53 protein-coding genes, 2 tRNA genes, 2 rRNA genes, 1 pseudogene and 1 riboswitch (2 of these 59 only partly in view) are annotated in these 57,671 nt (G+C 36.0%); of the genes and pseudogenes, 18 read left to right on the top strand and 40 right to left on the bottom strand.

The window, feature by feature from the left end; all coding sequences use genetic code 11:
* A protein-coding gene (agrC, locus tag A4G25_RS12455) for a quorum-sensing sensor histidine kinase AgrC (RefSeq protein ID WP_047132796.1) crosses the window boundary here: on the top strand, window positions 1-335 show its final stretch. 961 nt of this gene lie to the left of the window's left edge; only the last 335 of its 1,296 coding nucleotides appear in the window; the start codon falls outside the window, past its left edge; it ends in the stop codon at window positions 333-335.
* A gap of 4 nt (window positions 336-339) precedes the next feature.
* Entirely contained in the window at window positions 340-1,056 is a 717-nt protein-coding gene (gene agrA, locus A4G25_RS12450; RefSeq protein ID WP_047132795.1) for a quorum-sensing response regulator AgrA, read from the top strand.
* A 93-nt stretch (window positions 1,057-1,149) separates the two neighbouring features.
* On the opposite strand, the gene A4G25_RS12445 is transcribed toward agrA, so the two are convergent.
* A complete protein-coding gene (locus A4G25_RS12445) occupies window positions 1,150-2,619 on the bottom strand; it encodes a GH32 C-terminal domain-containing protein (RefSeq protein WP_047132794.1) in 1,470 nt (489 codons plus the stop codon).
* A gap of 209 nt (window positions 2,620-2,828) precedes the next feature.
* On the opposite strand from A4G25_RS12445, the gene A4G25_RS12440 reads away from it, so the two are divergent.
* Entirely contained in the window at window positions 2,829-3,914 is a 1,086-nt protein-coding gene (locus A4G25_RS12440; protein ID WP_047132793.1) for a YeeE/YedE family protein, read from the top strand.
* Between the two features lie 26 nt (window positions 3,915-3,940).
* Window positions 3,941-4,165 carry a sulfurtransferase TusA family protein gene (locus tag A4G25_RS12435; protein WP_047132792.1) on the top strand — a complete coding sequence of 75 codons (225 nt, stop codon included), beginning with the start codon at window positions 3,941-3,943 and terminating at the stop codon, window positions 4,163-4,165.
* Window positions 4,166-4,212: 47 nt separating this feature from the next.
* Here the strand turns inward: A4G25_RS12435 and A4G25_RS12430 are convergent, their stop codons facing one another.
* Window positions 4,213-4,857 carry a redox-sensing transcriptional repressor Rex gene (locus A4G25_RS12430; RefSeq protein WP_047132791.1) on the bottom strand — a complete coding sequence of 215 codons (645 nt, stop codon included), beginning with the start codon at window positions 4,855-4,857 and terminating at the stop codon, window positions 4,213-4,215.
* Between the two features lie 596 nt (window positions 4,858-5,453).
* Between A4G25_RS12430 and A4G25_RS12425 the strand changes: the two genes are divergently transcribed.
* Complete coding sequence (locus A4G25_RS12425; protein WP_047132790.1) at window positions 5,454-7,382, top strand: ABC-F family ATP-binding cassette domain-containing protein; 1,929 nt, start codon at window positions 5,454-5,456, stop codon at window positions 7,380-7,382.
* A gap of 353 nt (window positions 7,383-7,735) precedes the next feature.
* Here A4G25_RS12425 and tsaD read toward each other — a convergent pair whose 3' ends face one another.
* The 4 genes from tsaD to tsaE are packed head-to-tail and all read right to left on the bottom strand — an operon-like array spanning window position 7,736 to window position 10,308.
* Window positions 7,736-8,761 carry a tRNA (adenosine(37)-N6)-threonylcarbamoyltransferase complex transferase subunit TsaD gene (gene tsaD, locus A4G25_RS12420; protein WP_047132789.1) on the bottom strand — a complete coding sequence of 342 codons (1,026 nt, stop codon included), beginning with the start codon at window positions 8,759-8,761 and terminating at the stop codon, window positions 7,736-7,738.
* Window positions 8,758-9,180 (bottom strand): ribosomal protein S18-alanine N-acetyltransferase, encoded by a 423-nt coding sequence (rimI, locus tag A4G25_RS12415; protein ID WP_046100425.1) that lies wholly within the window; start codon window positions 9,178-9,180, stop codon window positions 8,758-8,760. Before rimI ends, tsaD begins: the two co-directional genes overlap by 4 nt.
* 20 nt (window positions 9,181-9,200) lie before the next feature.
* The gene (tsaB, locus tag A4G25_RS12410) at window positions 9,201-9,866 is read right to left on the bottom strand and encodes a tRNA (adenosine(37)-N6)-threonylcarbamoyltransferase complex dimerization subunit type 1 TsaB (protein ID WP_041612999.1); all 666 of its coding nucleotides are present in this window, start codon (window positions 9,864-9,866) and stop codon (window positions 9,201-9,203) included.
* Window positions 9,835-10,308: a tRNA (adenosine(37)-N6)-threonylcarbamoyltransferase complex ATPase subunit type 1 TsaE gene (gene tsaE / locus A4G25_RS12405; protein ID WP_047132788.1), complete on the bottom strand. Its 474-nt coding sequence runs from the start codon at window positions 10,306-10,308 to the stop codon at window positions 9,835-9,837. Before tsaE ends, tsaB begins: the two co-directional genes overlap by 32 nt.
* A gap of 465 nt (window positions 10,309-10,773) precedes the next feature.
* Here tsaE and ilvD point away from each other — a divergent pair, with 465 nt between their 5' ends.
* Genes ilvD through ilvA form a run of 9 tightly spaced genes read left to right on the top strand, consistent with a single transcriptional unit; the run spans window position 10,774 to window position 21,613 of the window.
* Complete coding sequence (ilvD, locus tag A4G25_RS12400; RefSeq protein WP_047132787.1) at window positions 10,774-12,468, top strand: dihydroxy-acid dehydratase; 1,695 nt, start codon at window positions 10,774-10,776, stop codon at window positions 12,466-12,468.
* 5 nt (window positions 12,469-12,473) lie between these two features.
* Entirely contained in the window at window positions 12,474-14,234 is a 1,761-nt protein-coding gene (ilvB, locus tag A4G25_RS12395) for a biosynthetic-type acetolactate synthase large subunit (protein WP_371093510.1), read from the top strand.
* Window positions 14,231-14,704, top strand: coding sequence for an acetolactate synthase small subunit (ilvN, locus tag A4G25_RS12390; RefSeq protein WP_047132786.1), 474 nt, complete (start codon window positions 14,231-14,233; stop codon window positions 14,702-14,704). The genes ilvB and ilvN overlap by 4 nt, the downstream gene beginning before the upstream one ends.
* A 56-nt stretch (window positions 14,705-14,760) precedes the next feature.
* A complete protein-coding gene (gene ilvC / locus A4G25_RS12385) occupies window positions 14,761-15,765 on the top strand; it encodes a ketol-acid reductoisomerase (protein ID WP_015900807.1) in 1,005 nt (334 codons plus the stop codon).
* 22 nt (window positions 15,766-15,787) lie between these two features.
* A complete protein-coding gene (locus A4G25_RS12380; protein WP_047132856.1) occupies window positions 15,788-17,323 on the top strand; it encodes a 2-isopropylmalate synthase in 1,536 nt (511 codons plus the stop codon).
* Window positions 17,320-18,360 carry a 3-isopropylmalate dehydrogenase gene (gene leuB, locus A4G25_RS12375; RefSeq protein ID WP_047132785.1) on the top strand — a complete coding sequence of 347 codons (1,041 nt, stop codon included), beginning with the start codon at window positions 17,320-17,322 and terminating at the stop codon, window positions 18,358-18,360. Before A4G25_RS12380 ends, leuB begins: the two co-directional genes overlap by 4 nt.
* Window positions 18,361-18,375: 15 nt before the next feature.
* Window positions 18,376-19,758 (top strand): 3-isopropylmalate dehydratase large subunit, encoded by a 1,383-nt coding sequence (leuC, locus tag A4G25_RS12370; RefSeq protein WP_047132784.1) that lies wholly within the window; start codon window positions 18,376-18,378, stop codon window positions 19,756-19,758.
* Window positions 19,751-20,326 carry a 3-isopropylmalate dehydratase small subunit gene (gene leuD / locus A4G25_RS12365; RefSeq protein ID WP_047132783.1) on the top strand — a complete coding sequence of 192 codons (576 nt, stop codon included), beginning with the start codon at window positions 19,751-19,753 and terminating at the stop codon, window positions 20,324-20,326. Before leuC ends, leuD begins: the two co-directional genes overlap by 8 nt.
* 18 nt (window positions 20,327-20,344) lie before the next feature.
* Window positions 20,345-21,613 (top strand): threonine ammonia-lyase IlvA, encoded by a 1,269-nt coding sequence (ilvA, locus tag A4G25_RS12360; RefSeq protein ID WP_047132782.1) that lies wholly within the window; start codon window positions 20,345-20,347, stop codon window positions 21,611-21,613.
* Between the two features lie 223 nt (window positions 21,614-21,836).
* Here ilvA and A4G25_RS12355 read toward each other — a convergent pair.
* From A4G25_RS12355 to A4G25_RS12310, 10 genes are all read right to left on the bottom strand, one after another.
* Window positions 21,837-24,761, bottom strand: a 23S ribosomal RNA gene (locus A4G25_RS12355).
* A 245-nt stretch (window positions 24,762-25,006) separates the two neighbouring features.
* Window positions 25,007-26,558, bottom strand: a 16S ribosomal RNA gene (locus tag A4G25_RS12350).
* Together the 16S and 23S rRNA genes with 2 tRNA genes alongside form the textbook arrangement of a ribosomal RNA operon.
* Window positions 26,559-26,682: 124 nt before the next feature.
* A tRNA-Gly gene (locus A4G25_RS12345) sits at window positions 26,683-26,756 on the bottom strand.
* A gap of 26 nt (window positions 26,757-26,782) precedes the next feature.
* Window positions 26,783-26,865, bottom strand: a tRNA-Leu gene (locus tag A4G25_RS12340).
* A 300-nt stretch (window positions 26,866-27,165) separates the two neighbouring features.
* Window positions 27,166-27,621 (bottom strand): SprT family protein, encoded by a 456-nt coding sequence (locus tag A4G25_RS12335; RefSeq protein ID WP_047133047.1) that lies wholly within the window; start codon window positions 27,619-27,621, stop codon window positions 27,166-27,168.
* Window positions 27,622-27,628: 7 nt separating this feature from the next.
* Window positions 27,629-29,779 carry a Tex family protein gene (locus A4G25_RS12330; protein ID WP_047133043.1) on the bottom strand — a complete coding sequence of 717 codons (2,151 nt, stop codon included), beginning with the start codon at window positions 29,777-29,779 and terminating at the stop codon, window positions 27,629-27,631.
* A gap of 110 nt (window positions 29,780-29,889) precedes the next feature.
* Entirely contained in the window at window positions 29,890-30,660 is a 771-nt protein-coding gene (gene sigB / locus A4G25_RS12325; RefSeq protein ID WP_047133044.1) for an RNA polymerase sigma factor SigB, read from the bottom strand.
* Window positions 30,635-31,114: an anti-sigma B factor RsbW gene (rsbW, locus tag A4G25_RS12320; protein WP_047133045.1), complete on the bottom strand. Its 480-nt coding sequence runs from the start codon at window positions 31,112-31,114 to the stop codon at window positions 30,635-30,637. Before rsbW ends, sigB begins: the two co-directional genes overlap by 26 nt.
* Window position 31,115: 1 nt before the next feature.
* Window positions 31,116-31,442, bottom strand: coding sequence for an anti-sigma factor antagonist (locus A4G25_RS12315; RefSeq protein WP_015900817.1), 327 nt, complete (start codon window positions 31,440-31,442; stop codon window positions 31,116-31,118).
* A gap of 76 nt (window positions 31,443-31,518) precedes the next feature.
* A complete protein-coding gene (locus tag A4G25_RS12310; protein WP_047133046.1) occupies window positions 31,519-32,520 on the bottom strand; it encodes a PP2C family protein-serine/threonine phosphatase in 1,002 nt (333 codons plus the stop codon).
* A 244-nt stretch (window positions 32,521-32,764) separates the two neighbouring features.
* Between A4G25_RS12310 and A4G25_RS12305 the strand changes: the two genes are divergently transcribed.
* Window positions 32,765-34,081, top strand: coding sequence for an ISL3 family transposase (locus A4G25_RS12305; protein ID WP_063164607.1), 1,317 nt, complete (start codon window positions 32,765-32,767; stop codon window positions 34,079-34,081).
* Between the two features lie 267 nt (window positions 34,082-34,348).
* On the opposite strand, the gene A4G25_RS12300 is transcribed toward A4G25_RS12305, so the two are convergent.
* The 10 genes from A4G25_RS12300 to A4G25_RS12255 form a co-directional block, all read right to left on the bottom strand.
* The gene (locus A4G25_RS12300) at window positions 34,349-34,699 is read right to left on the bottom strand and encodes a type II toxin-antitoxin system PemK/MazF family toxin (RefSeq protein WP_082107871.1); all 351 of its coding nucleotides are present in this window, start codon (window positions 34,697-34,699) and stop codon (window positions 34,349-34,351) included.
* Window positions 34,696-34,863, bottom strand: a complete 168-nt coding sequence (mazE, locus tag A4G25_RS12295; RefSeq protein ID WP_015900820.1) for a type II toxin-antitoxin system antitoxin MazE — start codon at window positions 34,861-34,863, stop codon at window positions 34,696-34,698. Before mazE ends, A4G25_RS12300 begins: the two co-directional genes overlap by 4 nt.
* Before the next feature lie 80 nt (window positions 34,864-34,943).
* The gene (alr, locus tag A4G25_RS12290) at window positions 34,944-36,098 is read right to left on the bottom strand and encodes an alanine racemase (protein ID WP_047132378.1); all 1,155 of its coding nucleotides are present in this window, start codon (window positions 36,096-36,098) and stop codon (window positions 34,944-34,946) included.
* Window positions 36,099-36,161: 63 nt separating this feature from the next.
* Window positions 36,162-36,515, bottom strand: coding sequence for a holo-ACP synthase (gene acpS, locus A4G25_RS12285; RefSeq protein WP_047132377.1), 354 nt, complete (start codon window positions 36,513-36,515; stop codon window positions 36,162-36,164).
* A gap of 1 nt (window position 36,516) precedes the next feature.
* Entirely contained in the window at window positions 36,517-37,017 is a 501-nt protein-coding gene (locus tag A4G25_RS12280; RefSeq protein ID WP_047132376.1) for a PH domain-containing protein, read from the bottom strand.
* On the bottom strand, window positions 37,007-38,479 hold the full coding sequence (locus A4G25_RS12275) for a PH domain-containing protein (protein WP_047132375.1): 1,473 nt from the start codon (window positions 38,477-38,479) through the stop codon (window positions 37,007-37,009). Before A4G25_RS12275 ends, A4G25_RS12280 begins: the two co-directional genes overlap by 11 nt.
* Window positions 38,472-38,861: a PH domain-containing protein gene (locus A4G25_RS12270; RefSeq protein WP_169923500.1), complete on the bottom strand. Its 390-nt coding sequence runs from the start codon at window positions 38,859-38,861 to the stop codon at window positions 38,472-38,474. The genes A4G25_RS12275 and A4G25_RS12270 overlap by 8 nt, the downstream gene beginning before the upstream one ends.
* A 240-nt stretch (window positions 38,862-39,101) precedes the next feature.
* Window positions 39,102-40,625 (bottom strand): degradosome RNA helicase CshA, encoded by a 1,524-nt coding sequence (gene cshA, locus A4G25_RS12265; RefSeq protein WP_047132373.1) that lies wholly within the window; start codon window positions 40,623-40,625, stop codon window positions 39,102-39,104.
* A gap of 340 nt (window positions 40,626-40,965) precedes the next feature.
* The gene (locus A4G25_RS12260; protein ID WP_047132372.1) at window positions 40,966-42,330 is read right to left on the bottom strand and encodes a UDP-N-acetylmuramoyl-tripeptide--D-alanyl-D-alanine ligase; all 1,365 of its coding nucleotides are present in this window, start codon (window positions 42,328-42,330) and stop codon (window positions 40,966-40,968) included.
* Between the two features lie 12 nt (window positions 42,331-42,342).
* Entirely contained in the window at window positions 42,343-43,413 is a 1,071-nt protein-coding gene (locus tag A4G25_RS12255; RefSeq protein WP_047132371.1) for a D-alanine--D-alanine ligase, read from the bottom strand.
* A 256-nt stretch (window positions 43,414-43,669) separates the two neighbouring features.
* Between A4G25_RS12255 and A4G25_RS12250 the strand changes: the two genes are divergently transcribed.
* The gene (locus tag A4G25_RS12250; RefSeq protein WP_047132370.1) at window positions 43,670-44,881 is read left to right on the top strand and encodes an FtsW/RodA/SpoVE family cell cycle protein; all 1,212 of its coding nucleotides are present in this window, start codon (window positions 43,670-43,672) and stop codon (window positions 44,879-44,881) included.
* 79 nt (window positions 44,882-44,960) lie between these two features.
* On the opposite strand, the gene A4G25_RS13120 is transcribed toward A4G25_RS12250, so the two are convergent.
* From A4G25_RS13120 to csoR, 5 genes are all read right to left on the bottom strand, one after another.
* A complete protein-coding gene (locus A4G25_RS13120) occupies window positions 44,961-45,101 on the bottom strand; it encodes an Lmo0850 family protein (protein ID WP_165380001.1) in 141 nt (46 codons plus the stop codon).
* Window positions 45,102-45,176: 75 nt separating this feature from the next.
* Window positions 45,177-47,378 carry a heavy metal translocating P-type ATPase gene (locus A4G25_RS12245; RefSeq protein ID WP_047132369.1) on the bottom strand — a complete coding sequence of 734 codons (2,202 nt, stop codon included), beginning with the start codon at window positions 47,376-47,378 and terminating at the stop codon, window positions 45,177-45,179.
* Window positions 47,379-47,474: 96 nt separating this feature from the next.
* On the bottom strand, window positions 47,475-47,684 hold the full coding sequence (locus A4G25_RS12240; RefSeq protein WP_047132368.1) for a copper ion binding protein: 210 nt from the start codon (window positions 47,682-47,684) through the stop codon (window positions 47,475-47,477).
* A gap of 14 nt (window positions 47,685-47,698) precedes the next feature.
* Window positions 47,699-47,905 (bottom strand): putative copper chaperone CsoZ, encoded by a 207-nt coding sequence (csoZ, locus tag A4G25_RS12235; RefSeq protein WP_047132367.1) that lies wholly within the window; start codon window positions 47,903-47,905, stop codon window positions 47,699-47,701.
* Window positions 47,906-47,916: 11 nt separating this feature from the next.
* Window positions 47,917-48,210: a copper-sensing transcriptional repressor CsoR gene (gene csoR, locus A4G25_RS12230; RefSeq protein WP_015900833.1), complete on the bottom strand. Its 294-nt coding sequence runs from the start codon at window positions 48,208-48,210 to the stop codon at window positions 47,917-47,919.
* A 164-nt stretch (window positions 48,211-48,374) separates the two neighbouring features.
* Here csoR and cls point away from each other — a divergent pair.
* A pseudogene (gene cls / locus A4G25_RS12225) lies at window positions 48,375-49,855 on the top strand (cardiolipin synthase).
* A 24-nt stretch (window positions 49,856-49,879) separates the two neighbouring features.
* The gene (locus A4G25_RS12220) at window positions 49,880-50,527 is read left to right on the top strand and encodes an HD domain-containing protein (RefSeq protein WP_047132366.1); all 648 of its coding nucleotides are present in this window, start codon (window positions 49,880-49,882) and stop codon (window positions 50,525-50,527) included.
* A 90-nt stretch (window positions 50,528-50,617) separates the two neighbouring features.
* On the opposite strand, the gene A4G25_RS12215 is transcribed toward A4G25_RS12220, so the two are convergent.
* The 9 genes from A4G25_RS12215 to A4G25_RS12175 form a co-directional block, all read right to left on the bottom strand.
* On the bottom strand, window positions 50,618-51,130 hold the full coding sequence (locus tag A4G25_RS12215; protein WP_047132365.1) for a GNAT family N-acetyltransferase: 513 nt from the start codon (window positions 51,128-51,130) through the stop codon (window positions 50,618-50,620).
* Window positions 51,131-51,240: 110 nt separating this feature from the next.
* Window positions 51,241-52,116: a membrane protein insertase YidC gene (yidC, locus tag A4G25_RS12210; protein WP_047132364.1), complete on the bottom strand. Its 876-nt coding sequence runs from the start codon at window positions 52,114-52,116 to the stop codon at window positions 51,241-51,243.
* Between the two features lie 88 nt (window positions 52,117-52,204).
* A complete protein-coding gene (thiE, locus tag A4G25_RS12205; protein WP_047132363.1) occupies window positions 52,205-52,843 on the bottom strand; it encodes a thiamine phosphate synthase in 639 nt (212 codons plus the stop codon).
* Entirely contained in the window at window positions 52,844-53,638 is a 795-nt protein-coding gene (gene thiM, locus A4G25_RS12200; RefSeq protein WP_047132362.1) for a hydroxyethylthiazole kinase, read from the bottom strand.
* Window positions 53,631-54,452, bottom strand: a complete 822-nt coding sequence (thiD, locus tag A4G25_RS12195) for a bifunctional hydroxymethylpyrimidine kinase/phosphomethylpyrimidine kinase (protein ID WP_047132361.1) — start codon at window positions 54,450-54,452, stop codon at window positions 53,631-53,633. The genes thiM and thiD overlap by 8 nt, the downstream gene beginning before the upstream one ends.
* Complete coding sequence (gene tenA / locus A4G25_RS12190; RefSeq protein WP_047132360.1) at window positions 54,449-55,135, bottom strand: thiaminase II; 687 nt, start codon at window positions 55,133-55,135, stop codon at window positions 54,449-54,451. The genes thiD and tenA overlap by 4 nt, the downstream gene beginning before the upstream one ends.
* A gap of 66 nt (window positions 55,136-55,201) precedes the next feature.
* Window positions 55,202-55,299: riboswitch (TPP riboswitch) on the bottom strand.
* Between the two features lie 110 nt (window positions 55,300-55,409).
* Window positions 55,410-56,099: a transglycosylase family protein gene (locus A4G25_RS12185; protein ID WP_047132359.1), complete on the bottom strand. Its 690-nt coding sequence runs from the start codon at window positions 56,097-56,099 to the stop codon at window positions 55,410-55,412.
* Between the two features lie 206 nt (window positions 56,100-56,305).
* Window positions 56,306-56,980 carry a transglycosylase family protein gene (locus tag A4G25_RS12180; RefSeq protein WP_047132358.1) on the bottom strand — a complete coding sequence of 225 codons (675 nt, stop codon included), beginning with the start codon at window positions 56,978-56,980 and terminating at the stop codon, window positions 56,306-56,308.
* A gap of 212 nt (window positions 56,981-57,192) precedes the next feature.
* Window positions 57,193-57,671 carry the 3' portion of a transglycosylase family protein gene (locus A4G25_RS12175; protein ID WP_047132357.1) on the bottom strand. The gene runs 157 nt beyond the window's last position, so 479 of the gene's 636 nt are visible here — the last part of the coding sequence; its start codon lies beyond the right edge, outside the window — the gene reads right to left on this strand; it ends in the stop codon at window positions 57,193-57,195.

Raw genomic sequence — 57,671 nt, 5'->3', positions numbered from 1 at the left:
TTAATATGATTGATTTATCTAGAATGGTAGGCATTATATTAGATAATGCAATTGAAGCTTCTTTAGAAATTGAGGATCCTCTTATCCAAATTGGATTTATGAAAGAAGAAAATTCTGTTGTTATTATTATTATGAATAAGTGCGCTAAAGATATACCGAAAGTACATGAACTTTTCCAAGAAAGTTTCTCAACTAAAGGTACTAACAGAGGATTAGGACTTTCGACATTAAAAGAAATGTCTGAAAGTAAAGATAATGTATTGCTTGATACTGTGATTGAAAACCACTACTTTATTCAAAAATTAGAGATAATCAATACCAATCGTAAGGAGTGAGGCTATGAAAATTATTATTTGTGAAGATGATCAGCAACAACGCGCACATATTGAGGAAATTATTAATAACTACATTATGATTAAAGAAAAGCCATTAGAAATTGCACTCTCAACTAATGATCCATATGAAGTTCTTGAATATGCTAAAAATACAAATGACATCTGTTGTTACTTTTTGGATATTCAACTTGACGCAGATATTAATGGGATTAAACTCGGAAGCGAATTACGTAAATTCGATACGGTTGGAAATATTGTTTTTGTGACAAGTCATAGTGAATTGACTTATTTAACTTTTGTTTATAAAGTAGCTGCGATGGACTTTATTTTTAAAGATGATCCAGGAGAAATGAAATCACGTATTATCGATTGTATTGAAACAGCGCTTACCCGTTTACAACTATTATCTAAAGAAAGCAATGTTGAAACAATCGAATTAAAACGCGGCAGTAATTCTGTATATGTCAATTACGATGACGTCATGTTTTTCGAATCATCTTCAAAATCTCACAGATTAATTGCACATTTAGACAATCGCCAAATTGAATTTTATGGGAGCTTGAAAGAACTCAGTAACATTGATGACCGCTTCTTTCGCTGTCACAACAGTTTCGTAATCAACCGCAACAATATCGAAGAAGTGATTTCAAAAGAACGGGAAATTCACTTCAAAAATGGTGAACATTGCTATGTCTCTGTTCGTAACCTTAAAAAAATATAAATTAAAATGCCTACTAAGTTTATGTACTGCACCCAAAAAGTTGAACTTTTGGGGTTCGCTACATTAATTCTACGCTTAGTAGGCATTTTACTATTACTCTAATCCAAAAATTGATTTCAAATTATATTTTGTAAACTTCAAATAAACTTGTCCAGATTCGGTTGCTGCGCGAATACCTTTACTATTTTTTGAAGGGAAAATTCTTGAAGACATCACGCGTTCACCGTTATTACAAAAAATTTCTATACTTGATGAATCTACAAATATACGAAGCTGCTCAAGCGGCTTAGCAAGTTGTACGGAACACTTAGTGCCAAAATCGCCTTGAGGTAAAGCACCACTTTCACTGCAATCTAATGTTACTAATCTAGAATGCGTATTATAAGTAATAAGTGTCGCATTATTTTTTGATGTACGCAGTTCAAAATATATTTCAGTCGCTTCATTTTCTAAGATATCAATGCACATTTCAAACTGTTCTCCTTCATAAGGATGCAGTTGTTTCATAAACTTATTAGCATAACCCAATGCCGTTTCTTCATTATATCTTAATGATTTATAAGCATGATGCGGACGCTGATATAGTTTACCCTCCTCTATAGACAATGTTCTAGGAAGCGATAAACATGGTGCTGAATCAGCTTGATTGAGTGTTTCTATATTACCTTGTGCTGCAAGTAATCCAATTAATACAGTATTACCTGATTCATCTACAAAAGTTTGCGGTGAAGTAAAACCGAAACCTTCATCTAACAATTTAAAGTCTCCGTGATTCATAAGGAAATCATTAAAATCTAGATGACCAATTAAAAAACCTGATTGTGTCGTTTCATCCTCATGATGAGCAGTAAACATTAAAATATCGTACCCATTTAAGGTAAAATAATCAGGTGACGTCCATGCATTTCCAAAATCTGTCAGCTGTGTTTTGATAGGGTTTAAAAACTGCCAGTTCAAAGGGTTTTCTGCATGATATACTAAAATCCTACCTTGAAAATCTTCAGTTTGTCCGCCAAACAACGCATAAAATTGGTTATTCTTTTCAAAAACACTTGGATCTTGCAAACTTGGCAAAAAGCCTTCTGGCGGATTTTCAACAACAGGTTTAGGCGATTTATTCGCTTGATGATGATTGTTGATAAAAGCTAATAATTGATAAGGCAACAATAGCTTTTCATGACTCAGTCCAAAACCTGTATAAAGAAAATGTAAATTGTTTTGATATACAAAAGTGCTTCCGCCTTTAATACCGTAATTATCATATTGGGAATCTGGTTTGAGTACACTGCCATCTGCGTTGAAATGTACCAAATCTGTAGATTCATATTGGTAACCGTAGCTTAGTCCCTGATTTGAATAAAAAGGATACCATTCATGAGAAATATAATACTTTCCTTTATAGAAAATCATACCATTTGGTTTTCCAGCTGCTCCAAATGGAGGTTGTAGATGAAAAGTTTGTGTATATAAAGATTGACTGACTCGTTGTTTCATTTCTGACAAAGTTTCAGCAGAAGTATTTTCAACGCGCTGAAACGATGCTTCATTTGTCCATGGTTGCATGAAGGTACCCCCTATTTCTATCATTTATTGTCATTATCAATATTTTATCATATTTCATTGTTTCCATATATCTCATTTTTGGAGCTTAAACAATTTATATATACGCAAAAATGAATTTAAGTTTAAAACAGAAAAAAACTCCTCTTGCATTTGATATCATTCTTTATTATTATAAAACATACTAACATTATCGGAAAAGAGGGGTTTTAATGATCTGGATGATTATAAGCGGCCTCATTGTTGGCGGCTTGCTTGGATTTGTAATGCAGCGCACTCGTTTTTGCTTAGCTGGCGGATTTCGAGACATGTATGTCCAAAAAAATAACAAAATGTTTTATGCTTTATTAATCGCTATTTCTGTACAAGCTGTCGGATTATTAGCATTTACAGCTATTATCGGCAAGCCATTAGATAACGGCACCTTCCCTATTGTAGGTACAATAATTGGCTCATTTATTTTTGGTGTAGGTATTGTACTTGCAGGCGGTTGTGCTACTGGTACTTACTACAGAGCTGGAGAAGGACTAATAGGAAGTTGGCTTGCTCTAATCTCTTACGCCATCTTCTCAGCTATTACAAAAGCAGGTTTGCTTAAACCTGTGATGGAAAAGTTAAATTCAAAAACTAATGTTAATGCAGATATGTCTGCGAGTACAGGAATTCCTGCATGGATTTTTGTTATTGGTCTTGTCGCAGTTACAGGCTATTTTGTTGTCAGAACACTACGCAAACCAAAACCTAAAATTGCAGTACCTAAATTGAAACAACGCTATACAGGTATACGTCATTTCTTCTTCGAGAAAAAATTCCATCCTTTTATTGCAGCGATTGCTGTTGGTTTAATTGCTTTAATTGCTTGGCCTATGAGTTATTCTACAGGTCGAGAAGGTGGACTTGGGATTACAACACCTTCTTCAAACTTAGTACAGTTCATACTGTCTGGTAAAACTTCATTTTTAGATTGGGGTGTATTCTTAGTTCTAGGTATCTTTATCGGATCTTACATTGCTGCGAAAGGTTCAAGAGAGTTTGCTTGCAGACTTCCTGATAAAAAAACACTTCGCAATAGTGTAATTGGCGGTGCCTTTATGGGATTTGGCGCTTCAGTAGCCGGCGGATGCTCAATTGGAAATGGCTTAGTAGCAACAGCTGCTCTTTCATGGCAAGGTTGGATTGCTTTAGCAGCTATGATTTTGGGTACATGGTTTATGAGTTACTTCTTATTTGTAAAGCCTATGAAAGCTATGCAAAAATCGACTAAACAAAACGCAGCACGTCCAGCTGCACAATCTTAAATTCAAATCACTTAAGGAGTGTTTACATGTTACATGAATTAGGAACCGTAGGAATGGTTTGTCCCTTCCCATTAATTGAAGCACAGAAAAAAATGCAGACTCTAGATGTCGGTGATGAATTGAAAATCGATTTTGACTGCACGCAAGCAACAGAAGCTATCCCAAACTGGGCGGCTGAAAATAATTATCCAGTTACTAATTATGAACAAATTGGTGATGCATCTTGGACAATTACAGTTCAAAAAGCTTAAATTAACATCAAAAAGACGCTCCAAATTAAATTTTGGAACGTCTTTTTTCAGTTACTGCTGCGTAGGTTGTTCATAAAAAATAAAAGCGATTGCAATTCAATACCTAAATCAATTTGATGAACAGAAACATCATCAGGTACATCAATTCGAGTAGGTGTGAAATTTAAGATACCTTTCACTCCGCCTTCTACGATTTGATTCGCTGCTTCTTGTGCTGCACTGCCAGGTGTTGTTAAAATTACTACATCTAGCTCTGCACTTTTCAAAACAGATTGAAGATCTTGCATTTTATTTACGATAACATTGCCGACTTTTGTACCGACGATATCTTCGCGAATATCAAAAGCTTCAGTAATAACCATTTCATCATGGATAGAAAAGTTATAAGAAAGCAATGCTTTACCTAAATTTCCTACTCCGACCAGACCGATTTTAATCGTATCGCTCTCGCTGATTTTACTTTTAAAAAATTCCAACAAACTTTCAACATTATAGCCGTAACCTTTCTTACCTAATTCTCCAAAGTAAGAAAAATCTCTTCTGATAGAAGCAGAATCGATATCTAAGGCTTCACTGATAGTTTTAGAATTAACTCGATCAATTCCCTTTTCATGAAGTTGATTGACAAGTCTGTAATAGAGCGGCAAACGTTTTAAGGTCGCACGAGGAATATTATTTTTTTGATTACTCAATTTGTTTACCCCCACATCTTCAAAAACTATTATTTATGAACAAGTTCTAATCTCTCATGTAAATACTGTAATAGACTTTGTTGATTGTAAAAAATGAATAGTTCAGAAAAAATACTTTTAGTTTTTCTAAACTTATTTTTTGAGGAGATTACAACGTTCAAATAGTTTTTATTATATATTGTAACTACGTTAATCTTCCTAGATTAAAGGATTAAAGCATTTTTATTAACTAAGTATACCTTATGTACCTCTAAAAATAAATAACTGTAAAAGTAACTTTCTATGAACAATTTAACCGTTAATAACGCATATTCTAGTTATAATTCTTCTGTTATTTTTCAGTGATGTAGTTACCATTATACGTTTAAATATATAATTTGAACACATGATTTCGTAACAAACTTAATACAAGCTAATATTTATTAGTGATTTTGATGTAAAATAGTACTATATTTCATTAAAGGAAATTCGTGATATTTAATAGGCAGAACTACTATTTCCACTTATAATGGAAGGTAAGTGATGATACAGAGCGAAAAGAAAGGAGGTCTACGAGCCAGTTTTTAATTTAACATGCTGACTCGTAAACATACGACATGATTTTATTACAACTTAACGATGTCTCTAAATCGTTCGATGGTGAAGAAATCTTTAACGATGTTCACTTCGAAGTAAAGAGCCACGAAAAAATAGGAATCGTCGGCAGAAATGGTGCCGGTAAATCTACTTTAATGAAAATTATTGCCGGAGTCGATGGGTATGACGAAGGCCATATTTCTAAAATCAAAAATTTAAAAGTTGGTTATCTGACTCAGCAAATGACCTTAGATACTAACCATACTGTATGGGAAGAAATGTCAAAACCCTTTGCGAAATTAAAGCAAATGGAAGCAGATATGCAAGCAGAAACAGCGTGGTTGGCTGAACATGCTGAAGAATATGAATCTGAAACATTCAAAGCGCATATGTCTAAATATGAAACGCTTTCCAATCAATTTGAACGATTAGAAGGTTATCAATATGAAAGTAAAATCAAAACAGTTCTTCATGGTTTGGATTTTTCAGAAGAGGATTTTCATCGTCCCGTTAATGATTTCAGTGGCGGTCAAAAAACACGTTTATCTCTTGCTCAAATGTTATTAAGCGAACCTGACTTATTATTACTCGATGAACCGACCAACCACTTAGATATGGAAACAACACAATGGTTAGAAGATTACTTGAATTATTTTAAAGGCGCTATTGTGATTATCAGTCACGATCGCTTCTTCCTAGATAAAACAGTAAATCAGATTTATGATGTCGCTTTAGGAGCTGTTCAGCATTATGTCGGCAACTACAGTAAATTTATTACTCAACGCGACCAATATTATGAGAAACGCATGCAAGAATACGAACGTCAACAAGCTGAGATAAAGCGTCTTGAAACTTTTGTTGAAAAAAATATCACACGTGCCTCAACAAGCGGTATGGCAAAAAGTCGTCGAAAAGTATTAGAAAAAATCGAACGTATCGATAAACCGATGTTAGACGCAAGAAGTGCAAACATTCAATTTGATTTCGACCGCAATACCGGAAATGATGTATATCATATCCGCAACTTAGAAATCGGATATCATGATCAACCTGTTACTTCCCCTATTACACTTGAAGTTTCTAAAGGTGATCATATTGCAGTAATAGGTCCGAATGGTATTGGCAAATCTACTTTTATTAAAACAATTGCAGAACGCATTCCTAAAATAAATGGAGAGATCACTCACGGTGCTAATTTACGTGTCGGTTATTATGATCAAAAACAAGCAGAATTCAAATCGAACAAGACAATTTTAGATTATGTTTGGGATCAATATCCAACAATGCCAGAAAAAGACGTACGTGCTGTATTAGGACGTTTCCTATTCGTTCAAGATGATGTGAAGAAAGTCATTAATGATTTATCTGGGGGAGAAAAAGCACGTTTGCAACTGGCACTTCTTATGCTAGAACGCAATAATGTTTTAATCTTGGATGAACCTACTAACCACTTAGACATTGATTCTAAAGAGATGTTGGAACAAGCGTTGCAAAACTTTGAAGGTACATTAATTTTTGTTTCTCATGACAGATATTTTATTAACCAGCTTGCTAATAAAATTTTTGATATGGATGAATCAGGCGGCACAATTTATGCTGGTGATTATCAATACTATTTGGATAAAATTGAAGAAAAAGCTGCTTTACAAGCTAAAGCTGAAGCAGAACAAGCTGAAGAAAAAACACAAATTACGGCTTCAAATTCTTACTCAGATCAAAAAGCGCAAAAGCGTGAGCAACGTCAAATTGAACGACAAATTGAAAACTGCGAAGCAGAAATTGAAGCATGCGAACAAAAAATTGCAGATATCAATGAACAGCTCACACAACCTGAAATTTTCAGTGACCCTGAAAAAGCTGGAGAATTAGCTGATGAAAAAAATAATACCGAACAACAACTCGAACAAATTATGATGCGTTGGGAAGAATTACAAGAAAAAATTATATAATCCATAAACATTACAGAGGTGCTGAAATGAGAGTTACATTTCACACCTCTTTTATTACAAAAATTTAACATTTTTATTCACAACGCAAATCCTACTATAACAACTATCCACAGAGTTATCCTAGTTATCCACAAGCTATATTCAACTGATTTATTCTCTATTCACATAAAAAATACCATCTATACACAATAATACCCACACTTATCCACAATTTATGCACCGATTGTTGATAAGTACGCACGTTCGCTATTGACATTTGTAAATAATATATTAAGTAAATTAAAACTGTAAATATACAAAAAAAGAGACGTTAACCGTTGTTAACATCTCAAATATTTTTATTCAATTTAAACTTATTCAACTGAAAAATCTTCAATATCTAGACTGCTGCGGCCATTTAAATGCATATCGCTTCTTATACCGGCTTTATACATATAATGCCCCGCAGCACCAATCATTGCCGCATTATCAGTACATAATTTCGGATTAGGTATTGATAATTTGATATCGTGTTCATCACATGCTTTTTTTAATTCACGACGTAGACCTTTGTTACTGGCCACACCGCCAGCAACAATTAATTGTTGAACATTATAAGTTTCACAAGCCTTAATTGCTTTACCGACTAATACTTCTACAACACTATTTTGAAAACTTGCCGCGACATTTTCAGGAATAATAGCTTCATTTTTTTGTTTTAAATTATGCAACTTATTAATGACCGCACTTTTCAAGCCGCTGAAACTGAAATCAAAACTGTCTGGTTCTAACCATACACGCGGAAAATCATAAGTGTCTTCACCTTCAGCTGCTAATTTATCGACTTGCGGACCGCCTGGATAAGACAAGCCGATTGTACGTGCGACTTTATCGTACGCTTCACCTACAGCATCATCACGTGTTTCTCCAATTACTTCAAAACTCAAATGGTCTTTCATATAAACTAATTCTGTATGTCCACCTGATACAATTAATGCCATTAAAGGAAATTCAAAAGGTTCTTCTAAATTATTGGCATATATGTGACCTGCAATATGATGTACTGGTACTAGCGGTTTGTCATATGCAAAAGCTAATGCTTTTGCTGCATTAATACCGATTAATAATGCACCGATTAAACCAGGACCTTCTGTTACTGCCACAGCATCAATTTCTTCCATTGTTGTATCAGCTGTATTTAATGCTTCATCAATCGTTGTTGTAATTCCTTCCACATGATGGCGGCTTGCAACTTCAGGCACCACTCCGCCAAAACGTTTATGGCTTTCAATTTGGCTTAAAACAGTGTTGCTTAAAATTTCTTTACCATTTTTAATTACACTGGCACTGGTTTCATCACAACTTGATTCTATAGCTAATATTAATGTATCTTTACTCATTTTAAATCCACCCACATCACGAGTGCATCCTCACCTTCTCCATAATAATTCTTACGTTTACCGCCATAATTAAATCCTAAATTTTCATAAACATGACGTGCCGCACCATTTTCAACTCTCACTTCTAAACTCATCACATCACAAGTTTGACGTGCATAACTCATCGCATATTTTACAATCAGTTGACCCAGACCATAACCTCTCATAGATTCTGTGATTGCAACGGTCGTAATTTGCGCTTGATCTACAACTGTCCACATTCCAATATAACCGATTATTTCTTTTTCAAATTCCATGACAAAATATCGAGCAAATTTATTGCGTTCTACCTCATGATAAAACGCATCAATTGTCCATGAACTGTCATTAAAACACATACGTTCTAGATCAAAGACTTTCGGTACGTCTTCTAATGACATCAGACGAATATTTAAATCATCTAAGACTTCTGGTTGTTCAACCAATTGCGTTCTGCCTCCGATAATTTTAAATAATCTGGTTTGAATGTGTGGATATTTTCAGGTTGGTTGATCAGTGATTTCATCTTATGTGCTTGCGGTAGTGTTATAATAACTTTTCCATCTAACAATGGCTCTACTTTTTCTAAATCATTCCCAACGAAAACATAATCTTGTTCGCTCTCATTTAAATACATATTTAAATCTTCAATTGTCATATATTGATCATCTAATACACTTTCTAATTGGCCTTCAGTATATCGATATACACCTGTATAAACCGCTTCACGTCTTGCATCCATTACAGGCGCTATTAATAAACCTTCTTTTATATCAGGCATCACTGCGGCTAACGCTGCTAATGAAGAAACACCGTATAAATCAGTTTGAAGTGCGTAAGCTAAAGTTTTCGCTGTTGTCACGCCGATACGTAATCCTGTGTAAGAACCAGGCCCTTTAGCTGTAATAATGGCATCAATATCTTTTTTATCTATATTTGCTTCTTGCAAAATATTTTGTATTGCAGGCATCAATTGAATAGAATGATTGCGTTTTAAATTCGTTGTATGTTCAATTAGAACATTATCATCTTGCATCACAGCAAGCGACATCGGTTTATTCGATGTATCTAGCAGCAAGTAATTCACGTTCTACTTCCTCCTTCAATTTGTCATATCGTTTTCCATTTGCTTCTAATGAAATGATACGTTCAGTTTCATCTTGTGCTTTTATCATAATACGTAAAAAATCCTTAGGCAGAAAATCAGAAATAAACGCGCTCCATTCAATGACTGTTAAGGCATGGTCATTAAAATATTCTTCAAAGCCTAGATCTTCTTCAGCATCTTCTAAACGATAACAGTCCATATGATGGAACTTCATCTTTGTTCCTTTATAAGATTTAATAATATTGAATGTTGGAGAATTAATCGTACGTTTTACACCCAAGTGCTTGCCGATAAATTGACTTAACGTCGTTTTACCTGCCCCTAGATTGCCGTCCAATAAAATTAAATCTCCTGGTTCTATATACTTTGCTAAGATTTCAGCAAAATGATTCATTTGATCAAGAGTGTTGATTTTAATCATTTTAAATCTCCTATAAATCTGTGTAATACAGAAAATTTTTATCTTCTATATTGTAACACGCTATGCAACTCTCACTGAAAAATAAAACCCTGTTTCTGCACAGGATAAACTATCTTATTCTAAAGTAGGATAAATAAAAAAGATGAACTAATTTTGAAAAAATTCTAATAAATGTATTGACATCACCCGCTCTATGTAGTAAATTGAATTTATCAAATTTTTAGACAATTCAATTTAATGATATAAACCATTCGAAAGGAGATAATTAAAATGACTAACACCACAACTGCAAACACTCTACCGACAACAACAAATATTTTAGTCATTTTAATTATTTGCTAGGACTCGAACTTTAGTAATTGTATCTACTAAATGTTTAAGTCCTATTTCCGATTGAATGGGACTTTTGAACGTCCCAATTCTTGTTGGGACGTTTTTTTATTTGAATTGACGGGGGGAATATTTGTGAGAAGCGATCAAATCAAAAAAGGAGATCAACAAGCTCCGGCTAGAAGTTTACTTCATGCCACAGGACAAATTAAAGAACCAACAGATATGAATAAACCATTCGTTGCTATTTGCAACTCTTATATCGATATCGTTCCAGGACATGTTCATCTCAGAGAATTAGCAGATATTGCTAAGGAAGCCATTAGAGAAGCGGGTGCTATCCCCTTTGAATTCAATACTATCGGCGTAGATGACGGTATCGCTATGGGACACATTGGAATGCGTTACTCATTACCATCAAGAGAAATCATTGCTGATGCAGCAGAAACAGTTATCAATGCACACTGGTTCGATGGTGTATTCTACATTCCGAACTGTGACAAAATCACACCCGGCATGTTAATGGCAGCAGTAAGAACCAATGTTCCAGCAATCTTTTGCTCAGGCGGACCAATGAAAGCTGGTTTATCTGCACAAGGTAAAGCACTCACACTTTCATCTATGTTCGAAGCTGTCGGTGCATTTAAAGGCGGTTCAATGACCCAAGAGGAATTCTTAGATATGGAACAAAATGCCTGCCCTACTTGCGGTTCATGTGCTGGAATGTTCACAGCAAACTCAATGAACTGTTTAATGGAAGTACTCGGCTTAGCATTACCATATAACGGTACTGCACTTGCTGTCTCAGACCAAAGAAGAGAAATGATCAGACAAGCTGCTTTCCAATTAGTTGAAAATATTAAAAATGATTTAAAACCTCGAGACATTGTAACAAAAGAAGCTTTAGATGATGCGTTTGCATTAGATATGGCGATGGGCGGTTCAACAAACACTGTACTGCATACATTAGCTATCGCGAATGAAGCAGGTGTTGATTACGATTTAAAACGTATTAATGAAATCGCAAAACGTACACCATATCTTTCTAAGATTGCACCAAGTTCTTCATACTCTATGCACGATGTACATGAAGCCGGTGGCGTACCTGCTATTATCAATGAATTGATGAAAAAAGAAGGTACATTACATCCTGACAGAGTTACTGTTACAGGCAAAACATTGCGTGAAAACAATGAAGGAAAAGAAATCCAAAATGAAGATGTAATTCATCCATTAGATAACCCTTACGATAAAGAAGGCGGATTATCAATTCTATACGGCAACCTGGCTCCAAACGGTGCAGTTATCAAAGTCGGCGGTGTAGATCCAGAAATCAAAACATTTAAAGGAAAAGCAATTTGTTTTGATTCTCACGACGAAGCTGTTGAAGCCATCGATAATCATACAGTAAGAGAAGGCCACGTGGTTGTCATTCGTTATGAAGGACCTAAAGGCGGCCCAGGCATGCCAGAGATGCTTGCCCCTACTTCTTCTATCGTCGGCAGAGGCCTCGGCAAAGATGTAGCACTTATCACTGACGGCCGCTTCTCAGGCGCGACACGCGGTATCGCAGTCGGTCATGTATCTCCAGAAGCTGCTTCAGGTGGACCAATCGGATTAATTCATGACGGTGATGATATTACTATCGACTTAACAAACAGAACATTAGATGTAGAAGTTTCAGATGAAGTATTAGAACAACGCAAGTCAGAAATCAAACCATTTAAAGCAAAAGTTAAAACAGGTTACCTTGCACGTTATACAGCACTAGTGACAAGCGCAAATACAGGCGGCGTAATGAAAGTACCTGAATATTTAATCGAGGAGTGAGTATTATGTCTAACCCACAAATGACTGAACATGAAAATCATACAGCTGACACTCAAGCAGATCGACTGACGGTAGAAACAAAGCCCACTGAAAGAAGCGGTTCAGAATTACTAGTAGAAGCACTCGTCAAAGAAGGAACTGAACAAATCTTCGGTTATCCGGGCGGTGCAGTGCTTCCATTATATGATACATTTTATGACGGCAAAATCAGACATATCTTAGCAAGACATGAACAAGGTGCCGTACATGCAGCAGAAGGTTATGCCAGAGTTTCTGGCAAACCTGGTGTTGTAGTTGTAACAAGCGGTCCAGGTTCAACTAACGTTATTACTGGTATTGCTGATGCATACAGTGATTCATTACCGCTTGTAGTCTTTACAGGACAAGTTGCGACACCTGGAATTGGTAAAGATGCTTTCCAAGAAGCAGATTTGCTTTCAATGACAACACCAATCACAAAACATAATTTCCAAGTTAAACATCCTGACGAGATTCCAAGTGTTGTACATCAAGCATTTCACATTGCAAATACAGGACGTAAAGGTCCTGTAGTCATCGACTTCCCTAAAGATGTAGGTATCTTAAAATCTGAAGCTGACGTGACAGATGAACTTGATTTACCAGGATATCACTTAGCAGATGCACCGGAACCATCAGATATCGATTATGTGTTAGCCAAATTGAAAGACGCTAAAAAGCCAGTATTGCTGGTAGGAGCTGGTGTAAGACATTCACAATCTGGTCCGCAATTGACTGAGTTTGCCGAAAGACATCAGGTTCCAGTAGTTACAACTTTACATGGTTTAGGTACAATTCCATATGAAAATCCACTCTTCTTAGGTATGGGAGGCATGCATGGTTCATACGCTGCTAACATGGCACTTTCTGATTGTGATCTGCTTATCAATTTAGGCAGTCGTTTTGATGATAGATTAGCAAGTAATCCAGAGGAATTTGCTAAACATGCAACAGTTGTACACGTTGATATCGATGCATCTGAAATTGACAAAATCATCAAAACAGATTTAGGCATTGTAGCTGATTGCAAACTTGTACTTGAATCATTATTGAACGAAAGCAATCATTACACTGACCATGAAAACTGGGTTGAATATTGTTTAAACAATAAAAAAGATCATCCATTTGCCTATACAGATGAAGAAGCAGATGTTTTCAATAAACCTCAAAAAGCAATTGAATATATCGGCAAAATTACAAATGGTGATGCGATAGTTACGACAGATGTTGGACAACATCAAATGTGGGCTGCACAATTCTATCCATTTAAAGATCATAATCAATTTGTTACAAGTGGCGGATTAGGTACAATGGGCTTCGGTATTCCATCAGCAATCGGTGCTAAACTTGCATCTCCAGATAAAACAGTAGTTTGTTTTGTGGGTGACGGCGGATTCCAAATGACAAACCAAGAAATGGCATTGCTGCATGAGTATGGTTTAGATATCAAAATTGTTTTAATCAATAACGGAACACTTGGTATGGTAAAACAATGGCAAGATAAATTTTTCAATCAACGTTTTTCACATTCAGTTTTCAATGGCCAACCAGATTTCCAAAAATTATCTGAAGCATATGGTGTTAAAGGTTTCTTAATTGATGACCCAGCTCAATTAGAAGCAGATCTTGATAAAGCATTTGCTTATGAAGGCCCAGCACTGATTGAAGTCAGAATCTCACCAAAAGAACCTGTTTTACCAATGGTTCCAAGCGGCAAAGCAAATCATGAAATGGAGGGTGTACTATGAGACGCACATTTAAAACACAAGTATTAGATAAATCAGGTACTTTAAACCGTTTAACAAGTACATTTTTACGCAGACAATTCAATATTGTAACGTTAAGTGTTACACCAAGTACAACCCCAGGTATTTCAGATTTAACTTTTGTAGCTGAGCTTGACGAAGCAGATCAAGTCCAATCATTGATCCGCCATTTGGAAAAGCAAGTGAATGTTTTAACTGTACAAGATATCACAGATACAAGCACTTACAGCGTTGAATTATTATTAGTAAAAGTTGCAACACCTTCTGAAAATGAAAATTTATATGAACTTATCCAACAAAGTGATGCGCTAGTTTCAGTATTGAAAGAAGAAGATGGTTTTACTTACTTGCAAGCAGCTGGTAGTGAAACTGCTTTGAATCAATTGCTTGAACAACTATCATCACTAGAGATCAAACAAGTTTCTCGAACAGGAACTGCAGCTTTATTATAGTTTGAAAATTCTAAATATTTTAAAATCAAAACAACCAAAATTTGGAGGAATTTATTATGACAACAGTTTATTATGACGAAACAGTAAAAGAAGATGCTTTAAAAGGTAAAAAAATTGCAGTAGTTGGTTATGGTTCTCAAGGCCATGCTCATGCACAAAACTTAAAAGACAATGGTTATGACGTTGTAATCGGTATCCGCCCAGGTAATTCTTTCGATAAAGCTAAAAAAGACGGATTTGATGTATATCCAGTTGATGAAGCAGTAAAACAAGCTGATGTAGTAATGGTATTATTACCTGATGAAATCCAAGGTAAAGTATATGAAGAAGAAATCGCACCAAACTTAGAAGCTGGCAACGCTTTAGCATTTGCACACGGCTTCAACATCCACTTTGATGTTATCCAACCACCTGAAGATGTTGATGTTTTCTTAGTTGCTCCTAAAGGTCCAGGACATTTAGTAAGACGTACATTCACTGAAGGAAGTTCAGTACCTGCCCTATTTGGTGTAGAACAAGATGCTTCTGGTAATGCTTTCAACTTAGCTTTAAGTTATGCAAAAGGTATCGGCGCAACAAAAGCTGGAGTTATCGAGACTACATTTAAAGAAGAAACTGAAACTGATTTATTTGGTGAACAAGCTGTACTTTGCGGTGGTGTGACACGTTTAATCCAAAGTGGATTTGAAACATTGGTTGAAGCAGGTTACCAACCAGAATTAGCTTATTTTGAAGTATTGCATGAAATGAAATTAATCGTTGATTTAATGTATGAAGGCGGAATGGAAACAATGCGTTATTCTATCTCTAATACTGCAGAATATGGCGACTATGTTTCTGGCCCACGTGTTATCACTGATGATGTTAAACAAAACATGAAAGCTGTCTTAGAAGATATCCAAAACGGTAAATTCGCAAACAGCTTCATTGAAGATAATAAAAATGGTTTCAAAGAGTTCTACAAATTGCGTGAAGAAGCACAAGATCATCAAATTCAAGAAGTTGGTAAAGAACTTCGTGAAATGATGCCTTTTGTTGAAAATAAAACTATTGAAAAATAATTAAAAAATCAGGAGGTTGATTATTATGAGTCATATTCAAGTATTTGATACAACACTAAGAGATGGTGAACAAACACCGGGGGTCAGCTTTTCATTTGATGAAAGGCTAACAATTGCAAAGCAATTAGAAAAATGGGGTGTCGATGTTATCGAAGCTGGTTTCCCTGCTTCTAGTCAAGGGAGCTTCGATTCTGTAAAAGCAATCTCAGAAACTTTAACAAAAACAGCTGTGGTCGGTTTAGCACGTTGTAAGAAAAGCGATATCGATGCAGTATATGAAGCAACGAAAGATGCTAAATATCCACAATTACATGTTTTTATTGCATCCAGCCCTATCCACTTAGAGCATAAACTTAAAATGACTCAAGAAGAGTTGCTAGAAAACATTACAGAAAATGTAAGTTACGGCAAATCTTTATTCGATGTAGTCCAATTTTCACCAGAAGATGCAACACGTACTGATTTAGATTTCCTAGTAAAATGTGTGCAAACAGCAGTAGATGCGGGTGCATCGATTATCAATATTCCTGATACTGTTGGATTCAGCTACCCTTCTGAATTCGGAAATATTTTTAAAGTACTGATTGAAAACGTTAAATCTGATCATGAAGTTACTTATAGTGCTCATTGTCATGATGATTTAGGTCTAGCTGTTGCAAATAGTATGGCAGCAATTGAAAATGGCGCAACCCGTATCGAAGGTGCAGTTAATGGTATTGGAGAACGTGCGGGTAATACGGCTTTAGAAGAAGTTGCACTTGGTCTTTATGTTCGCCGTGACCATTATGGAATTGAAACAAATTTAAAATTAGATGAAACAAAAGCAACTTCTGATTTAGTCGCAAGTTTTGCAGGAATTCGAGTCCCTCGTAACAAAGCGATTGTAGGACAAAATGCATTCAGTCATGAATCAGGCATCCATCAAGATGGATTCTTAAAACATCCTGAAACTTATGAAATTATGACACCTCAACTTGTAGGTATTAAATCATCAGAATTACCACTCGGTAAATTGTCTGGTAAACATGCATTTGCTGAAAAACTTAAACAATTAGGCTATGATATTACAGCTGAAAAACAAGTGGAATTGTTCAAACAGTTTAAATCAATTGCTGATAAAAAGAAAAATGTTTCTGACCATGATGTACATGCACTTGTTCAAGGTCACACTCACGAAACTAATGCTGCTTATCAAGTTGAAACTTTGCAATTGCAATTCGTTTCTGAAGGTGTCCAAAGTGCAGTTGTGGTTCTTAAAGATAATGAAGGTAAAGAATATCCTTCAGCAGCAATTGGAACTGGTTCAATCGTCGCAGTCTATAATGCAGTCGATCAGATTTTCAATGCTCCTTCTGAATTATTGAATTATCAAATCACATCAGTAACAGAAGGTTCAGATGCACAAGCTCAAGTAAATGTTGAAATTCGTATTGATGGTAAAACATATTACGGTATTGGTGTTGACCACGATGTCTTGCTTGCATCTTGTAAAGCATATGTAGAAGCCAATTCAAATCACCTAGCTGATACAGCAAGAAAGGATGGCGTTGTTTCATGACCTACCAAATAACAGCCCTCCCAGGTGATGGTATCGGTCCTGAAATTTTATCAGGCACTTTGCAAATACTTGAAAAACTAAGTAAAAAATACCAAATTGACTATAACCTTGAAACTTATGATTTTGGAGGGGCCGCTATAGATAACTATGGCGACCCGCTTCCAACTTCAACACTTGAAGCTTGTAAGAAAGCAGATGCAATTCTACTCGGTGCAATCGGTGGTCCGAAATGGAATGATCATCCTAAACGTCCAGAAGCAGGTTTACTTGCTTTACGTAAAAATTTAGAACTATATGCCAATTTGCGACCGACTAAGGTTGTTGAAGGTGCGACTCGCTTTTCTCCTTTGAAAGAAGAACGTGTTGCAGGTACTGACTTTGTTATTGTACGTGAATTAACTGGCGGACTTTATTTTGGTGAACCTAAGCAACTAGAGGAAAATCAAGCTATTGATTCATTAACCTATACAAAAGCTGAAATCGAACGTATTGCCCATGCTGCTTTTCAATTAGCTGAAAGCAGAAATAATAAATTAACTTCTGTAGATAAAGAAAATGTATTAGCTTCCAGTAAGTTATGGAGACAAACGATAAATGAAGTTTCTGAGAACTACCCAGACGTTGAGGTCGAACATTTATTAGTTGATGCATGCAGTATGCATTTAATCACACGACCTACTCAATTTGATGTGATTGTTACAGAAAATTTATTTGGAGATATATTGAGTGATGAGGCTTCAGTAATACCTGGTTCTTTAGGGCTCTCCCCTTCAGTCAGTTATGGCCAAAAAGGAACTAAACTTTATGAGCCAATTCACGGATCAGCTCCTGATATAGCTGGCAAAAACATTGCTAACCCAACAGGTATGGTACTTTCATTAGCAATGTGCTTCCGAGAAACATTTAACCAAAATGAAGCGGCTGATGAATTAGAAAGTATTGTTTATCAACTCATTAAAGATGGAATAACAACACCTGATTTAGGTGGTAACACAAGTACAAAAGATATTTTCAATAAAATTTTACAACAACTTTAAAGGATGGTGATTAAGATGGGACAAACACTTTTCGACAAAATTTGGAATCGTCATGTGCTCACTGGTAAAGAAGGTGAACCGCAATTATTATATATCGATCTTCATCTTATTCATGAAGTTACTTCACCTCAAGCCTTTGAGGGCCTTAGAATTCAAAAACGACCATTACGCCGTCCTGACTTAACTTTTGCAACGATAGATCACAACGTTCCAACTGAAGATATTTTCAATATCAGAGATGAAATTGCAGCAACACAAATTAAAACTTTGCAAAATAATTGTGCTGAATTCGATGTAAAACTGTTTGATAACGGTACAGAGCAACAAGGTATCGTACATATGGTCGGACCAGAAATGGGGTTAACACAACCTGGTAAAACAATTGTTTGCGGCGACTCTCATACTGCAACACATGGTGCCTTCGGTGCTATTGCTTTTGGTATCGGTACTAGTGAAGTTGAGCACGTCTTTGCGACACAATCATTATGGCAAACTAAACCTAAAAACTTGCTGATTGATATCAATGGTGAATTGCCTAAAGGCGTGTATGCAAAAGATATCATTTTGCATTTAATCAATCAATACGGCGTGGATTTTGGTACTGGATATGCATTAGAGTTCGGTGGTTCTACAATGCGTAATCTTTCAATGGATGAAAGAATGACAATTTGCAACATGGCCATAGAAGCTGGTGCAAAGTATGGTCTTGTTCAACCAGATGAAACAACTTTTGAATATGTAAAAGATAGAACTTATGCTGATTTGACACCAGAAAAACTGGAATACTGGAAGTCATTATATAGTGATGACGATGCACAATTTGATCGTGTCATTGAATTAGACGTTACTCAGCTTGAACCTCAGGTAACTTGGGGAACAAGCCCAGAAATGGGCGTAAGTTTCAACACTCCTTTCCCTGCTATTGAAAATATCAATGATGAACGTGCTTACCAATATATGGGACTCAAACCAGGTGAAAAAGCAGAAGATATTGAGCTTGGATATGTCTTTTTAGGATCATGTACAAATGCACGTCTGTCAGACTTAGTTGAAGCAAGTAAATTTGTAGAAGGTCATCAAGTGCATCCAAATATTACTGCAATTGTTGTACCTGGATCAAGAAGCGTGAAGCATCAAGCTGAAGCTTTAGGTATTGATAAAATATTCAAAGATGCAGGATTCCAGTGGAGAGAACCTGGTTGTTCAATGTGTTTAGGTATGAATCCGGACCAAGTACCTGCTGGAGTACATTGTGCTTCAACAAGTAACCGTAACTTCGAAGGAAGACAAGGCAAAGGTGCACGTACACACTTAGTATCCCCTGCTATGGCAGCAGCTGCAGCAATTGAAGGACGCTTTGTAGATGTCAGAAATTGGGAGGCGGTCATCAATGCTTAAAATAGAACCCATTACTCAGTTTGAAGGAAAAGTCGGAGTACTTTTTAATGATAATATCGACACGGACCAAATTATACCTAAAGTGCACTTAAAAGGTGTTTCAAAAACTGGTTTAGGTCCTTATGCTTTTGATGAATGGCGCTATTTAGAAGATGGCAGTGAAAATCCGAAATTTGAATTAAATCAACCGAAATACCGCGGCGCATCAATTTTGATTACTGGTGATAATTTCGGATGCGGTTCAAGCCGTGAACATGCAGCTTGGGCACTTAAGGACTATGGTATTCAAATTATCATTGCTGGTAGTTTCAGTGATATTTTTTATATGAACTGTACTAAAAATGCGATTCTGCCAATTGCATTAGATCGAAAAGAACGAGAATATCTTTCTGATTTCAAAGAACTGAAAATAGATTTACCGAATCAAAAAGTAATAACACCAGATAAAGAAATTCATTTTGATATTGATTCTACTTGGAAAAATAAACTTGTCCAAGGATTAGATGATATTGCAGTGACATTGCAGTACGATGATGAAATAAAAAAATATGAAGAATCATATCAATAATTATAAGGAGTGAGCGAAATGACTGTACAAACTGCTGTATCAGCCAAAGAAATAGAAGATGCTTTTTTAACATTGCAGCCGATTGTAAAACAAACACCTTTAGAAAGAGATCATTATTTATCTTTAAAATATGATTGTAATGTTTATTTGAAAAGAGAAGACTTACAATGGGTAAGATCTTTTAAATTGAGAGGCGCTTATAATGCAATTGAAGCATTGACAGATAATGAAAAAGCAAAAGGAATTACATGTGCAAGTGCAGGAAATCATGCACAGGGAGTTGCATTTACAGCCAAAAAAATGAATTTAAATGCTGTTATCTTTATGCCTGTCACTACTCCTCTTCAAAAAATCAACCAAGTAAAATTCTTCGGCGGAGATAATGTCGAAATTGTTCTAGTTGGCGACACATTCGACGATTGTTTGAAAGAAGCATTAGAATATACTGACGAGCATAATATGAATTTCATTGATCCTTTCGATAATGTCAATACGATTGCAGGACAAGGGACAATAGCTGCTGAAATTTTAGACCAAGCTGAAGAAGAAAATTTAGACATTGACTATCTTTACGCTGCTATCGGCGGTGGAGGTTTAATTTCAGGTGTAGGCACATACTTTAAATCCGAATCACCCAGCACTAAAATTATAGGCGTAGAACCAGTTGGTGCAGCAAGCATGTTTACTTCAGTTGTATTAGAAAAACAACGTGTTAAACTACCAGAAATTGATAAGTTCGTTGATGGTGCCTCTGTTGCTCAAGTTGGTAGAATTACCTATGATATCGCCCAACAAGTTGTAGATGATTATTTACAAATTGACGAAGGTGCTGTTTGTTCTACGATTTTAGATATGTACTCTAAACAAGCTATTATTGCAGAGCCTGCAGGTGCTTTGAGTGTAGCAGCTTTAGAAGCGCATAAAGATGAAATAAAAGGTAAAACAGTGGTTTGTATAATTAGCGGTGGTAATAATGATATCAACCGTATGAAAGAAATCGAAGAAAGATCTCTCTTATACGAAGAAATGAAGCATTATTTCATCTTCAACTTCCCTCAAAGACCAGGTGCATTAAAAGAATTTGTTAATGATGTTTTAGGACCAAATGATGATATTACTAAATTTGAATACCTTAAAAAATCATCTCAAAATACTGGTACAGTAATTATTGGAATACAGTTGAAAAATCATAATGACCTTCCTAGATTAAAAGAAAAGGTTCAAGAATTCGATCCATCCAACATTTATATTAATGATAATAAAATGTTATACTCCTTACTGATTTAAATATAAACAGTTATAAAGCAACAAAGCTGGATATCTTATACTATATTTTTGTAGTGTAAGATATCCAGCTTTTTCGTTTTTTATGAAAAAATAAGCAATAAAAAAAGACCTCGAACTCGAGATCTCAATGCGGCTCATCGCATCCATAAATATATAACTTACGATTATACATTCAAAACTAGATAGTAAGTAATTATCAATTCAACCAGTCAAAACTTGAAATTGGATTAAGTCTTCGATCGATTAGTATTCGTCAGCTCCACATATCGCTATGCTTCCACCCCGAACCTATTAACCTCATCATCTTTGAGGGATCTTATAACCGAAGTTGGGAAGTCTCATCTTGAGGGGGGCTTCATGCTTAGATGCTTTCAGCACTTATCCCGTCCATACATAGCTACCCAGCTATGCCGTTGGCACGACAACTGGTACACCAGAGGTATGTCCATCCCGGTCCTCTCGTACTAAGGACAGCTCCTCTCAAACTTCCTGCGCCCACGACGGATAGGGACCGAACTGTCTCACGACGTTCTGAACCCAGCTCGCGTACCGCTTTAATGGGCGAACAGCCCAACCCTTGGGACCGACTACAGCCCCAGGATGCGATGAGCCGACATCGAGGTGCCAAACCTCCCCGTCGATGTGAACTCTTGGGGGAGATAAGCCTGTTATCCCCGGGGTAGCTTTTATCCGTTGAGCGATGGCCCTTCCATGCGGAACCACCGGATCACTAAGTCCGTCTTTCGACCCTGCTCGACTTGTAGGTCTCGCAGTCAAGCTCCCTTATGCCTTTACACTCTATGAATGATTTCCAACCATTCTGAGGGAACCTTTGAGCGCCTCCGTTACACTTTAGGAGGCGACCGCCCCAGTCAAACTGCCCGCCTGACACTGTCTCCCGCCATGATTAATGGCGCGGGTTAGAAATCCAACACAGCTAGGGTAGTATCCCACCAACGCCTCCACGTAAGCTGGCGCTCACGTTTCTAAGGCTCCTACCTATCCTGTACAAGCTGTGCCGAATTTCAATATCAGGCTACAGTAAAGCTCCACGGGGTCTTTCCGTCCTGTCGCGGGTAACCTGCATCTTCACAGGTACTATGATTTCACCGAGTCTCTCGTTGAGACAGTGCCCAAATCGTTACGCCTTTCGTGCGGGTCGGAACTTACCCGACAAGGAATTTCGCTACCTTAGGACCGTTATAGTTACGGCCGCCGTTTACTGGGGCTTCGATTCGTAGCTTCGCAGAAGCTAACCACTCCTCTTAACCTTCCAGCACCGGGCAGGCGTCAGCCCCTATACATCACCTTACGGTTTAGCAGAGACCTGTGTTTTTGATAAACAGTCGCTTGGGCCTATTCACTGCGGCTCTTCAGAGCGTGAACCCTAAAGAGCACCCCTTCTCCCGAAGTTACGGGGTCATTTTGCCGAGTTCCTTAACGAGAGTTCTCTCGCTCACCTTAGAATTCTCATCTTGACTACCTGTGTCGGTTTGCGGTACGGGCGCCAAATCTCTAGCTAGAGGCTTTTCTCGACAGTGTAAAATCAACGACTCGAGGAAAACATGTTTCCTCTCCCCATCACAGCTTGACCTTAAGAATGGCGGATTTGCCTACCATTCAGTCTCACTGCTTGGACGTGCACTCCAACAGCACGCTTCGCCTATCCTACTGTGTCCCCCCATCGCTTAAAACGATCATTGGCGGTACAGGAATATCAACCTGTTATCCATCGCCTACGCCTGTCGGCCTCGGCTTAGGACCCGACTAACCCAGAGCGGACGAGCCTTCCTCTGGAAACCTTAGTCAATCGGTGGATGGGATTCTCACCCATCTTTCGCTACTCACACCGGCATTCTCACTTCTAAGCGCTCCACATGTCCTTGCGATCATGCTTCGACGCCCTTAGAACGCTCTCCTACCACTGTCCGAAGGACAGTCCACAGCTTCGGTAATATGTTTAGCCCCGGTACATTTTCGGCGCAGTGTCACTCGACTAGTGAGCTATTACGCACTCTTTAAATGATGGCTGCTTCTAAGCCAACATCCTAGTTGTCTGGGCAATACCACATCCTTTGCCACTTAACATATATTTTGGGACCTTAGCTGGTGGTCTGGGCTGTTTCCCTTTCGAACATGGACCTTATCACCCACGTTCTGACTCCCAAGTTAAATTGATTGGCATTCGGAGTTTGTCTGAATTCGGTAACCCGAGAAGGGCCCCTCGTCCAAACAGTGCTCTACCTCCAACAATCATCACTTGAGGCTAGCCCTAAAGCTATTTCGGAGAGAACCAGCTATCTCCAGGTTCGATTGGAATTTCTCCGCTACCCTCAGTTCATCCGCTCACTTTTCAACGTAAGTCGGTTCGGTCCTCCATTCAGTGTTACCTGAACTTCAACCTGACCAAGGGTAGATCACCTGGTTTCGGGTCTACGACCAAATACTCAACGCCCTGTTCAGACTCGCTTTCGCTGCGGCTCCGCATTCGCTGCTTAACCTTGCATCAGATCGTAACTCGCCGGTTCATTCTACAAAAGGCACGCCATCACCCATTAACGGGCTCTGACTACTTGTAAGCACACGGTTTCAAGTTCTCTTTCACTCCCCTTCCGGGGTACTTTTCACCTTTCCCTCACGGTACTGGTTCACTATCGGTCACTAGAGAGTATTTAGCCTTGGGAGATGGTCCTCCCGGATTCCGACGGAATTCCACGTGCTCCGTCGTACTCAGGATCCACTCAGGAGAGAATCGACTTTCGACTACAGGACTTTTACCTTCTCTGGTCCAACTTTCCAGTACGGTTCGTCTAATCGATTCTTTTGTAACTCCATGCAGAGTGTCCTACAACCCCAATGAGCAAGCTCATTGGTTTGGGCTCTTCCCGTTTCGCTCGCCGCTACTCAGGGAATCGAGTTTTCTTTCTCTTCCTGCGGGTACTAAGATGTTTCAGTTCTCCGCGTCTGCCTTCAGACATGCTATGTATTCACATGTCGATAACACAACATAACTTGTGCTGGGTTCCCCCATTCGGAAATCTCTGGATCAACGCTTACTTACAGCTACCCAAAGCATATCGTCGTTAGTAACGTCCTTCATCAGCTTCTAGTGCCAAGGCATCCACCGTGCGCCCTTAATAACTTAATCACGTTATTAATTATGTGAGTAATCTTCTTTGCCGTCGGCAAATTGATTACTAGCGATTCATTTAAATGAATAAAGCTTTAAAACTCTAATTCACTCGGTTTTGCTTGGTAAAATCTATTTATTACTTACTTATCTAGTTTTCAATGTACAATCATGAATACTCGGATGAGCATTCAAAACTGAATACAATATGTCAATGTTAATCCGTCAGTTTCTGTTGAAACTGTTCCGTATAATATCCTTAGAAAGGAGGTGATCCAGCCGCACCTTCCGATACGGCTACCTTGTTACGACTTCACCCCAATCATTCGTCCCACCTTCGACGGCTAGCTCCTAAAAGGTTACTCCACCGGCTTCGGGTGTTACGAACTCTCGTGGTGTGACGGGCGGTGTGTACAAGACCCGGGAACGTATTCACCGTAGCATGCTGATCTACGATTACTAGCGATTCCAGCTTCATGTAGTCGAGTTGCAGACTACAATCCGAACTGAGAACAGCTTTATGGGATTTGCTTGACCTCGCGGTTTTGCTGCCCTTTGTACTGTCCATTGTAGCACGTGTGTAGCCCAAATCATAAGGGGCATGATGATTTGACGTCATCCCCACCTTCCTCCGGTTTGTCACCGGCAGTCAACTTAGAGTGCCCAACTTAATGCTGGCAACTAAGCTTAAGGGTTGCGCTCGTTGCGGGACTTAACCCAACATCTCACGACACGAGCTGACGACAACCATGCACCACCTGTCACTTTGTCCCCCGAAGGGGAAGACTCTATCTCTAGAGCGGTCAAAGGATGTCAAGATTTGGTAAGGTTCTTCGCGTTGCTTCGAATTAAACCACATGCTCCACCGCTTGTGCGGGTCCCCGTCAATTCCTTTGAGTTTCAGCCTTGCGGCCGTACTCCCCAGGCGGAGTGCTTAATGCGTTAGCTGCAGCACTAAGGGGCGGAAACCCCCTAACACTTAGCACTCATCGTTTACGGCGTGGACTACCAGGGTATCTAATCCTGTTTGATCCCCACGCTTTCGCACATCAGCGTCAGTTGCAGACCAGAAAGTCGCCTTCGCCACTGGTGTTCCTCCATATCTCTGCGCATTTCACCGCTACACATGGAATTCCACTTTCCTCTTCTGCACTCAAGTTTTCCAGTTTCCAATGACCCTCCACGGTTGAGCCGTGGGCTTTCACATCAGACTTAAAAAACCGCCTACGCGCGCTTTACGCCCAATAATTCCGGATAACGCTTGCCACCTACGTATTACCGCGGCTGCTGGCACGTAGTTAGCCGTGGCTTTCTGATTAGGTACCGTCAAGGTGCGCATAGTTACCTACGCACTTGTTCTTCCCTAATAACAGAGTTTTACGATCCGAAGACCTTCATCACTCACGCGGCGTTGCTCCGTCAGGCTTTCGCCCATTGCGGAAGATTCCCTACTGCTGCCTCCCGTAGGAGTCTGGACCGTGTCTCAGTTCCAGTGTGGCCGATCACCCTCTCAGGTCGGCTACGTATCGTTGCCTTGGTAAGCCGTTACCTTACCAACTAGCTAATACGGCGCGGGTCCATCTATAAGTGACAGCAAGACCGTCTTTCATTGCAGAACCATGCGGTTCCGCATATTATCCGGCATTAGCCCCGGTTTCCCGGAGTTATTCCAGTCTTATAGGTAGGTTACCCACGTGTTACTCACCCGTCCGCCGCTAACGTCAGAGGAGCAAGCTCCTCATCTGTTCGCTCGACTTGCATGTATTAGGCACGCCGCCAGCGTTCATCCTGAGCCAGGATCAAACTCTCCATAAAAGTTATGATTTGTTTGACTAGCTCATAAAACTAATTTGTTTTAAAACGTCTAAGACGTTTGTTAATTTGGAATTAACGTTGACATATTGTCATTCAGTTTTCAATGTTCATTTAAAATATTCAATGGAGCGGGTGATGGGAATCGAACCCACAACATCAGCTTGGAAGGCTGAGGTTTTGCCATTAAACTACACCCGCAGATGCGCTTCCTTAATGATATTTGATGCGGCCGAGAGGACTTGAACCTCCACGGGATCTCTCCCACTAGGCCCTCAACCTAGCGCGTCTGCCATTCCGCCACGACCGCTTGGGTTTGCTAATCATTAAGAAAAAATACTTTTTTATTTTTACAACGTATTTAATTGTAACACCTTTGTAATACGTTGTCAATGCTTTTTTAAAACTTTTTATAAGTTCTTAAAAATTGTATTGAAATCTTAATCCCTTTTTTTAGGACATTTACTATCATATAACATCGTCGATACAAAGTCAACACTTTCATCAATCTTTTTTCAAAGTTTTTTAGAAAACTTTATGTATGATATAGAAAGACAAAAGAACCTGCAACACTAAAACACTTTTTGTATCACAGATTCTTTATTCTAAACTATTTTAAATGTTTGTGCAAGCGTAATTTTCCTTTGCACTTTCCGCACACCATTTTCTTCGTGTTTACTTTTCTGATCCTCTTAAAAGTTTCTCCGCAACCAACACACTTATAAATATAGTTTGCACGTTCTTCATAACTATCAATAGCAGCACAAAATCTTGGTGCTCCTACTTTTTGACTTAACATTTTAAAATCGGCATCTTTATGCTTATAACCTTTTCTCTGCAAATGAAGATGGTAATGGCACAATTCATGTTTGATAATATCGATTAAAGCTTTTTCGCCAAATTTTTCAAATTGCTTCGGATTAATTTCTATATCATGAGACACTAATAAATAACGACCGCCAGTAGTTCTTAATCTTGGATTAAAATACGCATTATGTCTAAACAGCAATCCGAATTCATTTTCCGAAATACTTTCAGTCAGTTTTTGCAATTTATCATTGTCAATTATTTTATTATTCATTAGGGTTAATCATTGTCAATGAAACTTTGTTTTTCTGTGCATCTGCACTCAATACCCAAACATCAACAATATCTCCTACATTTACTATATCCATCGGGTTCTTGACAAATCGTTTAGACAACTGGGAGATATGCACAAGACCATCTTGTTTTACACCAATGTCCACAAAAGCTCCAAAATCAACGACATTTCTAACCGTACCACTCAATTTCATACCTTTTGTTAAATCTTCTATAGATAAGACATTAGATTTCAATATTGGCGTTTCATATTCATCACGCGGATCTCTATTAGGTGCAACTAATGCAGCTACAATATCTTCTAATGTAGGAATACCCACATTTAATTTCTCTGCAGTAGTTTGTAAATCTAAACTAGTAAGTTTATCTTTTAATGTTTTACTTCCGATATCCGCTTCTGTCAGTTCTTCTTCTTTCAACAATTGATACGCAACTTCATAACTTTCTGGATGAATCGCCGTATTATCAAGTGGTTCTTTTCCATTAACAATACGTAGGAACCCAATACTTTGTTCAAAAGTTTTCGGTCCAAGACGTTTAACTTTACTAATTTGTTTATGATGTGTCAAAGCACCATTTTCTTCTCGGTAGTCAATAATATTCTGTGCAATTTGCGGAGATAAACCAGCTACGTGCTGCAATAATGATTGCGAAGCTGTATTCACATCCACCCCTACTTGGTTAACAGCTGTTTCAACTACGAAATCCAAAGCACTTTCGAGTGACTTTTGATTCACATCGTGTTGATATTGACCTACACCTATTGATTTAGGATCAATTTTTACAAGTTCACTTAATGGATCTTGAACACGTCGTCCGATAGAAACAGCACTTCTTTCCTCTACTTGGAAATCCGGAAATTCTGCACGGGCTACATCCGAAGCAGAGTATACTGAAGCACCTGCTTCATTAACTATAATAAATTGAACGTCTAAATGATGTTTTTGTATTAAATCTGCAATAAATTGTTCAGTTTCTCGACTTGCTGTTCCATTACCAATTGCAATTAAACTTACATTGTAATCATTAATGAATTGAAGTAATGTTTTTTCAGCTTCTTTTGTTTTTGAAACTGGAGGATGCGGATACATCACACCTTTAGCTACAAAAGACCCAAAAGGATTAATAACTGCAAGTTTACAACCAGTTCGAAATGCTGGGTCTACACCTAATATTTGTTTTCCTTTTAATGGAGGTTGTAATAAAAGGTGTTTTAAGTTGACACTGAATACTTCTATTGCATGCGTTTCTGCCTTTTCGGTTAAATCTGAACGAATTTCCCTTTCAATGGATGGCATAATCAATCGTTTCAAACTATCTTTAATTGCTTCTTTGATATAGCGAGTACCTTCGTGATTATTTTTCACTTCTTGTCTTTCTATATCTTGTTCAATTTTCTCTGTATCCATTTCAACTTTAATAGAAAGTACTTTTTCTTTTTCACCGCGGTTCATAGCTAGAATTCTGTGATTGGCAATCTTATTGACAGGTTCAGAGAAATCATAATACATCTCAAATGTTTGTTTCTCATCTTCAGCTTTTTTCTTTTTTTGTGTTGTAATAAGACCTCTTTTTAATGTATCATTTAAAATTTTATTACGATATTTAGGGTTATCAGAAATCCATTCAGCAATAATATCTTGTGCCCCAACTAAAGCATCTTGAGCTGTAGTAACTTCTTCATTTATAAATTGTTCAGCATGAATTTCAGGCTTTTCGTTTATCTTATCTTGTTTTAACCATTTAGCTAAAGGTTCAAGGCCTTTTCTTTTTGCTTCTGTCGCTCTAGTTTTCTTTTTTTGTTTATACGGACGATATAAATCTTCGACACGTTGTAATTTAGTTTGTTTCAAAATATCTTTTTTTAAATCTTCTGTTAGCAAACCTTGTTGTTCTATATTATGTATCACTTCTTCTTTTCTTTTTTGCAATTGTTCCATATAGTGATACTCATCAGCTATCTTTTTAATTTCAACTTCATCTAATCCGCCTGTACGTTCTTTGCGATAACGTGCAATAAAAGGCACTGTGTTATTTTCTTCTAATAAAGAAAGAACAGCTGTAATTTGTTTTTTTGAAAAATCATATTGTTGTTCAATCGTTTTAATTAATTGTGAATCCAATGCGCACACTCCTATTTATTAATACTACAATTTTACCATATATCAGAAATTAGGACTGAAACACAATATATACGTTTCAGTCCTAATTACTGTTTGATATTTAATTCAACTTATTTTTTCGCGGCTTGTTGCAATTTTTTAATTGCATTACGCTGCAAACGAGATACATGCATTTGACTCAAACCGATACGTTCACCGGTTTCTTTTTGACTTAAACCTTCAATAAATGTACATTGAATGATTTCTCTTTCTCTGTCTGTCAGAATCGGTAAAATTCTCTCTAGAATCATACGTTTTTCAGTTAAGTCATAGCCACCTTCTTGTTCACCCATAATATCTAATAAGGTAACTGTTGAACCATCTTTATCCGCTTCAATTGAATGATCAACACTCAAAGCGTTATAACTTTGTCCCATCTCCATCGCTTCTAGTACTTCTTCATCCGTTACTTCTAATCTTTCGGCAATTTCACTAATTGATGGCGAACGTTCAAGTTCGTTAGTTAATTCATCTGTAGTTTTTTTAATTCTTGGTCCGATTTCTTTAATTCTTCTTGGAACATGAACACTCCAAGTCTTATCTCTTAAATATCGCTTGATTTCACCTATCACAGTAGGCACCAAAAAAGCCTCAAACTTTCTTCCAAAGTTGATATCGAAGCGATTAATTGCTCCAATTAATCCCACCATTCCTACTTGTACTAAATCTTCATGATGTGATTGACCTTTGGAATACTTAAATGCTAAAGATTCAATCAACTTTTGATAATGTTTAACGAGCTTATCTTGGGCGCCTGTATTTTCATCATTTTGATGTTGTCTAATCCATTCATTGATTTGTTCAGGTGAAATATCGTTAACTGATTTCGACTCTTTCGCCATTATTTCGCACCTGCTCTTTTTTTATATACTTAATCATACTTATCGTTACGCCATTATCTTTGTTGACTTTAACTTCATCCATTAATGATTCAATCAAGAATAATCCTAAACCGCCTTCTCTTAAGAAATCAATATTCTCATCTTCTTGATAAGGGCCTAACTCTTTTTTCTTCTCTTCATAATCAAAGCTTTGTCCTTGATCAGAAACTACAACTCTAATTTTATCTTCATAAATTTCGAAACACAAATAAATTGCAGCATCAACATCTTCACCTTTATAAGCATGTTTGACTGCATTAGTAACCGCTTCACTTACTGCGATTTTTGCATCTTCAATATCATCATATGAAGCCCCCGCACGAGAAAATACACCTGATAAAGTTAAACGAATCAAGCTGACATATTCAGCTTCTGCAGGTAACTTCATTTCAATTACATTCCGCTTGGCTAGCATGTCATTCTACCTCCGATCCTTCATTTACGTGCATCAAGTCGCTTAAACCAGTGATTTCAAATAAACGGCTGATACGATCTGAAGCGCCGATAATGTATAACTCTTTATCATTTTGGTTTAAAGCTTTTAATGTACCTACGAATAAACCTAATCCAGTTGAATCCATATAACTAACATTTGCCAAGTTGACATGTACATCATGTGTACCTTCTTGCTTAATTGGAGTCAATACCTTTTCCAAATCTGGAACAGTGTATACGTCTAACTCTCCTCCAACTTTAATCTCGTAATAATCATCATATTTTTGTGTCTCTATATTTAAGTTCATTAAGTGTTACACTCCAGTCTGTTCATATTTCAGTCACTTATATACCCCTTTTGATTAGGGATTAATCATTTTTTTGTTAATTTACACGCTTAATAATTAAAATGGTTAAATCATCGCGCTTCCCAGATTTTTGGATGCCTAGTAATTCTTCATACAATAATTGAACAATATCTTGAGGATGCAGGTCTTTGTATTTATGTATGAAATCAAGCAAGTAATTAATATCTATAAACTTGCCGTTTTCATCACGTATTTCGGTTACACCATCTGTAAAAATAATGATTAAGTCATTTAAATAAATTGGAATCTCTTGTTGCTTATAGCGTTCGAGTTGTCTAACACCTAACACGCGTCCTCTGACATCAATTTCTTCAAATTCATCTTGTTCCGCCCTGAATACATATCCCGGCTCATGACCAGCCGAACTGCAATAAAGCAAATGATTCATTTCTTCATAAAGACCATAAAACATTGTTACAAACATATCTTGATTGACATTTTTTTCAACAACCCTATTTAATCGTTTCAACCCATCACTTGGTAATTGGGAATGACCATATGAATCCATACCGAACTTAATCATACTCATAGCTAATGCTGCTGGAATACCTTTTCCGATAACATCAGCTACAGCAAAGCTCATCGTGCCATCTTTATGATCAATCAGATTAAAATAATCGCCGCTCACTTTTTGGGCAGCAACAGAAATTACTCCAATTTGAATACTGTCGAATTGAGGAATCTCTGTTTGCAGCATTGTTTGCTGAAGGCGCGAAGCTAAATCCATTTCTTTATCATGATAGTATAACTTATCAACTAATTCTTGATAGTCCTTATAACTGTATCCGTAAGTTTGCGCAATTGTTTTTAAAATTTCTAAAGACATTAAAATTTGATCTTTTGATAAATCTAATTCTTTTGCACATTCCTTATGGATGTCCAGTACATTTTCAGCATGGATGTGTTTTTCTAAAATTTCTTGTCCGAAATCTTTGAATTGATTAAGCACAGCTTGCTTGTTGTAGGACTCTACATATAATTGCAACATTCGCAAATATTTCCCTTTAAATTCTTCCACTTGTATCGTCCTTCTTTCTGAATTCTCTTTTTAACCTTAATTATAAAAGGTATAGACACCTTTGTTTTTGTAATTGATTAATAAAAACTTTCGGCTTCTATAATATTTTATATGTAAAAAAGGGTTCTATACTAAATCGGACTGGTGAGAAAATCACTCGTCCGATTTTTTGATATAAAAATAGCGCAATTATCTCTATAATTTAAAGTGACCAAACCCAAATTAAAGGAGATAAGTTGCGCCTATGAATCATTTTATATCAACTACACTGGGAATTAAAGATAAAAATATAGAATTCGATACTAAGGTTGAAGAAAAAGAGTATAAAGGAAAAACGTGTCTATTCTACTTTGGAAAATTGACGTACGTTCCTGAGCACTGTGAAAACTGCGGCTTTAAAAATACCGAGTACTCCATTATAAAAAATGGAATGAAGAATTCCCGTATTACGATACCTAAGGTATCTGAAAGACAAGCCTATTTGAACCTGAAGAAGCAGCGTTTTTACTGTAAGCACTGCTGTACGCACTTCACTGCTGAAACAAAAATAGTTGAGAGACATTGCCATATTTCGGATAATACCCGTTTAGCTGTTTTGCAGAAAGCTACCGAAATCCGTTCTCAAAAATCAATTGCTGAATCGTGTGCTGTCGGGGCTTCTACAGTTGCTCGGATGATAGATAAAGCTGCTTCTCAGATTGCTCAAAAGCCGTTCAGCGCTTTGCCTGAACATTTAATGATGGATGAATTCAAAAGTGTCAAACATGTCAGCCATAATATGAGTTTTATTTATGCTGATGCTGTGTCCCATCGTATCGTAGATATTGTTCCCGATCGCAGATTGGCAGCTCTGAAAACGCACTTTTATCGTTATTCACTAGCTGAAAGACAACGTGTGAAGACGGTATCTATCGATATGTACGAACCTTATATGTCTTTGATCAACGAAGTATTCCCTAATGCCAAAATTATTATAGACCGATTCCATATTGTACAATCATTGAATCGTGCTTTGAATATGACTCGTGTCAGTGTTATGAATACTTTCCGAAATAACGACAGACCGCTTTACAATAAATATAAGCGTTACTGGAAACTGCTTTTGAAACCTTATGAACAATTGGAGATGTTCGAATATAATAAAGTTCCTCTGTTCAAACAATGGAAAACCACCAAAGGAATTGTAGATTTCTTATTGGATTTTGATGATAAATTGTTAAACACGCATCACTATGTCCATCAGCTGCGTTACGCTTTAAAAGAAAATGATGAACAGTTATATACATCAACCATACAGGCAATAACCATGGGAAACATTGCCCCCAAACTTCAAATTTCCATCAGAACACTTAAAAATTATCATGACATGGTACTGAATACTTTGGAATATTCGAATCTGACCAACGGTCCGCTCGAAGGTATTAATAATAAGATCAAACTGATAAAAAGGGTTTCTTTCGGTTATAGAAACTTCACTAATTTGCGCAATCGTATTATTTTATGTACGAGACTTTTTTCCTCGAATCCTAAAAAAGAGATTAAGCAGCTAAAAGCTGCTTAACCTCTATAATTTGAGCCACCAGTCCTATTTGACAGAGAGCCTAAAAAAGAGGCAAAAACCAATAACAGCATCTCTAGGAACGCCATATTAACCTATATTGATAGTCGAGCAATAAAGTCATACGTGTACCCTAAGCTGAAATTGTTTCTCTGCCTCTTTAAACATTTAGTTCAGTCTCTACAATTGGTGCAAGTCTGAACAAAGTTGTAAGGCAACATTCATATCTTGCCTCAACCTTTTGTAATTTAATTGTTGTTTGAATTCCAATTAATTGCGATGTGTCAAGCCTAAGCTGATTTGAATCGCATTATCAATTTCTTTCATCTTTTCGTCTGATAAATATGTCAGTTTTTCTTTAAGTCGCTTTTTATCGACTGTTCTTATCTGTTCTAGTAAAATAACTGAATCTTTGTCCAATTTATATTTACTTTTTTCAATTTCAACATGAGTAGGAATTTTTGCTTTATTAATCCGTCCAGTCATTGCAGCTACAATGACTGTTGGACTATACTTATTTCCAGTGTCGTTTTGTATAATTACAACAGGCCTAACTCCCCCTTGTTCAGAACCTTGCACTGGCGATAAATCAGCTAAGTAAACATCGCCTCTCCTCATCATTCATCCTTGTCAAAAGCTAAATATGATTCATTGCAATCACAGGCTTCACATTCTACTGAAAATGCCTCCGTTGCGAGGGAGAGATTTAAGTCAGCCATCTGTGCATAGCCTTCTTTCAGTGACTGTTCTAAACTATAACTTCTATTCTGATTAAAAGTTGACATGAGTAAGACCTCCAAGAATTAAAGAAATACTAATTTAATATTCAAACTTATAATAACAAATTTCAAAATACCTGACCATACTATTTTTGCAATTCGTTAACAATATCAAATACTTTTTCCGGCTCATATATTCTTGGAACACGTCTTCCGATGCGACAAAGCACTTCATAATTAATAGTTTGCTGTTGTTTTGCAAAAGATAATAATGATTGCGGACCGTTATGTTCACGATTTAACAATGTCACTTTGTCCCCGACATTAAACGCTTCATTTTCAGGTAATACAATCATCATTTGATCCATGCATACACGACCGATAATCGTACATTGCTGTCCATTCACTTCTACATTAGTTCCTTGCATCATTCGTGGAAAACCATCTGCATAACCGACAGGTAAAATTGCAATCTTTTCAGCTTTTTCTGCGGTATAAGTGGAACCGTAACTTACAGTATCGCCTATTTCTAAATGCTTAACATCAACGATTTCTGTCACCCATTCAGCACAAGGATACAATTCAGCATGTGTCTGTTGTTCAACATATTCAGATGGATAATAACCATATAACGAAATACCTGTTCGCACCATATTGCAAATAGGTGCATCAAACAAAATGGTACCTCCAGAGTTTTGTGCATGTACATAAGGCGGATGAGAAATTGAATTCACCCAGTTTTCAAATATTTCATATTGTTCTTTTGTATGCGGGCTGTCTTCATCAGCTTGTGCAAAATGTGTAAATACACCTTCAAAAATCAAATGTTCATGTGACTGTATTAAATCAACCACTTTTTGATAGTCGTCTGCTGATTTTACACCTAAACGTCCCATACCTGTATCGATTTTGACATGCAGCCATAAATCTTTTTCTAAATCGTCATCAAGATATTTAATTGCTTCTTCCAACCATGCGTATGAAGGTACTGTTAAAGCAACCCGATGTTGGATTGCTTTATTAATATCTTTAGGCATTACAACGCCTAAGATTAATATTTTCGTATCAATTCCGTGCATTCTTAATTCAATTGCTTCATCCAAAGTGGCAACGCCGAAAAATTCAACCCCGTTTTCTTTTAAATAGTGGCCGACATTTACACTTCCCATACCATAAGCATTCGCTTTAATTACTGGCATCACTATTTTATTGGGTTGTAATTTGCCTAGTACTTGATAGTTTTTTAATATTGCTTCTAAATCTACCTTAAGATACGTAGGCCGATAAAATTTATCCGCCATGATCTTCAACTCCTTTATTTTAAACCGATTCTTTCAGTTTAATTCAACAATACTATTATTATATTACATTTTCTCAAGAATCACCTGACTCGCGGCATAATTTTCAGTATGAGTAATACTGACATGTACTTTAAATCCTTCAAACTGAATAAAAGGACGTCCTAATTCATCATTTTGACAATTAATATCTTGGAAACTTACATGTTTTCCTAAACCTGTTCCTAAAGCTTTACTGAATGCTTCTTTACACGCAAAACGTCCTGCTAAAAATTCAGCCCGCCGTTGTTCATGAGAAAAGTTTTCAAATTTAGTTAATTCATCTTTACTCAAAATACGCTCAGGCAACTTTTTTTGACGTTTTAGCAATGTTTTGATTCGACTAATCTCAATTAAGTCGATTCCAATACCATATATCAACTTATTCACCCACTTCTGATTCTTCGCTTATATTTAATGAAGAATGTTTGATATTATTCATAATTTGTTGCGCTGTTGTTTTATCGATTAATATAATTTCTGCATTACCGCCAGCTGTCGAAAGGTTCAAAGTCGCAAGTTGATATTTACGCATCAACCATCCTTCTTCTATATCTACATTTTGAATACGAAACAATGGAATTTTCAAATGTTTTACAAACCACATGCCCTCTTGGACAGTAATAGAATGTGTTTTCAATAAATAACCATGTTGCCGATTCATTAACCATGGGCGCATGATACAATCTCCTATAATTTGTATGGCAATAAGTACAGCTACAATCACACAAGTAATTTTAAAAGGTGTATCGCTTAGCCAATGCAACCACAAATGATCAATTACTAAAGCAGCAATTAAACATACCGCAATGATTACCGTACGTATCACTGCACCGATAACCAGCACTTTTTTTCCTTTGGGAGACATACGATTAAGCTTCATAATTCCCCTCCTTCAAGTACCAATTTTCCAGTTCATCTGCTTTATTATTTTGGACGAAGCGCAAGCCTATATTTAGACTTCCTGCGCCTTTTGCTGCAATAAAATTAAAATGAGCAAGTTCCGCCCTTCTTAAAAATGGATTTTGTCTTTTCTCAAACCCAACAAGTTTATTTTTACTTGTGTAAAAATAGCGTGTACGAATTAATTGAGAATGTTTCAGTGTTAATTCATCAGAAGAAATATGCAATCCTGAATACTTCACAGTTATAATACTATTAATAATTACGAGTACAATTAATAATAATGCAATTATCATAGCCCAGGCATTCCAAAAATAATATCCTGCTATTCCAGCAATAAGTATAATTCCACCACTGATTTGAGCATTACGTCGAATACCACCTTTTGGCAAACCTGTCTCAACAGATTGAAAACTTAGAGAGGGAACTAAATAATGCAGCATTTCGTATGTTTTTTCTCGTTTCATAAAAGGAAGTATCACAACTTGTCCAGAAGCAGATTCACTTTCCATTGTATTAATACCATCACTTGTAATTACAAAATAAATCGATGTATACCCTAGTATTCTGCGAAAGAATGACTGCTTTTCAACTACAGCTTGAATACGTTTTGTAGGGACTGTCAGACTTTTCACATTCAGTAATCCATGTTTAATTTTTAATTGATGATTCTCTTCTTTTAACGTATAACCATAAAATCTTGTAAATTCAATAATTACACCGATGATATAAGCAATCAACAAACCGAATACAATAAGTATTATTGTTGTAATATAAGCAGCTTGTGCAATGTGTTGAAATTGCTTAAAAATATGATCCCATGGTATAACGCTTTGTAAACTCCCGAGTATCGGCATAATTGTTAGTATTGCAATCACAATAGAACCACTCGTTAATGACATTAGAGTAAGTTCTTTTAAGGACAAACGATAAATTGTTTTTTGATTTTGGTTATGCTCTGCTTCATTCTCACTATCAATATCTTCTGTCATATCAATTGAGTTTTGAACTTTTTTAATTTGCTGTTCGATATATTCACTCTGCGCTTTAGACACAATCTCAAGCTTTATACTGTCACTCGGCACTTTTATTTCTAAAATCAAGCCGCCAAACACTCTATTCACAATATCTTGTGACGTATCGACAGATTGTATACGTTGTATATCTAACTCTTTCCGCTTCTTATTAAATACACCATGTGTAACGATGAAATGATTATTCTCAATCCAATACCTCGTAGTAAAAACTTTTGCTGCATTGATAATAAATGAAACTATAAATAAAATAAGCAAAATACCAGGCCAAATGTATTGTTTAAAATCAGCAAAGTGAAAATCTTTAATATTGATAAAAAAAAGAATGATTACAATAAAATTTTGTTTTATTGTTTTAATTAAACCTGACAAATAAGAAATAGGATGTAATTTTTCTGGTTTAAACATCTGCATCTACCTTTTCTAAGTAATCCATACAATATTCTTCCATTTCTTTTGTTGTATCTTCATTAACCAATGGAAGTATAATCTCATGACCAGCTGTCACGATATAATTTTTACATAAGCCGAATCGATTTAATAACGGACCTGTTTTACGTTCTAAATATTGAACTCTATCCAACTTAATGACTGATTCTTTTTTAAAAAAGAATGTATTAATGATTATAATGTGGTTATCAGATAGAGTGAAATATCTATGCTGCCATAAAACCCATGGTTGAACAGCATAAAATAGTACTTGCAGCAGTAGTAATATACCAAAGCAATATATGACCCATGGCGACCAATTAAAATAATAAGTCAAGCCACAGAAAACTAGTGCTATCATTAAAGTTATCAAAAATCTTAAAATGAAACTTAAATAATAATAACCCAAAACTTTTCTAGGACTTTGCTGTTTGTATTCCATTAAGTTGCCCGCTCCTATCATAAATTATTTATACATATAGTCATATTCTAACAATAACCGAAACAAATTTGGAGAATTTTATAATTTATTTTTAAAACAAAAAAAGCACTGATTCGATAATTTCGAACCAATGCTTTTTACCATTTATAAACCAATTAACTATTTTTGCATGTCAGCAAATGTACGTCCTTTGATTGGTTTTTTATGATCTTTTTTGTCATTTTTAAATTTTTTGCCGCTATTATTTTTACCGCCTTTGTTACCTTTGCCGCGACGGTTTTTATTATCAAATTTATTGTTTGAACGTTTATTTGGTTTACCGCTTCTGCGTGGGCCTTTTCCGTTATGGCGACCACCTTTGCGAGCAAGCGGTTTTTCAAATGTCAATTGTACTTCTACTTCATCATTTGCTTCAACTAATTCTTGAAGTAAAGCTGATACAAGTTCTACGTCATTATATTCATTTAACAATTGAGAAGAGATATCTTGCAAACGTTCTGAATGCTCTTGAGACATCCATTTTTCAACTTTTTCTTTAATATCATTTTCACGCGCACGCAACACTTCTTTACGGTGCGGAGGACGTAAAGCTCTCATGCGGCGGTCATTTGTTTGTTCGATTTGACGGATATAATCCATTTCAATCGGGTTCACAAATGTAACAGCGATACCTTTTTTACCAGCACGACCTGTACGACCAATACGGTGTGTATAACTTTCAGTATCTTGAGGAATATCGAAGTTATAAACATGGCTGACACCTGAGATATCTAATCCACGTGCAGCAACATCTGTTGCAACTAAAATGTCAATCTGATCATTTTTGAATTTTTTCAATACCTCTAAACGTTTTGCTTGAGTAATGTCGCCATGCAAGCCTTCTGCTTTATAACCTTTAGAAATTAATGCACTTGTCAACTCATCTACACGACGTTTTGTACGACCGAATACAATCGCCAATTCAGGTTGATGTACATCTAAGAAATTAGTAAACGTTTCAAATTTTTCTAGTTCTTTTACAATTGTATAATATTCATCAATTTGAGGATCTGACATTTCGTTATTCATTGTTTTAACAATTTTTGGTGATTTCATAAATTGTTGAACAAGCGTTTGAATTGCTTTTGGCATTGTTGCTGAGAACAACATTGTTTGTCTATCTTCAGATGGAAGATGATCCATAATAAATCTCATATCATCAATGAATCCCATGTTCATCATTTCATCTGCTTCATCAATAATCAATGTTTTAATATCGTCTGTTTTCAAAGTACGACGATTTAAATGGTCAATAACACGACCTGGTGTACCTACCACAATTTGCGGTCCTTTTTTCAAGGCTTTGATTTGACGTCCAATCGGCATACCACCGAATACTGTCGCAACTTGAACGCGTTGTCCGCGACTAAAAGCTCTTAATTGTTCTGCAACTTGCATTGCCAACTCACGTGTCGGAGCTAAAATCAATGCTTGCACGCCTTCTTTATCTACTACTTTTTCTATTAATGGGATACCGAATGCACCTGTTTTACCAGTACCTGTTTGTGCTTGTCCTAAGATGTCTAATCCGTGTAAAGCGTAAGGGATACTATCTGTTTGGATTGGAGTCGGTTCTTCAAAACCCATATTACCAAGTGTTTCGGCTGTTTTATCTGAAACACCTAAATCTTTAAATTTTTGCAAATTAATTCTCCTTTATATATGGTCGAGACGACTTTGATGATCGTGTGCTCTTCAATTCGGTCGATATACGTCATCTATAAGCTTACTTTTCATCTAAAAAAACGATAAAAAATGAGCGGTCAAATTTCAAATATTTTCGTTATTTTTATAAAATATCTAATAACGACGAGCACCCGCCCCCACCTTGTCTTTAATTTTCATCAACTTCTATATAATACCACCTAGCGCCTATTATAGCAACGAAGCAATTTTCAATGTTAATATAAAAAAGTTAGTAAAATGATAAGAATTACTGTAGTTAAAGCTATTATCATCTTACTAACTTATATTTATAATTTTTTTAATTGTTATGAATTAAAGCATCTGAGACCTCTTCTAATTTCATACCGCGAGATCCTTTGATTAAAATTTTATCTTCAGCTTGTGCATGTTGTGTAATAAAATCAATCAATTCTTTTTTATTGTTAAAGTGATAAGCCTCATCTACGTTCACTTTACCATTTTCATAAATATGAACCGCTTCATCACCAAACGTCAACAATAAATTAATGCCTTTACCTTGTAAATAGTCGCCGACTGAAGCATGCATTTCAGCACTATTCTCACCTAATTCTAAGACATCAGCTAAAATCAGAACTTTACGTCCTTCCATTGCTGATAGAGTATTAATTGCAGCTTTCATGCTTGTTGGACTTGCATTATACGCATCATTGATTACTGAGATATTTGAATCTGTACGATGTAATTCCATACGCATACCTGTCAGTTTCACTTTTGAAATATTTTCTTGAATTGCTTCATATGAAAGTCCAAGTATTTTTCCAATCGAAATCGCAATTGCAGCGTTACGCATATTATGTGTACCTAAAATCGGAATTTGATAATGTTCATTTGTATTTAAACTGAAAGCTATCCCCATTGCGTCATGTTGTTCGACATGACAAACCACACTATTATCTTGAGCTAGACCAATGCTGATAGATTCAGTATCTTTTAACGTCTCAACATGAGGTTTTAATAAAGGTTCATCGCCATCATAAATAAAGACACCATTTGGTTTTAGTCCTGAAACAATTTCAAATTTAGCACGTGCAATACCTTCTCTTGAGCCTAAATCTTGCATGTGTGATTCACCGATATTGGTAATTACTGCAATATCCGGATGCGCTATTTCTGACAGCAATTCAATTTCATGAAAACCAGACATTCCCATTTCTAAAATAGAAATTTCTGTATCTTCATCAAGTTGTAAAATGGTAAGCGGCATGCCAATTTCGTTATTATAGTTACCTTGTGTTTTCTTTACTTTGAAAGCAGGTTTTAAAACACTTTCAATCATATCTTTCGTAGTTGTTTTACCGTTTGAGCCAGTTACTGCAATCACTTTTGGATTAACATGTTTTAAGTATGCTTTGGCTAATTCTTGCAAAGCCAATAACGTGTCATCGACCCAAATAATCGGACCATTTACATCATGGTCTAATTCAACATCTTTTTGATAAAATGATGCGCCTGCTCCGTCCTCTAAAGCTTGTTCAACAAATCGGTGCCCATCTGTATTTTCACCTTTAAACGGCACAAACAAGTTATTTTCATCTATATGTCGAGAGTCAATTGATACGCCGTGTATTTTATGTTGTAAATATTGATCGTCTATCTCACATGGAATCCATTCTTTAATTTGTTTTAATGTCACATCAATCATAAAAGCACTACCTTAATCAATTTTGTATTTATTTTTTTGTTTTTCAACATGTTTCTCTTTAGCAAGTTCAATTAATTTCGTAATCAAATCTACATAAGATAAGCCCATGTTTTCCCATAAACTTGGATACATGCTGTATTGTGTAAATCCTGGCATAGCATTTGTTTCATTAATAAAGATTTGGTTATCTTCAGTTACAAAGAAGTCTGCACGTAAAAGTCCCGCACAATCTGTTGCTTTAAAAGCTTCAGCAGCCATGTTACGTAAAGTCGTTTGCACTTCTGAATCTAAGTCAGCTGGAATTGATAGCTGCACTTTCCCATCTAAATATTTAGATTTGTAATCATAGAAAGCAACATCTTTCACTACTTCTCCAGGTTGTGTTGTTTCTGGATAGTCATTTCCTAATACAGCTACTTCAATTTCTCGAGCTTCTATACCTTGTTCGATTACTAATTTTCTATCGAATTGGAAAGCTTCTTCAATACCAGATTTCAATTCTTCTTCGTTATTACATTTACTGATTCCGACACTTGATCCTAAGTTCGCTGGTTTAACGAAGACTGGAAATTCTAATTTGTCTTTTACCAGTTTCAAAATATTGCTTTGGTACTTTTCATATTCACTTCTTAAGAAGCTGACATACGGAAGTTGCGGTAATCCTCTGTGAGCAAATAATTGTTTCATGACTAATTTGTCCATTGTACTTGAAGCAGCTAGCACACCATTTCCTACGTATGGTAAGTCTAGCACTTCAAATAAACCTTGGATTGTACCGTCTTCTCCATTTGGACCGTGTAGCAATGGGAATACTGCTGCATATGGCTGACCTGAACTGCTGTTAGTGAGCAAGTTAGATATTTCACCTTCTTCAACTTCCTCTAGACGTAAACTTTCTACATCTTCCACATTTTCAGTAATGTCATCTTTTTTCTTCCAAGCACCATCATTCGTGATATAAATGATGTCAACTTGATAGTCATCTTTATTGATTGCATTTAATACATTTTGCGCAGTTAAAATTGATACATCGTGTTCTGCGCTTTTTCCACCATAAATGATGCATATGTTTTCTTTAGCCATATTCTTTCCTCCAAACGCATTGTTAAACTTTATTTTATCACGATTTTAAACCAGATTGCATGTGATAGCTGAGTAAATTTGAATTCACAAACTTTTAATAGCCGATAGACTATATATAGGTACAGGTTAAAACGCAAATATGCTATAGTTTGAGTTATAATGATTTTTAAAATATCAACAACGACGATTCTATCTTTTTAAATAAAGGTATATACTAAAGAAAAAAGAAATAGCAATTTAAAAGGGGAACTTACCAATGAAAGCAACACGTCAAAAGCCCAGCAAATCATGGCTGCGGCGTATCGATTGGGTACTGATCGGTATTTTAATCGTAATGGCTGCTATCAGTGTATTGTTTATTCAATCTGCTATGGGCGGCGGTCAATACAGTGCTAATTTCAGTATCCGTCAAATTCTATATTACATACTTGGTGGCATTATCGCCTTTGCAATTATGTTAATCTCACCTAAACGCATCATGAAATACACTTATACATTGTATTTTATCGTTTGTATCTTATTAATAGGATTATTGGTTTTACCAGAAACACCTATCACACCCATTATAAATGGTGCGAAAAGTTGGTATAGTTTCGGACCAATCAGTATCCAGCCTTCTGAATTTATGAAAATCATCTTGATATTAGCGTTAGCTAAAATCGTATCGAGACATAATAAATACACATTTAATAAGTCACTAGAATCTGACTTTAAGCTCTTCATGAAAATTTTATTAGTCTCTGCTTTGCCAATGATTCTTATTTTATTACAAAACGACTTAGGAACAACTTTGGTTTGTCTCGCAATTATCGTCGGTGTTTTCATTGTCAGCGGTATTACTTGGAAAATATTAGCACCTATTTTTCTTACAATCATGTTTGTAGGCGGATTCTTTATTCTTTCCATTATATATAAACCCTCACTGATAGAAAGCGGCTTTGGCATTAAAACTTATCAATTAGGCCGTATTGCTTCATGGCTTGATCCTTACGCTTATAGTTCTGGTGATGGTTACCATTTGACTGAATCGCTAAAAGCAATCGGTTCTGGACAATTATTTGGTAAAGGCTTAAATAATGGCGAAGTATATATACCAGAAAACCATACAGACTTCATTTTCTCTGTAATTGGAGAAGAATTCGGTTTTATCGGTGCAGTTGCTGTTATTATCGTTTTCTTAATTTTACTTTTCCATCTTGTAAGATTAGCAAGTAAAACAGACAATATTTATAATAAAACGTATATCATCGGATTCGTATCATTAATTTTATTCCATGCAGTTCAAAACATGGGTATGACAATACAATTACTGCCTATCACAGGTATTCCGCTTCCATTCATCAGTTATGGAGGAAGCTCGCTTTGGAGTTTAATGGTAGGTATTGGTATCGTTTTATCAATTTACTATCATCAGCCTACACCTTATCAACCAGATTTATTACGTTCAAAAACAACTAAACCAAATTGAAATTAAAAAACAGGTTATCAGAGCAAAACATTCAATCGAATGTTGTCTGATAACCTGTTTTTTTCGGGTTGAAATAATATTATTTTAACTTTGGTGTTGCTACGGATGTATTGGGTAACGTGTGCATAATCTCTAAGCGTGATTTAGTTTTCTTAATATTAACACCGAGCGAAGACAATAACTGAACGACATTACGTAATTTATCTGTACTATTATTCATTATGTTCACCCCATCTTCGAATTACTTATATATAAGTTACTTTTATTCTACCCCAAAAAATATTCATTTACTACATTATTTTTGTAAATTTTTCTGGTATTTAACTTTTTGAAGACGCAAAGCATTGAGTACGACAGAAACTGAACTGAAAGCCATCGCTGTTCCAGCTATCCAAGGCGCTAATAAACCGAACGCTGCTACTGGAATACCTACTGCGTTATAACAAAATGCAAAGAACAGATTTTCTTTAATATTTTTCAGCGTTTTCTTACTCATATCAAGTGCAATATCTACTTTTTGGATATCTCCGCCGACAATCATAATATCGCCCGCTTCAATCGCTATATCAGAACCCGTACCCATAGCTAAGCCTATATTACTTTTAGCTAAAGCAGGTGCATCATTAATACCATCACCGACCATCATGACATTCTTGCCTTCATCTTGCAGAAGTCCAATTTGATTTGCTTTATCATCTGGTTTAACACCAGCTATTACGTGCTTGATACCTAATTCACCAGCAATAGTTTCAGCTGTCGTTTGTGTATCACCGCTTAACATAATGATTTCATATTCATCGCGTAATTGATGAATAAGATTTTTAGCTGTTTCTTTAGGTTCATCTCTTAAAGCAATCATGCCGGCAAATTTACTATCAATTGCCGCTAAGACAACAGTGGCTCCTTGTTTTTGCAAACCTTCTATATCTTTTTCAAGTTGATCATCCCACTCGTCTAACTTAGGTTGAATAAAACTGATAGAACCAATTTGAATATTTTGACCATTAATTTCGCCGCTTATACCATTACCTGCATGCGTTTGATATTGTTCGACTATAACTGAAGGTGTATCTGCATAATATTCTGTAATAGCTTGAGAAAGTGGATGTTCTGATTGTTGTTCCATACTCTTTACAAGTGTTCCGAATTGCTGATTGTCTGTATTATCGATCACTTTAAAAACTGTAGGGTGTCCTTCTGTTAAAGTACCTGTTTTATCAAATACAATAGTATTCACATTTTGAGTTTGTTCTAATGCTTCTGAAGATTTGAATAAAACACCTAATTCAGCTGCCCGACCAGAACCTGCCATAATCGATGTCGGTGTTGCAAGGCCTAATGCACATGGACAAGCAATCACAATTACAGCGATGAAAACTTCTAAACTAGATTGGAAATTAAGTGGTGTAACCAAACTGAACCAAATAATGAAGACAACTAGTGCAATCATTAATACTGTCGGCACAAAAATACCAGATATTTTATCAGCTAGGCGTTGAATGTTTGGTTTTTCACCTTGTGCTTCTTCCACAATACGAATAATTTGATTTAAAACTAAATCATCGCCCGTTTGAGTGACTTTAACTTTAATAAAGTTACCGTGATTAAGCGTTGCACCAATCACTTGATCACCTTTTTCCTTATCAACAGGGATACTTTCTCCAGTCAGCATAGATTCGTCTATACTCGTATCTCCTTCTGCAATTTCACCATCTAGCGGAATATATTCTCCGCTTTTAATAAGCAAGATATCACCTTTTTGAACTTGGTCTACAGGAACTTCAACCGCTTCTCCATCTCTTTCCACACGTGCTTCTTTAACTTGCAGCGATAACAATTTATTAATCGCATCACTCGCATGGCCTTTAGCTTTAGCTTCAAAATATTTACCTAACAAGATTAAAGTAATTAAGACTGCACTTGTTTCAAAATATAAAGGAATATGTGTCTCACCATAATGAATAATGGCTAAATAAATACTATAGAAATAAGCCGCTGAAGTACCAAGTGCAACAAGCACATCCATGTTGGCACTCTTATTTCTCAATGAACTGTATGCCCCTTTATAAAATTGCCATCCTAATATAAATTGGACTGGTGTCGCTAAAATAAATTGGAACCAAGGTTGCACCATAAAATGAGGTAACGGTAAGAAACTTAGAAAACTAAAATGCCCCACCATGGTATAAATGAGCGGTATTGATAAAATAAGAGATACGATGAATTTATATTTTTGTTTATCTAATTCTTTTTTCTTTCTTTTTTGTGTTTCTTCAGCCGTTTCAATCGCAATGGGTTCATATCCTAAATTTTTTACTTTTTCAAAGATTTCATTTATATCGATATCATTGCCGTTAAAATCAACCGCTGCTTTTTCAGTTACCAAATTGACGTTGGCACTATCAACGCCTTCAGTTCTATTTAAAACGCGTTCTATCCTTGTAGAACATGCAGCACACGTCATACCTGAAATTTTAAATTCCGCTTTTTCCAACATCCTCACTCCTTATACCCTACAAGGGTATATTTCATTTTAAAAATAAAGGCAAAGTTCTTTTTAAAATAGAGAACTTGCCTATTTATATTATTCAACTTATTTTACAACGTCATATCCAGCATCATAAATTGCTTTTTCTATTTCAGATAATACATTTGCTTCTCCATTAAACTTCACATCTACTGTATCATTTTCTGGGCTTGCATTGACATTATCGACACCTTCAATTTTACCTACTGCTGATTCAACTGCTGATTTACAATGTCCGCAACTCATACCTTCAACTTTTAATTGTTTCTCTTCCATTTATAAACACTCCTTTAATTTAATATTTGATAACCCGCATCATAGATTTCTTTTTCAAGATTATTGAGATTTACAGGTGTTTCGTAACTGATTTTGATTTCATTTGAATCCAAATCTACTTGTACTGCAGTTACACCTGTCATTTCTATAAGATGTTGATGTAATTTATGCTGTTCTTCTTCAGTTTCCATTCCATCAATTTTAATTACACTGTTTTGCATAATAATCTCCTTTAATCTTTAATTAATTTTTGAACGGTAACAAGCAATTCTTCCATTGCTTCTTCAGCGTGACCATCCTCAACTTTATGCATGATACAACCTTTCATATGGTGATCAAGCAATCGTACTGCTACACTGTTCAAGGCTGAACGTGTTGCACGGATTTGTGTAAGTACATCATCACAATAAACATCTTCTTCAATCATTCGGTTAATTGCTCTGACTTGCCCCTCAATACGGTTGAGTCTTGCTTTCAAGTTGGACTTAATTTGTTCTGAATGATGTGCTTTGTCATTTTCGGTCATTTTAAAACCTCCGTTCATATCGCTTTCAACATCATCATATACCCTAGTGAGGTATACGTCAACCTATACCTATTCCGATTTAGCTGTGTTACAATAAAAAGCATTAGAAACAATATTAGCCGGGTAAAAACTCGTTGTTATTGATAATTCGGAGGTTTAAAAATATGTATTATCTCGAAATGCTGGTGCAGCAAACAAACCTGGTTTTCAATATTATCTTAATCGCTCTATTTATTTTGAACTTATTTTTCAGCTTTACAATTGTTTTCTTAGAACGCAGATCTCCTGGGTCCATTTGGGCTTGGCTGCTCGTTTTAGCTTTCCTTCCTATTTTTGGCTTTATCATTTATCTCTTGTTTGGCAGACAAATTCAAAGAGAACATATTTTCAAAATCAATGAAGAAGATAAAACAGGATTAGAAATGATTGTTCAAGAACAAGCAGAAGCATTAAAAAATGATGAATTCTCAAAAGGAAATCACGTTATTGTCAAACATAAGTCTATGGTTCAAATGCTGCTTTATAATAATTCAGCATTCTTAACTACAGATAATGCGTTGACTATTTATAATGATGGTAAAGAAAAGTTCGAAGCTTTAATTCAAGATATTGAAAACGCACAATCCTATATTCACATTGAGTATTACATTTTCCGTAATGACATTTTAGGCAAACGTGTACTTAAAGCATTAGAAGACAAATTAGAAGAAGGTCTTGAAGTAAAAATGCTTTATGATGATATGGGTTCTAGAGGTTTAACTCTAAAAGACTTTGATGAATTCAGAAAAAAAGGCGGACAAGTTGAGTCCTTCTTTCCTTCTAAATTACCTTTAATTAATTTCCGTCTTAATTACCGCAACCATCGAAAAATTGTAGTGATTGATGGTGTCATTGGTTATGTAGGTGGTTTTAATGTTGGAAAAGAATATCTGGGTATGTCTAAAAAATTCGGATATTGGAGAGATACACACCTTCGTATTGTAGGTGATGCGGTCAATGCGTTGCAGCTTAGATTTATTTTAGATTGGAATTCTCAAGCTAAACGCCATAATATCACTTATTCAGACCGCTATTTCCCAGATATTGATACAGGTGAATCAACTGGTATTCAAATTGCTTCAAGTGGTCCTGATGAAGATTGGGAACAAATTAAGTATGGTTATTTGAAAATGATAACTTCAGCTAAAAGATACATTAAAATTCAGACTCCATATTTTATTCCAGACCAAGCCTTTTTAGATGCTGTTTCAATTGCTGCTTTAGGCGGTGTGGATGTAACGATTATGATTCCGAATAAACCGGATCATCCATTTGTTTATTGGGCTACTCAAAAAATGTAGCCTCATTACTAGCTTCAGGAGTTAAAATCTATCATTATGAAAACGGCTTTTTACATTCTAAAATGATGGTCATTGATGATGAAGTAGCAAGTGTCGGAACAACGAATATGGATCATCGCAGCTTCACGCTTAATTTTGAGGTTAACGCTTTTATTTATGATCAATCTACAGCAATACAGTTGAGTGAACAGTTCAATAAGGATTTAGAAAAAAGTGCCCAATTCACAATTGAAAAATACGAAAACCGTAGTCTTTGGGTAAAATTCAAAGAAGGTATCTCTTATCTCATTTCACCTATTTTGTAAGATTAAAGGAGAATTATCAATTAAATGAATCAATATCAACAGTTAAAAGAAGCAGAAAATTATATGAAAGCTCATCACAGCGAAGATGCAACAGGACATGACATTGAACATGTGATGCGTGTTGTCAAAATGGCGTTATTCATAGCAGAACAAGAAGGTAGTGGAAATCCTTACATCATACAGATGGCAGCCTTGCTGCATGATACAGTAGATTCGAAACTTACAGATGAAAACAAGGCTTATCAAGATTTAAATGCTTTTTTAGATAAAATCGATGTTTCATCTCAAATTAAGAATAAAGTTCTAGAAATTATAGAACATATGAGTTACAGAAGCGGTAAAAACAATGATATTGAAATGTCACGTGAGGGTTATATTGTGAGAGATGCAGATCGTTTAGATGCAATCGGTGCAATTGGTATTGCGCGTACTTTCCAATTTGCTGGTCATTTTAATGAACCTATGTGGGTTGGAGAAATACCTGATAATATTTCAGGCGAATATGACTTAGATGATTATTCTCCCTCAGCAATCAAACATTTTTATGATAAACTTTTTAAATTGAAAGATTTAATGCATACTGAAACAGCACAAGCTATTGCTGAAGAACGCCATCGCTTTATGGAATATTTCGTTGCTCAATTCTTTAAAGAATGGGATTTCACAAATTAAATTGAAAGTTTTTTTGAATTAGTAATGCCCCTATAAAGTTTCACTTTTTAAGTGTCAACTTTATAGGGGCTTATTTTATCAATCATTTTATTATTTTAAGGAATGAGCCATTATGATATCAGTTTGTGTTTCATCGCCCATTTGGAATTTATGTTCTGTAACTTTTTTAAAACCTGAGTGTTTATAAAATTCAATTGCCTTTTTATTTTTTTCCCATACTCCTAACCAAACACTCTTCTTATTTTCGTCAACGGCAAAATTAATTGCAAAATTCATTAGTTTTTTGCCATATCCGTAATTTTGATAATTTTTTAAAATATAAAGTCTTTCTATTTCTAAAGAATCTGATGCAATGTCTTCAGTTTGTGCTGAACCCACATTTAATTTTAAATATCCTACGACCTTATCATTGTCGTATAAAAAGTAAAAATATGAGTTGGGGTGTTCTAATTCTCGTTGTAATTTATCATAGGTAAAAGCTTTATTAAGATAATCTTTCAAATTGTCTGGGTGATTCATTTCTCTAAAAGTATCATCAAATGTTCTAAAACTGATTGTTTGTAATTCTTTAATATCGTCAGTTGTTACTTTAACAATTTTCATTTTTTGCCCCTCCTATAAAATAACCCTTTTCAAATTTATTCCCTATTTCATTGAAAATAAAGAAAATCAGCTGCAACTTTTATATTACAACTGATCCTCTTTACGATCGATTATTTTTTCTTTTTATTTTTCTTAGAAACTACTTTTGTACCTTTAGATTTAGAGTTACCTGCACTGCCATGTTCTTTTTCATAAGCAGCTATCATTGGCGCTACTTCTTCTTTAGCTTTTTTTGAATAATAAGCATTCGCAATATACGTTTGTACAATCAAGAATGCTGCACTCACTGACCAGTATAAACCAAGTGCAGAAGCTGAACTTAGCGCTACCCAAATAATCATGATTGGTGAGATAATCATCATCATATAACTCATTTGTTTTTGTTCAGGAGGCATACTGAATGTTGACACATATGCTTGTAAAAAGTATAAAACACCTGCAATAATTGTTATCCAAATATCAGGTTTTGACAAATTAAACCATAGGAAATGAGAATGCTCAGTAATACCGCCGGGTGATGGGTATTTTAATACAAAGAATAATCCCATAATAATCGGCATTTGAATCAACATCGGCAAGCATCCTAACATGCTTTGCATCGGATTCATGTCATATTTTTTATAAACTTCCATCATTTCTTGGTTAGCAGCCATTTTGTCTTCTTGCGTACGAGCGCGTTGTACTTTTTCTTTAACTGCATCCATTTCTGGCTTTGCAATTACCATTTTCTCACGCATCATATGACTATTTTTATAGTTCGATAACATAAACGGCAATACAATAATACGAATAGCGAGTACCAATACGATAATTGCTAATCCATAATCATTATTAAAACTAGAACCTAGCCAGTGAATTATGTTATCCATATTTTTTACAAATGTATTATAAAAAAAGCCTGTGCGATTCTCTAGTTTTGAGTAATCACAACCAGCAAGAAAAACCATAATCCCTAAAAGCAAAGGTAATAATGCTTTTTTCTTCATTTTTCCACCTCTATTGGTATTATTCACATAAAAATAATTTTACCATAATCCGCGAGAGGTAGAAAACAAAAATATGTGAAACCCTTAACTATTTAAAATATTGTAAGAAATTGTGTACAGTTTCTGTAACATGTGGGCTTTTTGCGATCGCCGAAATAACAGAAACACCATCTGCTGATGTTCTTGCGATGTCTTGCATATTATCTAATGATATTCCACCAATTGCTACGATCGGCATTTCTCCTACTTGTCTACGAAGCGTTTCAATCATTTTTGGACCTACTGGTTCGCTTGCATCATCTTTTGAAGGCGTAGCGAAAATTGGTCCAACACCGATATAATCAACGTATGTTAAATCAGAAGCATTTAATTCTTCTAAATTACCAATACTTAATCCAATGATTTTTCCTTCAAAACGACTTTTAAATTCATCCACCGCTTCATCATCTTGCCCAACATGAATACCGTCTGCATCAATTTCTTCTGCTAAAGCGACATCATCATTAACAATGAAAGGAACATTATAAGATTTACATAGAGCCTGTAATTCTTTTGCAAGATCAACTTTATCCTGTCCGGTTTTTGCGCTATTTCCTTTTTCTCGGAATTGATAAAGCGTGATACCGCCTTCTAAAGCTTCTTTCAAAACTTCTTGAATAGTTCTGCCTTCTGGTATATCTTGGGTCCCGCAAATAAAATAGACATTTAAATCTTTAGATTGAAACACTTATTTCACCTCTTCTAAGTTGCAATTTTCTGCAACTGCATCTGAATCAATACGGTAAAGCGCATCGATAAATTGTGTTAAAAATGTTCCCGGGCCTTTGCTGTCACTAAGTTGTTCCGCACGTTCAGCTGCAATGTTATAAACTGAAACAGCTTCAATCAAAGTTTCAATTGAAGGATGCGTATTTCTGAATAAAAAAGCACCTACAACTGCACCTAATAAGCATCCTGCGCCTGTAATTTTAGCAAGAAAATGAGAACCGTTACTTAATTTTACAACTTTGTCATCTTGAACAATAACGTCTGTTTCTCCAGTTAGTATAATAGCAGTTTGATATTCTTTATATGCTTTTTCTGCAATATCTACAACATCTAAATTATCAGCACTATCTGTACCTTTCATGGTTGCTGTATCATCAATTAATGCTAAAATTTCTGAAGCATTTCCTTTTATCACAGTTGGTTTAATTTTTTTCAAAAAGTATTTACAAAAGTCTTTTCTATATTTTGAAGCACCTACAGCAACAGGATCAAATACTAGGGGTGTTTCGGTTTCGTTAGCTATCTTGGCATTTGCTAGCATCGCATGCTCATGGTGTTTTGTTAAAGTTCCAATGTTAATTAAGACACTGCCAGCTACAGGATAAAAGTCTTCAGCTTCTTGTGGTGCTTCACTCATAGCTGGACTGGCACCTAGGCTTAACAAGCCATTTGCTGTAAAGTTCTTTACTACATCATTGGTATAGCAAATAACAAGCGGGTGTTCAGTTCTAATTTGATCTAAAATATTATTCATCATCTAACCCTACTTTCTTCATATACGCAAAATGATTAACTGGTCCTCTTCCTTGGCCAATTTCAGGAGTATATTTAATGCTTAAAGCAATAAAGTCTTTTGCTTTTTTAACAGCTTCATAAATTGTTTTTCCTTTAGCTAATTCGGCAGTAATCACTGCTGAAAAAGTACAACCTGTCCCGTGTGTATGTTTAGTATCATACCGTTCACTTTCAAATACTTCTAACCCATCTTTTGTAAAGAGATAATCTTTGGCAATATCTTCATCTTCAATATGACCGCCTTTTATGACAACACCTTTACTGCCTATTTCATTAATAAAAATATCTCCTGCTTTTTTGATTGCTTCTTCAGAATCAAGCTTGAATCCAACGATTTCTTCAGCTTCTGGTAAATTCGGAGTTGCAACATCAGCAAGCGGTAATAATATTTCTTGTAAAGCCTGCTTACCTGCATCGTCCATCAATGAATCTCCGCTTTTAGCTAGCATAACTGGATCGATTACATATGGAATTTCTGGATGTTTTTCTAAATAACTTCGAATCAATTCCATCATTTCTTTCGTTGCAATCATTCCTGTTTTAATTGCTTGTGGTAATTCATCATCAAAAACACTATCTAATTGTTCTTTTAACCACGTAATATCTAAATTATGAATATGTTGGACCCCTTTTGTGTTTTGGGCAACAATGCTTGTAATTGCAGCCATTCCATATACTCCGCAAGCATGGAATGATTTCAAATCTGCCATTACACCCGCTCCGCCTGTAGGGTCTGTACCAGCAATTGTTAAAGCTATTTTAGGTTTATTCATACTCTTTCTCCTCCAAATTGCCATTTTTCGCTTGTATAAGCCATATTAAAAAAGTTCAATTCATGTACTGTACTTTGCAAATAATTTTCTCTCACTTCATTTTTTTCAGTTTCAGACATATTTGCTGTTAATTGATTCATTAAATCATCTAGTACTTCAATTAATGGGTCCATTTCTGTGTTATAAAACTCAAACCATTTTGCTAAAATCGAGGACTTATTTAAATTCGGATCTTTCATTGCACGTTTTGCAATAATTGCATAAACATATGGGCATGGTGCCATTGCAGCAATTGCATATGCGGCATTTTCATGCGCATATACATTGTAGTACATATGCTTAATATAATGATCACCACTAGGCGGCCAAACCTTTTTTTGTACAATTTCATTATAGTTTTCACCGATATAATCAGCCATATATTCGTGTGCTTCTACTTCACCATTTACTATAAATTGAATTTGATCAACTAAAAAGCGGACACTTTCTAAATCCGGCATTTTCGGTATTAATAATGCATAAATATTTGCGAACTCTCTTAAGTAAGAAGCATCTGCTCGTAAATATTGGCGTAAAGCTTCTTTTTCAATATCACCTTTTAAAAGTTCTTGGATAAAATGATCTTGATAAATTTCATCAATAATCGGCTGTGCATCTCTCTCTAATGTTTCTGCAAAATTCATTTCAAAATCCTCCAATAAAAAAACTGCAAACCTTCGTAGGAATGCAGTTTAATATTTAGAATCTTTATTCTGAATATACTACTTTCCTACGTTGGTACGAACCAAATCAGGTTATAAGGGTCTAGTCAAACTATCTCAGCCGTCAGGCGCCCCTAGCAGTTTTATAAAGTTTAGTTTTTAATACAATTTAAATGTATCAAACCCCTTAGTGTTATGCAATGTTAAAGGGTTATAAACAAAAAAGCCGAGACAAAAGTCTCGACTGAAGTTTAAATTAATATGCCCAGTGTCCTGCACCATTACCATTATCCCACAAAGTAAGAGCTGCTTGGTCTTGAATATGTTCAGGAGCACTAGCTGGGTTTACGCCTCTCCAACCTGCTGGAGCAACTGCATCCCAAGTAGTTTGTAGGAATTGATATTTACCTGCTGCACCTGAATAAGGGTTAATTGCATGAATATCACCACGAGATTCACGGTATACAATTGCTTGTAATGCTGCTGGAATATTTCCATAGCTACCTGAATTTGATGCTGTATATGATTGTTTTGGTGCAGTATAGCTAGTTGATTGTGTGTTATAGCTATAATTTGTATTATTGTATGATTGTGTATTATAAGTTTGAGTTTGTTGAGCTACTGGAGCTGCTTGTTGTTGAACTGAAACTGCTTTAGAAGTTGATTGAACTGGTTGTTGAACAGTTCCAACTGCTACATAACTCCACTCCCAATATGTACCATTAGATTCGAAATGGAATTCATAACCTTTGTATTCAAAATCAAAATCATATGCACCTGTTTGTACAGGATGTTGATTTAATTCTGCAGGATTATTTAATGCTGTTTCCGCTAATTTAGCTTGTTCTGTTGTATTTAACTCAGCTGCATCCGCATTATGTGATGCCACTCCTGTTGCTAAAAATGCTGCTGCCGCTACTGATGATGTCACTAAAAGTTTCTTCATTTAATAAAAATCCTCCTATAAGGTAATTACATATATGATTTATTCGCTACAACTATAATAGCATTTAGTACAATAACATAGGTTACAATAATATAAATGTTATGTTTCATTCGTTACGTATGTATTACAAAAAAGCGGATTCCATTCTTAAAATAAGAACGGAGTCCGCTTTTTGGATGTAAAACAATTAATTTTAGTTTAATAAATTAAGCTGTTACCCAGTGACCTGCACCAGCGCCGCCATTATATAATTTAACTGCAGCTGCATCTTGTACAGATTCTGGAGCACTTGCTGGTGAAACACCTCTCCATTGAGGATCTACAACTGAATCCCAAGTAGTTTGCAAGAATTGGTATTTACCTGCTGCACCTGAAGATGGGTTAATTGCATGAATATTACCACCTGATTCACGTTGTGCAATTAATTGCAAGTGAGCAGGAATGTTAACAGATGAACCTGATGAAGCTTGAGCAGGTGCACTGTATGATTGTGCTTGTGTATTGTAAGATTTAGTTTGTTGTTGAGCTGGTGCTGATTGTTGTTGTGCTACTGGAGCTGCTTGTTGTGCTGGTGCAGCTTGAGTAGTTGTTGCTTGAGTTGGTTGAACTGATGAGTTAGAAGCTGATGTTGCATTGTAGCTCCAGCTCCAGTTAGAACCATCTGATTCAAAGTGGAATTCGTTACCGTTATATACGAAATCAATATTATAAGCACCTGCTTGTACAGGGTGTTGGTTTAATTCTGAAGGGTTATTAAGAGCTGTTTCAGCTAATTGTTGTTCTGATTGGCTTACTTCTGCTGCGTGAGCGTTATGTGAAGCTGCTCCTGTTGCTAAGAATGCGGCAGTGGCTACTGATGATACTACTAATAATTTTTTCATTTAAAATAAATCCTCCTATAAGGTAAAAAGTTTATATGATTAATTTGCTGTATTCATAATAGCACCAAAAAAGTTATCATAGGTTACAACAATATAAATAGTATGTATCAAATTTTACATGAATATTACAAACAAAAAGCGGATTACCATCCATAGAATGATAATCCGCTCTCGAATTAATTGCTAATATTCAAATATAATAAGTCTCTAACTTATGCAGTTACCCATTGGCTTGGGCCAGCTGTGTCATATAATTTTTGAGCTGCTGCATCTTGTACTGCTTCAGGAGCTTCTGATGCTGGTCTACCTTGATATTCTGCTGGAGCTACTGAATCCCAAGTAGTTTGTAAGAATTGGTATTTACCTGCTGCACCTGATGATGCGTTTACAGCATGGATGTCGCCACCTGATTCACGTTGAGCAATTGCTTTTAAGTGATCGTTAACTTGTACGTTTGAACCAGAATCAGCTGATTGTTGTGCTGGTGCTGATTGTTGTGCTGGTTGTTGTTGAGTTTGCTCTTGAGCTGGTGCTTGTTGAGCTGCTGGTGCTTGTTGTTGTGTAGTTTCTTGTGCTGGTGCTTGTTGAGCTGCTCCGTTTGCATTATAACTCCAGCTCCAGTTAGTACCATCTGAGTTAAAGTTGAAGTTATACCCTGAGTTGTCAAATGCGATATTATAAGCACCTTCTT

This window comes from Staphylococcus condimenti (genome assembly GCF_001618885.1).
Lineage (GTDB): Bacteria > Bacillota > Bacilli > Staphylococcales > Staphylococcaceae > Staphylococcus > Staphylococcus condimenti.
The sequence above is the reverse complement of the archived record's forward strand: the minus strand, read 5'-3'. Positions and strand labels throughout refer to the sequence as shown.

What these genes read in the sequence shown, in the direction of transcription:
- agrA (WP_047132795.1), top strand. Translation starts at nt 340, where the DNA reads ATGAAAATTATTATTTGTGAAGATGATCAGCAACAACGCGCACATATT.
- A4G25_RS12445 (WP_047132794.1), bottom strand. Translation starts at nt 2,619, where the DNA reads ATGCAACCATGGACAAATGAAGCATCGTTTCAGCGCGTTGAAAATACT.
- A4G25_RS12440 (WP_047132793.1), top strand. Translation starts at nt 2,829, where the DNA reads ATGATCTGGATGATTATAAGCGGCCTCATTGTTGGCGGCTTGCTTGGA.
- A4G25_RS12435 (WP_047132792.1), top strand. Translation starts at nt 3,941, where the DNA reads ATGTTACATGAATTAGGAACCGTAGGAATGGTTTGTCCCTTCCCATTA.
- A4G25_RS12425 (WP_047132790.1), top strand. Translation starts at nt 5,454, where the DNA reads ATGATTTTATTACAACTTAACGATGTCTCTAAATCGTTCGATGGTGAA.
- tsaD (WP_047132789.1), bottom strand. Translation starts at nt 8,761, where the DNA reads ATGAGTAAAGATACATTAATATTAGCTATAGAATCAAGTTGTGATGAA.
- rimI (WP_046100425.1), bottom strand. Translation starts at nt 9,180, where the DNA reads ATGTCATTAGAAGACGTACCGAAAGTCTTTGATCTAGAACGTATGTGT.
- tsaE (WP_047132788.1), bottom strand. Translation starts at nt 10,308, where the DNA reads ATGATTAAAATCAACACTCTTGATCAAATGAATCATTTTGCTGAAATC.
- ilvB (WP_371093510.1), top strand. Translation starts at nt 12,474, where the DNA reads ATGTCTAACCCACAAATGACTGAACATGAAAATCATACAGCTGACACT.
- ilvN (WP_047132786.1), top strand. Translation starts at nt 14,231, where the DNA reads ATGAGACGCACATTTAAAACACAAGTATTAGATAAATCAGGTACTTTA.
- ilvC (WP_015900807.1), top strand. Translation starts at nt 14,761, where the DNA reads ATGACAACAGTTTATTATGACGAAACAGTAAAAGAAGATGCTTTAAAA.
- leuB (WP_047132785.1), top strand. Translation starts at nt 17,320, where the DNA reads ATGACCTACCAAATAACAGCCCTCCCAGGTGATGGTATCGGTCCTGAA.
- leuC (WP_047132784.1), top strand. Translation starts at nt 18,376, where the DNA reads ATGGGACAAACACTTTTCGACAAAATTTGGAATCGTCATGTGCTCACT.
- leuD (WP_047132783.1), top strand. Translation starts at nt 19,751, where the DNA reads ATGCTTAAAATAGAACCCATTACTCAGTTTGAAGGAAAAGTCGGAGTA.
- ilvA (WP_047132782.1), top strand. Translation starts at nt 20,345, where the DNA reads ATGACTGTACAAACTGCTGTATCAGCCAAAGAAATAGAAGATGCTTTT.
- sigB (WP_047133044.1), bottom strand. Translation starts at nt 30,660, where the DNA reads ATGGCGAAAGAGTCGAAATCAGTTAACGATATTTCACCTGAACAAATC.
- rsbW (WP_047133045.1), bottom strand. Translation starts at nt 31,114, where the DNA reads ATGCTAGCCAAGCGGAATGTAATTGAAATGAAGTTACCTGCAGAAGCT.
- A4G25_RS12315 (WP_015900817.1), bottom strand. Translation starts at nt 31,442, where the DNA reads ATGAACTTAAATATAGAGACACAAAAATATGATGATTATTACGAGATT.
- A4G25_RS12305 (WP_063164607.1), top strand. Translation starts at nt 32,765, where the DNA reads ATGAATCATTTTATATCAACTACACTGGGAATTAAAGATAAAAATATA.
- A4G25_RS12300 (WP_082107871.1), bottom strand. Translation starts at nt 34,699, where the DNA reads ATGATGAGGAGAGGCGATGTTTACTTAGCTGATTTATCGCCAGTGCAA.
- mazE (WP_015900820.1), bottom strand. Translation starts at nt 34,863, where the DNA reads ATGTCAACTTTTAATCAGAATAGAAGTTATAGTTTAGAACAGTCACTG.
- alr (WP_047132378.1), bottom strand. Translation starts at nt 36,098, where the DNA reads ATGGCGGATAAATTTTATCGGCCTACGTATCTTAAGGTAGATTTAGAA.
- A4G25_RS12280 (WP_047132376.1), bottom strand. Translation starts at nt 37,017, where the DNA reads ATGAAGCTTAATCGTATGTCTCCCAAAGGAAAAAAAGTGCTGGTTATC.
- A4G25_RS12275 (WP_047132375.1), bottom strand. Translation starts at nt 38,479, where the DNA reads ATGTTTAAACCAGAAAAATTACATCCTATTTCTTATTTGTCAGGTTTA.
- A4G25_RS12270 (WP_169923500.1), bottom strand. Translation starts at nt 38,861, where the DNA reads ATGATAGCACTAGTTTTCTGTGGCTTGACTTATTATTTTAATTGGTCG.
- A4G25_RS12260 (WP_047132372.1), bottom strand. Translation starts at nt 42,330, where the DNA reads ATGATTGATGTGACATTAAAACAAATTAAAGAATGGATTCCATGTGAG.
- A4G25_RS12255 (WP_047132371.1), bottom strand. Translation starts at nt 43,413, where the DNA reads ATGGCTAAAGAAAACATATGCATCATTTATGGTGGAAAAAGCGCAGAA.
- A4G25_RS12250 (WP_047132370.1), top strand. Translation starts at nt 43,670, where the DNA reads ATGAAAGCAACACGTCAAAAGCCCAGCAAATCATGGCTGCGGCGTATC.
- A4G25_RS13120 (WP_165380001.1), bottom strand. Translation starts at nt 45,101, where the DNA reads ATGAATAATAGTACAGATAAATTACGTAATGTCGTTCAGTTATTGTCT.
- A4G25_RS12245 (WP_047132369.1), bottom strand. Translation starts at nt 47,378, where the DNA reads ATGTTGGAAAAAGCGGAATTTAAAATTTCAGGTATGACGTGTGCTGCA.
- A4G25_RS12240 (WP_047132368.1), bottom strand. Translation starts at nt 47,684, where the DNA reads ATGGAAGAGAAACAATTAAAAGTTGAAGGTATGAGTTGCGGACATTGT.
- csoZ (WP_047132367.1), bottom strand. Translation starts at nt 47,905, where the DNA reads ATGCAAAACAGTGTAATTAAAATTGATGGAATGGAAACTGAAGAAGAA.
- csoR (WP_015900833.1), bottom strand. Translation starts at nt 48,210, where the DNA reads ATGACCGAAAATGACAAAGCACATCATTCAGAACAAATTAAGTCCAAC.
- A4G25_RS12220 (WP_047132366.1), top strand. Translation starts at nt 49,880, where the DNA reads ATGAATCAATATCAACAGTTAAAAGAAGCAGAAAATTATATGAAAGCT.
- A4G25_RS12215 (WP_047132365.1), bottom strand. Translation starts at nt 51,130, where the DNA reads ATGAAAATTGTTAAAGTAACAACTGACGATATTAAAGAATTACAAACA.
- yidC (WP_047132364.1), bottom strand. Translation starts at nt 52,116, where the DNA reads ATGAAGAAAAAAGCATTATTACCTTTGCTTTTAGGGATTATGGTTTTT.
- thiM (WP_047132362.1), bottom strand. Translation starts at nt 53,638, where the DNA reads ATGAATAATATTTTAGATCAAATTAGAACTGAACACCCGCTTGTTATT.
- thiD (WP_047132361.1), bottom strand. Translation starts at nt 54,452, where the DNA reads ATGAATAAACCTAAAATAGCTTTAACAATTGCTGGTACAGACCCTACA.
- tenA (WP_047132360.1), bottom strand. Translation starts at nt 55,135, where the DNA reads ATGAATTTTGCAGAAACATTAGAGAGAGATGCACAGCCGATTATTGAT.
- A4G25_RS12185 (WP_047132359.1), bottom strand. Translation starts at nt 56,099, where the DNA reads ATGAAGAAACTTTTAGTGACATCATCAGTAGCGGCAGCAGCATTTTTA.
- A4G25_RS12180 (WP_047132358.1), bottom strand. Translation starts at nt 56,980, where the DNA reads ATGAAAAAATTATTAGTAGTATCATCAGTAGCCACTGCCGCATTCTTA.